The organism is Streptomyces sp. Ru71 (assembly GCF_002920535.1).
Taxonomy (GTDB): domain Bacteria; phylum Actinomycetota; class Actinomycetes; order Streptomycetales; family Streptomycetaceae; genus Streptomyces.
This window is the reverse complement of the sequence record NZ_PQSS01000013.1, coordinates 1-57,671: the sequence shown is the minus strand read 5'-3', so window position 1 is coordinate 57,671 and position 57,671 is coordinate 1. Positions and strand designations below refer to the sequence as shown.

44 protein-coding genes and 8 pseudogenes (1 of these 52 running past the window's edge) are annotated in these 57,671 nt (G+C 68.8%); 23 read left to right on the top strand and 29 right to left on the bottom strand.

Going from position 1 to position 57,671, the window contains the following annotated elements:
- A pseudogene (locus tag C3489_RS40000) lies at positions 1-227 on the top strand (DUF2795 domain-containing protein) (its annotated part extends 28 nt beyond the left edge of the window); the annotation flags it as partial.
- A 32-nt stretch (positions 228-259) separates the two neighbouring features.
- Positions 260-547 carry an SDR family oxidoreductase gene (locus C3489_RS38635; protein WP_103781567.1) on the top strand — a complete coding sequence of 96 codons (288 nt, stop codon included), beginning with the start codon at positions 260-262 and terminating at the stop codon, positions 545-547.
- A 466-nt stretch (positions 548-1,013) separates the two neighbouring features.
- On the opposite strand, the gene C3489_RS10970 is transcribed toward C3489_RS38635, so the two are convergent.
- The 6 genes from C3489_RS10970 to C3489_RS39995 all read right to left on the bottom strand — a co-directional run bounded on the left by C3489_RS10970 (position 1,014) and on the right by C3489_RS39995 (position 6,696).
- Complete coding sequence (locus tag C3489_RS10970) at positions 1,014-2,156, bottom strand: LLM class flavin-dependent oxidoreductase (protein WP_103781566.1); 1,143 nt, start codon at positions 2,154-2,156, stop codon at positions 1,014-1,016.
- A 41-nt stretch (positions 2,157-2,197) separates the two neighbouring features.
- Positions 2,198-3,382, bottom strand: a complete 1,185-nt coding sequence (locus C3489_RS10965) for an SfnB family sulfur acquisition oxidoreductase (RefSeq protein WP_103781565.1) — start codon at positions 3,380-3,382, stop codon at positions 2,198-2,200.
- A gap of 5 nt (positions 3,383-3,387) precedes the next feature.
- Positions 3,388-3,942 carry an NADPH-dependent FMN reductase gene (gene ssuE / locus C3489_RS10960; protein WP_103781564.1) on the bottom strand — a complete coding sequence of 185 codons (555 nt, stop codon included), beginning with the start codon at positions 3,940-3,942 and terminating at the stop codon, positions 3,388-3,390.
- A gap of 55 nt (positions 3,943-3,997) precedes the next feature.
- On the bottom strand, positions 3,998-5,215 hold the full coding sequence (locus tag C3489_RS10955) for an acyl-CoA dehydrogenase family protein (RefSeq protein WP_103781563.1): 1,218 nt from the start codon (positions 5,213-5,215) through the stop codon (positions 3,998-4,000).
- 97 nt (positions 5,216-5,312) lie between these two features.
- Entirely contained in the window at positions 5,313-6,431 is a 1,119-nt protein-coding gene (gene sfnG / locus C3489_RS10950) for a dimethylsulfone monooxygenase SfnG (protein WP_103781562.1), read from the bottom strand.
- A gap of 187 nt (positions 6,432-6,618) precedes the next feature.
- Positions 6,619-6,696 (bottom strand): putative leader peptide, encoded by a 78-nt coding sequence (locus tag C3489_RS39995; protein ID WP_352234107.1) that lies wholly within the window; start codon positions 6,694-6,696, stop codon positions 6,619-6,621.
- A 143-nt stretch (positions 6,697-6,839) separates the two neighbouring features.
- Here C3489_RS39995 and C3489_RS10940 point away from each other — a divergent pair, with 143 nt between their 5' ends.
- Positions 6,840-7,784, top strand: a complete 945-nt coding sequence (locus C3489_RS10940; protein WP_181139625.1) for a LysR family transcriptional regulator — start codon at positions 6,840-6,842, stop codon at positions 7,782-7,784.
- 340 nt (positions 7,785-8,124) lie between these two features.
- On the opposite strand, the gene C3489_RS10935 is transcribed toward C3489_RS10940, so the two are convergent.
- Entirely contained in the window at positions 8,125-8,514 is a 390-nt protein-coding gene (locus tag C3489_RS10935; RefSeq protein WP_258054637.1) for a DUF6221 family protein, read from the bottom strand.
- Positions 8,515-8,657: 143 nt separating this feature from the next.
- Between C3489_RS10935 and C3489_RS38630 the strand changes: the two genes are divergently transcribed.
- The 3 genes and pseudogenes from C3489_RS38630 to C3489_RS10925 form a co-directional block, all read left to right on the top strand.
- Positions 8,658-8,810 (top strand): hypothetical protein, encoded by a 153-nt coding sequence (locus tag C3489_RS38630; RefSeq protein ID WP_181139624.1) that lies wholly within the window; start codon positions 8,658-8,660, stop codon positions 8,808-8,810.
- Between the two features lie 492 nt (positions 8,811-9,302).
- Positions 9,303-11,774, top strand: coding sequence for a SpoIIE family protein phosphatase (locus C3489_RS10930; protein ID WP_107499741.1), 2,472 nt, complete (start codon positions 9,303-9,305; stop codon positions 11,772-11,774).
- Positions 11,775-12,197: 423 nt separating this feature from the next.
- Positions 12,198-12,369: pseudogene (locus C3489_RS10925) on the top strand (YhjD/YihY/BrkB family envelope integrity protein); the annotation flags it as partial.
- A gap of 238 nt (positions 12,370-12,607) precedes the next feature.
- Here the strand turns inward: C3489_RS10925 and C3489_RS39270 are convergent.
- The 5 genes and pseudogenes from C3489_RS39270 to C3489_RS10905 all read right to left on the bottom strand — a co-directional run bounded on the left by C3489_RS39270 (position 12,608) and on the right by C3489_RS10905 (position 19,401).
- Positions 12,608-13,762 (bottom strand): acyltransferase family protein, encoded by a 1,155-nt coding sequence (locus C3489_RS39270; protein ID WP_374936731.1) that lies wholly within the window; start codon positions 13,760-13,762, stop codon positions 12,608-12,610.
- Positions 13,754-14,329, bottom strand: a pseudogene (locus tag C3489_RS39265) (Ku protein); the annotation flags it as partial. The gene C3489_RS39270 and the pseudogene C3489_RS39265, both read right to left, overlap by 9 nt.
- Positions 14,330-14,574: 245 nt before the next feature.
- On the bottom strand, positions 14,575-15,978 hold the full coding sequence (locus C3489_RS10915; RefSeq protein WP_103781559.1) for an MFS transporter: 1,404 nt from the start codon (positions 15,976-15,978) through the stop codon (positions 14,575-14,577).
- A pseudogene (locus tag C3489_RS10910) lies at positions 15,971-17,870 on the bottom strand (glycoside hydrolase family 15 protein). Before C3489_RS10910 ends, C3489_RS10915 begins: the two are co-directional and overlap by 8 nt.
- 121 nt (positions 17,871-17,991) lie before the next feature.
- On the bottom strand, positions 17,992-19,401 hold the full coding sequence (locus C3489_RS10905) for a DUF2252 domain-containing protein (protein ID WP_258054636.1): 1,410 nt from the start codon (positions 19,399-19,401) through the stop codon (positions 17,992-17,994).
- A 508-nt stretch (positions 19,402-19,909) separates the two neighbouring features.
- On the opposite strand from C3489_RS10905, the gene C3489_RS10900 reads away from it, so the two are divergent.
- Positions 19,910-20,167: an amphi-Trp domain-containing protein gene (locus C3489_RS10900; protein ID WP_103781557.1), complete on the top strand. Its 258-nt coding sequence runs from the start codon at positions 19,910-19,912 to the stop codon at positions 20,165-20,167.
- Between the two features lie 717 nt (positions 20,168-20,884).
- On the opposite strand, the gene C3489_RS10890 is transcribed toward C3489_RS10900, so the two are convergent.
- Entirely contained in the window at positions 20,885-21,673 is a 789-nt protein-coding gene (locus C3489_RS10890; protein ID WP_103781556.1) for an alpha/beta fold hydrolase, read from the bottom strand.
- Positions 21,674-22,340: 667 nt separating this feature from the next.
- Between C3489_RS10890 and C3489_RS10885 the strand changes: the two genes are divergently transcribed.
- From C3489_RS10885 to C3489_RS10875, 3 genes and pseudogenes are all read left to right on the top strand, one after another.
- Entirely contained in the window at positions 22,341-22,562 is a 222-nt protein-coding gene (locus C3489_RS10885; protein ID WP_103781555.1) for a hypothetical protein, read from the top strand.
- Between the two features lie 802 nt (positions 22,563-23,364).
- A pseudogene (locus C3489_RS10880) lies at positions 23,365-23,516 on the top strand (IS701 family transposase); the annotation flags it as partial.
- A gap of 197 nt (positions 23,517-23,713) precedes the next feature.
- Positions 23,714-24,016, top strand: a complete 303-nt coding sequence (locus tag C3489_RS10875) for a hypothetical protein (RefSeq protein WP_146075300.1) — start codon at positions 23,714-23,716, stop codon at positions 24,014-24,016.
- A 560-nt stretch (positions 24,017-24,576) separates the two neighbouring features.
- Here the strand turns inward: C3489_RS10875 and C3489_RS10865 are convergent.
- The 3 genes and pseudogenes from C3489_RS10865 to C3489_RS10850 all read right to left on the bottom strand — a co-directional run bounded on the left by C3489_RS10865 (position 24,577) and on the right by C3489_RS10850 (position 29,688).
- Positions 24,577-25,089 carry a GNAT family N-acetyltransferase gene (locus C3489_RS10865; protein ID WP_103781553.1) on the bottom strand — a complete coding sequence of 171 codons (513 nt, stop codon included), beginning with the start codon at positions 25,087-25,089 and terminating at the stop codon, positions 24,577-24,579.
- Between the two features lie 2,299 nt (positions 25,090-27,388).
- Positions 27,389-28,644, bottom strand: a pseudogene (locus C3489_RS10855) (IS701 family transposase).
- A gap of 207 nt (positions 28,645-28,851) precedes the next feature.
- Positions 28,852-29,688, bottom strand: coding sequence for an NAD(P)H-binding protein (locus C3489_RS10850; RefSeq protein ID WP_103781551.1), 837 nt, complete (start codon positions 29,686-29,688; stop codon positions 28,852-28,854).
- An 82-nt stretch (positions 29,689-29,770) separates the two neighbouring features.
- Between C3489_RS10850 and C3489_RS10845 the strand changes: the two genes are divergently transcribed.
- Entirely contained in the window at positions 29,771-30,736 is a 966-nt protein-coding gene (locus C3489_RS10845) for an AraC family transcriptional regulator (RefSeq protein WP_103781550.1), read from the top strand.
- A 251-nt stretch (positions 30,737-30,987) separates the two neighbouring features.
- Here C3489_RS10845 and C3489_RS10840 read toward each other — a convergent pair whose 3' ends face one another.
- Positions 30,988-32,229 (bottom strand): hypothetical protein, encoded by a 1,242-nt coding sequence (locus C3489_RS10840; protein ID WP_146075299.1) that lies wholly within the window; start codon positions 32,227-32,229, stop codon positions 30,988-30,990.
- 357 nt (positions 32,230-32,586) lie between these two features.
- Here C3489_RS10840 and C3489_RS10835 point away from each other — a divergent pair, with 357 nt between their 5' ends.
- Positions 32,587-32,961: a nuclear transport factor 2 family protein gene (locus tag C3489_RS10835; protein WP_258054635.1), complete on the top strand. Its 375-nt coding sequence runs from the start codon at positions 32,587-32,589 to the stop codon at positions 32,959-32,961.
- Positions 32,962-33,035: 74 nt separating this feature from the next.
- Here C3489_RS10835 and C3489_RS10830 read toward each other — a convergent pair whose 3' ends face one another.
- On the bottom strand, positions 33,036-33,716 hold the full coding sequence (locus tag C3489_RS10830) for a hypothetical protein (protein ID WP_258054651.1): 681 nt from the start codon (positions 33,714-33,716) through the stop codon (positions 33,036-33,038).
- Positions 33,717-33,826: 110 nt separating this feature from the next.
- On the opposite strand from C3489_RS10830, the gene C3489_RS10825 reads away from it, so the two are divergent.
- The 3 genes from C3489_RS10825 to C3489_RS10815 all read left to right on the top strand — a co-directional run bounded on the left by C3489_RS10825 (position 33,827) and on the right by C3489_RS10815 (position 38,035).
- Positions 33,827-34,675, top strand: coding sequence for an SAM-dependent methyltransferase (locus C3489_RS10825; protein ID WP_103781547.1), 849 nt, complete (start codon positions 33,827-33,829; stop codon positions 34,673-34,675).
- A gap of 914 nt (positions 34,676-35,589) precedes the next feature.
- Positions 35,590-37,302 (top strand): hypothetical protein, encoded by a 1,713-nt coding sequence (locus C3489_RS10820; RefSeq protein WP_146075298.1) that lies wholly within the window; start codon positions 35,590-35,592, stop codon positions 37,300-37,302.
- 88 nt (positions 37,303-37,390) lie between these two features.
- On the top strand, positions 37,391-38,035 hold the full coding sequence (locus C3489_RS10815) for a DUF6461 domain-containing protein (protein ID WP_103781545.1): 645 nt from the start codon (positions 37,391-37,393) through the stop codon (positions 38,033-38,035).
- On the opposite strand, the pseudogene C3489_RS10810 reads toward C3489_RS10815, so the two are convergent.
- Positions 38,010-38,258 (bottom strand): annotated as a pseudogene (locus C3489_RS10810) (class I SAM-dependent methyltransferase); the annotation flags it as partial. The gene C3489_RS10815 and the pseudogene C3489_RS10810 sit on opposite strands and share 26 nt — an antisense overlap.
- A gap of 25 nt (positions 38,259-38,283) precedes the next feature.
- Positions 38,284-38,421: pseudogene (locus C3489_RS10805) on the bottom strand (Imm49 family immunity protein); the annotation flags it as partial.
- A 601-nt stretch (positions 38,422-39,022) separates the two neighbouring features.
- Between C3489_RS10805 and C3489_RS10795 the strand changes: the two are divergent.
- From C3489_RS10795 to C3489_RS10785, 3 genes are read left to right on the top strand one after another with little or no spacing between them, the layout of a single operon-like run.
- Entirely contained in the window at positions 39,023-39,850 is an 828-nt protein-coding gene (locus C3489_RS10795; RefSeq protein WP_103781544.1) for an FAD binding domain-containing protein, read from the top strand.
- Positions 39,847-42,564: a molybdopterin-dependent oxidoreductase gene (locus tag C3489_RS10790; RefSeq protein ID WP_103781543.1), complete on the top strand. Its 2,718-nt coding sequence runs from the start codon at positions 39,847-39,849 to the stop codon at positions 42,562-42,564. Before C3489_RS10795 ends, C3489_RS10790 begins: the two co-directional genes overlap by 4 nt.
- A gap of 6 nt (positions 42,565-42,570) precedes the next feature.
- The gene (locus tag C3489_RS10785) at positions 42,571-43,542 is read left to right on the top strand and encodes an antibiotic biosynthesis monooxygenase (protein WP_103781542.1); all 972 of its coding nucleotides are present in this window, start codon (positions 42,571-42,573) and stop codon (positions 43,540-43,542) included.
- A gap of 381 nt (positions 43,543-43,923) precedes the next feature.
- Here C3489_RS10785 and C3489_RS10775 read toward each other — a convergent pair whose 3' ends face one another.
- Entirely contained in the window at positions 43,924-45,054 is a 1,131-nt protein-coding gene (locus tag C3489_RS10775; RefSeq protein ID WP_103781541.1) for a serine hydrolase, read from the bottom strand.
- A 162-nt stretch (positions 45,055-45,216) separates the two neighbouring features.
- Positions 45,217-46,152: a zinc-binding dehydrogenase gene (locus tag C3489_RS10770; protein ID WP_103781540.1), complete on the bottom strand. Its 936-nt coding sequence runs from the start codon at positions 46,150-46,152 to the stop codon at positions 45,217-45,219.
- Between the two features lie 68 nt (positions 46,153-46,220).
- On the opposite strand from C3489_RS10770, the gene C3489_RS10765 reads away from it, so the two are divergent.
- A complete protein-coding gene (locus C3489_RS10765) occupies positions 46,221-46,862 on the top strand; it encodes a TetR/AcrR family transcriptional regulator (protein ID WP_103781539.1) in 642 nt (213 codons plus the stop codon).
- A gap of 90 nt (positions 46,863-46,952) precedes the next feature.
- Complete coding sequence (locus C3489_RS10760; RefSeq protein WP_103781538.1) at positions 46,953-47,381, top strand: VOC family protein; 429 nt, start codon at positions 46,953-46,955, stop codon at positions 47,379-47,381.
- Between the two features lie 82 nt (positions 47,382-47,463).
- On the opposite strand, the gene C3489_RS10755 is transcribed toward C3489_RS10760, so the two are convergent.
- Genes C3489_RS10755 through C3489_RS10745 form a run of 3 tightly spaced genes read right to left on the bottom strand, consistent with a single transcriptional unit; the run spans position 47,464 to position 49,036 of the window.
- Positions 47,464-47,883 (bottom strand): arsenate reductase ArsC, encoded by a 420-nt coding sequence (locus C3489_RS10755; RefSeq protein WP_103781537.1) that lies wholly within the window; start codon positions 47,881-47,883, stop codon positions 47,464-47,466.
- Positions 47,880-48,656: an MIP/aquaporin family protein gene (locus C3489_RS10750; protein ID WP_103781536.1), complete on the bottom strand. Its 777-nt coding sequence runs from the start codon at positions 48,654-48,656 to the stop codon at positions 47,880-47,882. Before C3489_RS10750 ends, C3489_RS10755 begins: the two co-directional genes overlap by 4 nt.
- Positions 48,653-49,036 carry a helix-turn-helix transcriptional regulator gene (locus C3489_RS10745; protein ID WP_103781535.1) on the bottom strand — a complete coding sequence of 128 codons (384 nt, stop codon included), beginning with the start codon at positions 49,034-49,036 and terminating at the stop codon, positions 48,653-48,655. Before C3489_RS10745 ends, C3489_RS10750 begins: the two co-directional genes overlap by 4 nt.
- Before the next feature lie 86 nt (positions 49,037-49,122).
- Here C3489_RS10745 and C3489_RS10740 point away from each other — a divergent pair, with 86 nt between their 5' ends.
- Positions 49,123-49,578, top strand: coding sequence for an ArsI/CadI family heavy metal resistance metalloenzyme (locus C3489_RS10740; RefSeq protein WP_103781534.1), 456 nt, complete (start codon positions 49,123-49,125; stop codon positions 49,576-49,578).
- Positions 49,579-49,603: 25 nt separating this feature from the next.
- On the opposite strand, the gene C3489_RS10735 is transcribed toward C3489_RS10740, so the two are convergent.
- From C3489_RS10735 to C3489_RS10720, 4 genes are all read right to left on the bottom strand, one after another.
- On the bottom strand, positions 49,604-50,977 hold the full coding sequence (locus C3489_RS10735) for a serine hydrolase (RefSeq protein ID WP_219821943.1): 1,374 nt from the start codon (positions 50,975-50,977) through the stop codon (positions 49,604-49,606).
- A gap of 202 nt (positions 50,978-51,179) precedes the next feature.
- Positions 51,180-53,045, bottom strand: coding sequence for an alpha/beta fold hydrolase (locus tag C3489_RS10730; protein WP_181139621.1), 1,866 nt, complete (start codon positions 53,043-53,045; stop codon positions 51,180-51,182).
- Between the two features lie 175 nt (positions 53,046-53,220).
- Positions 53,221-54,510: an MFS transporter gene (locus C3489_RS10725; protein WP_181139619.1), complete on the bottom strand. Its 1,290-nt coding sequence runs from the start codon at positions 54,508-54,510 to the stop codon at positions 53,221-53,223.
- Positions 54,507-55,886 carry a rhodanese-like domain-containing protein gene (locus C3489_RS10720; protein ID WP_258054634.1) on the bottom strand — a complete coding sequence of 460 codons (1,380 nt, stop codon included), beginning with the start codon at positions 55,884-55,886 and terminating at the stop codon, positions 54,507-54,509. The genes C3489_RS10725 and C3489_RS10720 overlap by 4 nt, the downstream gene beginning before the upstream one ends.
- Before the next feature lie 65 nt (positions 55,887-55,951).
- On the opposite strand from C3489_RS10720, the gene C3489_RS10715 reads away from it, so the two are divergent.
- Positions 55,952-56,617, top strand: a complete 666-nt coding sequence (locus C3489_RS10715) for a metalloregulator ArsR/SmtB family transcription factor (protein WP_103781533.1) — start codon at positions 55,952-55,954, stop codon at positions 56,615-56,617.
- Between the two features lie 90 nt (positions 56,618-56,707).
- Positions 56,708-57,436 (top strand): hypothetical protein, encoded by a 729-nt coding sequence (locus C3489_RS10710; RefSeq protein WP_219821941.1) that lies wholly within the window; start codon positions 56,708-56,710, stop codon positions 57,434-57,436.
- Positions 57,437-57,671: the final 235 nt, after the last annotated feature.

The window sequence follows — 57,671 nt, the reverse complement described above, 5'->3', positions numbered from 1 at the left end:
TACCCCGTCCGGAGGACCACATGGCCCCCAACCTGCCACCGCTTGTCGGCGCGGAAGTGCCCTTCACCCTGGGTGACCTGCTTACCAGGCTGGCCATCACGTGGCCGTGCAGCAAAAAGGATCTGCTGGAGAAGGTACAGCAGGCGCCGGACCCGGATGCGGACCTCATCGACCGGTCGGCCATGCTTCCGCTGCTGTCCAAGATCCCTGACCGTGAGTATCAGGACGGCGCGGACGTGGAGCCAACTTCTGCAAGGCCCTGTCCAAGGAGGTCGGGCCGCGCGGCATCCGCGTCAACACCGTCAGCCCTGGCCCGGTCGCCACCCCGTTGTGGCTCGGCGCCACGGGCGTCGCGGCCACGGTTGCCCAGGCGTCGGGCCTGGCTGCCGACGAAGTGGCCAAGCGGGCCGCCGCCGAGTCTGCCACTGGCCGTTTCACCCGGCCCGAAGAAGTCGCCGACCTCGTCCTGTTCCTGGCAGGCGAGCGTGCCGGCAACATCACCGGCGCAGACTTCGTCATCGATGGCGGCCTCATCAAAACCCTGTGATCGCCGGCATCGACAATCCTGACTTCCAGACGCACCTTGGGCGTCGCGTCCGACCACCGCGCGTTCCCGGTGCCGGCCTCGCTGCGGTACAGGGTTACGCCGTAGCCGTACTCGGCCAGCGCCGCGAGGGACTCCGGGGTGTCCCCCGGCCTTCTCGGTACGCGGCCACCACGGCCGTGTTCGGCACCGCGGCGACCAACGGCAGCACCTGATGTGCCGCGGCTTGGTGATGCTCCTCGACGATGCCCTCCGTCAGGCTGCGCGCCGGCGACGGCCTCGGGCGCGACCGCCGCCAACCCGGTCGTGCGCTGCTCGTCGCAGACGGTCGCCGGTGGCCGGTACCTCCTCGCCGCCAAGCAACTCCCTCAGCGGCCCCAGCAGCGTCCGCTCGAACGGTGCATGGAGCTGACCGGGCTTCTGGAGAACCCGGCGTACAGCGAGGCAGGGCCGAGGTTCTCGGCCGGCCTCAGCTCGCGAAGGGCACCTGTGCCGCCTGCTGCGGCCGTGGGGTGTGCGGGTGGTGCCACAGGCCCTGGGCCGCGAGCCGCGGCAGCACACCCTCCCCGAACCAGTACGCCTCCTCCAGGTGCGGATAACCGGAGAGCACGAACTCCTCGATGCCGAGGGCGTGGTACTCCCGGATCCGTTCGGCGACCTCCTCGTGGCTGCCCACCAGCGCGGTGCCCGCGCCGCCGCGGACCAGGCCGATGCCGGCCCAGAGATTGGGGTGGATCTCCAGACCGTCCCGGCTCCCTTGGTGCAGGGCGAGCATGCGCCGCTGCCCCTCCGACTCGCTGCGGGCGAGCCCGGCCTGCACGGATCGCACCGTCTGCGGGTCGAAGCCCGCCAGCAGACGGTCCGCCTCGGCCCACGCCTGTGCGGAGGTGTCGCGGGTGATGACGTGCAGGCGGATGCCGAAACGGACGGTACGGCCCTCCTCGGCGGCCAGTTCCCGGATCCAGGTGATCTTCTCGGCGACCTGGGCGGGCGGCTCGCCCCACGTGAGGTACACGTCGGCGTACCGGGCGGCGACCTCGCCCGCCACCGGGGAGGAGCCTCCGAAGTACACCTGCGGCACCGGGTCGGGCACCCGTGCGAGCCGGGCCTCCTCCACTCTCAGATGCTCGCCCGCCAGATCGACCGTCGCGCCCTCCCACAAGGCCCGCACGATGTGCAGGAACTCGCCGGTACGGCGGTAGCGGGCGTCCTTGTCGAGGAAGTCGCCGTAGGCGCGCTGCTCGTGGCTCTCGCCGCCCGTGACGACGTTCAGCAGGAGCCGTCCGCCGCTCTGCCGCTGGAAGGTGGACGCCATCTGCGCGGCGAGCGTCGGGGAGACGAAGCCGGGGCGAAAGGCGACGAGGAATTTCAGGCGCTCGCTGTGCTGGGACACCATCGCCGTGGTCAGCCACGCGTCCTCGCACCAGGCGCCCGTCGGGGTGAGCGCACCGACGAACCCCAGATCCTCGGCCGCGCGGGCGATCTGGCTCAGGTACGCCACCGTCGGCGGCCGGTCCCGTCCAGACGGGGATGCCGGGGTGCCGTGGCCGCCGCCGACGACATGACGGCTGTCGCCGTTGGTGGGGAGGAACCAGTGGAAGGTGAGGGACACGAAAACTCCGATCTGCAGGTCCGCCGCGGGCAGCCGGCTCGCTAGAGCAGGCCGTGGCGTGGCGGTCGGGTGCCGTTCAGCACGTACCGGCCGATGTGCTGGATCTTCCAGCGCGCCGGGTCGTGCAGGGTGTGGGTGCGGGCGTCGCGCCAGTGACGGTGGAGGTTGAGCGAGTCGAGGGCGGCCCGGGTGCCGGCCACCTCGAACAGGGCGCCGGCCACTTCCACCGCGGTGTCGGCCGCGTGGGCCTTCGCGGCGGCCACGGCGATCGACGCCTCGGCCGCGGAGTCGTCGGTCAGGCCGGTGAGTGCCGCGTCCACCGTGCGGGCGGCTTCGCGCAGCAGCGCCTCGGAGGCCCGCACCCGCAGGGCGAGTTCACCGAACCGCTGGATGAGCAGCGGGTCCTCGGCCGCCGTTTGGGTGCCGCTTTCGAACCAGGGCCGGCTCTTGGTGCGGACGAACGCGGCGGCTTCGGCCAGGGCACCCCCGGCGATCCCCGTGTCGATCGCGGCGTGCAGCAACTGGGCCACCGCGCCGTGCAGCTGGGGTCCGCGGAAGGTGAGGTGATGGGGCAGGACACGGTCGGCCGGTACGGGCACGGCGTCGAGCCGCACGGTGCCGCTGGCCGTCGTGCGCTGACCCATGCCGTCCCAGTCGTCGATCACGGTGAGGCCGGGCGCGTCCCGCGGGACGTACGCCACGTGCAGCTCGTCGTCCTCGGCGCGGGCGAGGACCGGGATCCAGTCGGCGAACAGCGCACCGGTGGCGTAGTGCTTGACGCCGGTGAGGACGTAGGAGCCGTCAGGGCGTGGTGTCAGGCGGGTGCGGATGTCCTGGACGTGCCGGGTGCCCGCCTCCGACTGGGCGTTGCCGAAGCGGCGCCCGGCGAGGACCTCGGCGAAGAAGAACTTCCGCTGTTCCTCGGTGCCCTGGCGGCGGACGACGTTGACGTAGACGAAGTGGCTCTGCGGGATCTGGGCGAGGCTGCCGTCGGCCGACGCCAGCAGCCGGAAGATCTCGGCGAGGGTGAGCGCGCCGACGTCGGCGCCGCCGTGTGCGGCGGGGACGGTGACGGCGAGCAGGCCCGACGCGGAGAGCTTGTCCACCTCGGCGTGCGGCAGGCGGCGTTCGGCGTCGCGGGCGGAGGCACCGGCGCGGAACTCCTTCGCCAGCGCGGCGGCGACGGCGAGGGCTTCGGCGTCGTCGGCGATCACATGCGCGGTCATAGGGCTCAGCCCGCCGCTGCGAGGACCAGGCTGCTGCCCAGAGCCGCCGAGAACTGGTCGACCACCCGGGCCAGGCCCTCGTCGGCTTGGGCGGCGACGGCGAGGGAGCCGTCGTCGCGGACGGTGATGTCCTTGTCGAGGGTGAACCAGCCCTGCACGATGTGCGCCGCACCCATCGAGCTGAGGACCGGACGCAGCGCGTAGTCGATGGCCAGGACGTGGGCGGTCGATCCGCCGGTGGCCAGCGGCAGCACGGTCTTGCCGGCGAGGGCGTACTGCGGGAGCAGGTCGAGCAGTGCCTTGAGGACGCCGGAGTACGACGCCTTGTAGACGGGCGTGGCGACGACGACGCCGTCCGCGCGGGCGAACAGCTCGGCGGCCTCGACGATGGCGGGATGCCGAAAGTCGGCACCCAGCAGGGCCTCGGCGGGAACAGTGCGCACGTCCAGCGCGATCACGTCATGGCCCTGCGCGAGGAGCCGGTCGTCGAGGTGGCGCAGCAGGCGCTGGGTGCGGGAGGAGACGGAGGGGCTGCCGGAGACGGACAGGACGGTGGCCATGGGTCCTCTTTCGGGGCGGGCGGGGCGCCCGTGAGGCGGGCGCCCCGGGGGAGGGTCAGGAGTACCAGGTCGGTTCGGGCAGTTCGCCCTCCAGGACCCAGCGGCCGACCTCGCGGCGCTTGTAGGCGACGGGGTCGTGCAGGGTGTGGGTGCGGACGTTGCGCCAGAAGCGGTCCAGTCCCTCGGCGGTGGTCGTGGAGCGGGCGCCCGTCACCTCGAAGATGCGGCTGGTGACTTCCAGGGCGACGTCGGTGGCGCGCGCCTTGACCGCGGCGACCCGCACCTCGAACTCGCCGCGCGCCCGCTCGGTGACGGCGTCGGGGTCGTCGTGCAGCTTCTGGCCCTCGGCGGCGACGGCGTCGGCGAGCGCCTCGGCCGCCCAGAGCTTCGCGGTGAGATCGCCGTAGGTGTCGATGACGTACGGCTCGTCGACCGCCCGCTCGTGGCCGCCGTGCAGCCAGGGCCGGGTCTTGCTCCGGGTGTAGGTGGCCGCCGTCTCCAGCGCGCCGCCCGCGATGCCGAGGTAGAAGTTGACGAAGACTAGCTGGATGGTGGGCACGTTGAGGGTGTTGTAGGTGCGCGCCTGGAACTGCTTGTCGACGTAGCCGGCCGCCGAGGACCACGGGGTGCGCACGCCGTCGATGGTGACGCTTCCGCTCTCGGTCAGCCGCTGGCCGATGTTGTCCCAGTCGTCGTGGAAGGTCAGGCCCTCGCTGTCGGAGGGCACGATCGCGAAGACGTGCTGGTCGGTGCCCTCCAGGACGCCTTCGAGGACGGTGACGTCGGAGACCTTGCTGCCGGTGGAGAAGGTCTTGCGGCCGGTGAAGACGAGGTCGTCGCCGTCTTCCGTGACGACGACGTCGTTGTCGCGCGGGTTGACGGCCCCGCCGAAGAACCAGCGGTTGCGCGCGGCCTCGGCCTCGACGTGCTCCCACTGCTCGCGGGTGCCGACCAGGCGGGCGGCCCAGTTCCACAGGTAGTGGTAGCCGAGGAGCTGGCCGATGGACCCGTCGGCCTTGGCGACCTCGCGGACGACGCGGTAGGCGGTGGGCCAGTCCTGGCCGGCGCCGCCGTGCTCCACGGGCCCGAGCAGAGTGACCAGGCCCGCGTCCTTCAGCAGCTGCACCTCGGCGTACGGGGTGGCTCCAGCGCGGTCCCGGGCGGCGGCGTCGGTGGCGAGAACGGCGGCGACCTCGGCGGCGCGCGCGATCCAGTCCTGGGCGGTTGTCGGGGCGGGGCGGTTCTGCCAGGCGGTGGCCGTGGGGGTGCTCATGGGGGTGACCTCTTTCGTGGTGCGTGCGGTGGGGTGCGCGGCGGTGCGGGTGTGGCGTCGGTAAGGGGAGGGGGTGAGGCGGGAGCCGGGCAGGAGATCAGGCATGCGCGGGCGCAGGGCGGGGCTCGTCCTCGGGGAGTTGCGCCTCCAGTTCGCGGACGAGGGGCAGCACGCGCTTGCCGAAGTAGGCGACCTCCTCGTGGTAGTGCAGGAAGCCGAGGAGCAGGAGGTCGACGCCGAGGCGGCGGTAGGCGACGATGCGTTCCGCGATCTGTTCGGGGGTGCCGATCAGGCCGGTGCGGAAACCGTCGTTGTACTGGACCAGGTCCTCGAAGGTGGAGTCCTGCCACATGCCCTTGCCGTCGGCGGTGGACCGGCCCGCCTGCCGTACGGCGGCGCCGAAGCCCTCGACGGCCTCGGAGTCGGCCTTGGCGACGATCTCGCGGAGGGTGTCGCGGGCCTCGGCCTCGGTGTCGCGGGCGATGAGGAAGCCGTTGAGGCCGAACCGGGGCGCCGTACGGCCCGCCCGGTCCGCCGCGGCGCGTACGTCCTGGATCTGCTCGACGACTCCGTCGAAGTCCTTGCCGTTGGAGAAGTACCAGTCGGAGACCCGGCCGGCCATCCTGCGGGCGGCGGTGGAGTTGCCGCCCTGGAAGATCTCCGGGTGCGGTCGCCCGGGAGAGCTGAGGGGCTTCGGCTTGAGGGAGAAGTCCCGCAACCGGTAGAAGTCCCCGGCGAGTTCGGTGTGGTCCTCGGTCCAGATCTGGCGCAGGGCGCGAATGAACTCCTCGGAGCGGCGGTAGCGTTCGTCGTGCTCCAGCCAGGGCTCGCCGAGCGCGGTGAACTCGTCCTTGAACCAGCCGCTGACGACGTTGACGGCGAAACGGCCGCCGGACAGGTGGTCGGCGGTGGCGCCCAGTTTGGCGAGGACGCCCGGGTGCCACAGGCCGGGATGAACGGCGGCGATCACCTTCAGACGCTCGGTGGCGAGGAGCAGGGCGAGGCTGAAGCTGGTCGACTCGTGCTGGTACTCGGCACCGTAGCTGGCCATGTAGCGAACCTGGCTGAGCGCGTACTCGAAGCCGTTGTTCTCGGCGAGGACGGCGAGTTCGCGGTTGTAGTCGTACCCCCAGTCCGTGCGCTGTTCGATCGTGCTGGTGACCAGTCCCCCGCTGACATTGGGGACCCAATAGGCGAATTTCACGGGCGCGGGCATGCGGAACTCCTGTTGCTGAATTCTGTGTGATCCGGGACGTCATATCCCGGCGAAAGGAAACGCCACATCACTCACATGAGCAGGTGCATACGAGAACCGCTTTGTTGCAACGGCGCTGACGGGAACGCGGCAGCGAACTGTGCGACGAAAGCCGTGGCGTGATAGGGAGCGGCAGATCTCTGGGGGGTCAGGCCGCTGAGCGACAGGAGGCGCTGGAAACGCGCGCGAGGTCGACATGGCGTCGCCGCGTGAGGTCCAGTCGCATCGTCATGCCGCCGATCGTGGCAGTCGCCGGTCGAGGCCGTCAAGGGAAACCCGACCGGTTTTACGGCGCACCCCACTGAATTTCACGAAGGTGTGACAGGGAAACCCTTGAACAGCTCCGTCCGTGAGGGGAATTCTGCTGCCGTGCGAACGGAACAGCTGGAATACATCGCCGCGGTGACCCGGCTGGGCTCGCTGCGCCGGGCCGCGGAGGAACTGCGCCTGTCCCAGCCGGCGTTGAGCGAGACCGTCAGGAACCTGGAACGCGAACTCGGCGTCGTCCTCCTGGAACGCAAACGCTCCGGGGCGACGATGAGCGCGGAGGGCCGCGAACTGCTGCCGCACATCGTCGGCGTCCTGGAGGCGGTGGACCGGCTGCGGGCCGCGGCGGGCGAGCAGCACCGCGTCAGCCGCATGGTGCGGGTGGCAACGGTGAACGCGGCGACCGTGCCGCTGCTCATTCCGGTGGTGCGCGCCTTCCGCGCCGCACACCCCCTCACCCAGGTCGAGGTGGTCGCCGCGCAGCAGACGGAGATCCACCGGGCCCTGACCGAGGGCGGCTTCGACCTCGGCCTGGTCAATCACCTGGAAGGGGACGACATGCCGGCCGCACTGGAGTCGACGCAACTCCTGCACGGCCGGCCGGTGGTGTGCGTACGGCCCGACAGCCCGCTCGCCTCCCGCCCCGAGGTGACCGTGGACGACCTGCTGAGCCAGCCCCTGATCGCGATGCGCTCCGGTTACGTCATGCACCGGTACGTGCACCGGCTGCTGAACGGCCGTACCCCGTCCTTCTCGTACTCCACCGACGGGGCGGAGATGGGCAAGCTGATGGTGGCGGAGGGGCTCGGGGCCACGGTGCTGCCGGACTTCAGCGTCGTCGGGGATCCGCTGGAGCGGCTGGGTGCCATCACCTACCGGCCGCTGGCGGGCGCCGGGACGCGGGTGCTGCTGATGCTGCAACTGCGCAGGGCCGTGTCCGTGCCGCAGGCGGCGCGCGGACTGCGGGAGGAGTTCCTGCGCCGGGCGCAGGAACTGGGCGGCACGCTGAGCCCGCCGGGAGGCCGGTCGTCCGACGGGGCGGACTGAGCGGCCCGTCCGGAGCCCACCGACGGTGGCCCCCTCTTCCTCACCGACCGCAAGGCCCCGGCCGGAACACTGACCTGCGACGTGTCGAGACCGACCGCGTTCGGTTCTCCTACCGTCCTTACCACGCTGGCTCGGCAAACGTCTCCGTCGGACAAAGACACAGGTCAAAGCCGTGCGCGAGGCAGACGCTCGCCTGCCCGTGCGACTTTAAGTGCTCAGAAACCAGTTCGCTCTGGGAGGCCGCTAGGAATTTAAATTCCTGACTGATGCACCTCGGCGGTGAACGCCTCGGTCTCCTCAAGACCCTGGCGCTTCAGGGCCGCCTGGCGGGCCGCAGAGTTCACTGGCGCTTCTCGTGGTCGGCGGGCTCACCCTCGGGCTCGTCATTGATCAGTTTCCACTCGGGCTGGAAGTCGGGGTGGTCTTCATACGCCGTGAGGAGTCTGTAGATCACCGGGCTACGGAAATACTCAGGGACATCGGCGATCACATCCACGATCGCCTTCTGCCAGAAGGGGAGGTCCTCGGCCTCCGCGTTCGCCTTCCATCTCGTCCCAGGATTGGCCTCCACCCAGGCCACGAGGCGACGCTTGGCCTCGACGTCGGCCAGGACTCGGGCCTGCAACCCTGCCACGCCCTCGTTCTTGCCGGGCTTCACCGCGCGAGCAGCAGCTTCGTCCTCGCGAAGACTGGCCTTGAGGAACACCACCGCGGTTGCGAGATCTCTCATCGCCTTACCCCCCTTGTCGGTGCTGAAGGGCTCATCATCCACCTGGGTCCCAGCCTTTCGAAATTTCTGCCCAGAGGGTTGCTGTCCGTTGCGGGCCCTGGAGCGACAGGGGATGAAGGAAGACCAACCCCCTGGAGGCACCGATGCCCATCGCTGAGCACACCTGGCCCGTCTCGTACCCGGACTCCAACGAGCCGGTGCTGCCCGAGCTGCTGGACGAGGTCCGCCAAGCCGTGGAGGAGGGCGGTGTCGTCACCCTCCTCCGCTGCGAGGACTCCTGGCACGTCGGCCCCTAAGGATTCCTGAGCCAGAGCAGCTATTCGGCGGCCATCGCCCACCGCACGATCCTCGTGCGGCAGGATCCCGCTGGGTCGGTGCCCAGGATTCCGACATCACTGTCTTCTTCATGCAGTGCATTTCGTTACGTACTCCAGTAAACCTGAATGCACCCGCAGTGAACTTCCGGAAAACACGTGCGCCTCTTGTCCGTTATCAGCAGTCGGAGGCGGTCGGAGCAGGCGTGCCCTCACCCGGGACGGTGTGGGCCTCATGGGCATTCTGTTTCGTCCCCAGGGGGCCATCCCGACCACGTCACCTGCGAGCGCTCATCTGATCCCTCAGCCACGGCTCGGCGCTGGCACCAGCAGGGCCTTTCGGAGATCACCGCAGGTCCGGCCGGTGCTGCACCTTCCTGCGCAGGCGTTGTGCCTCCGCTCCCGCAAGCAGATCCTTGAAGGAAGCGCGCGGACTGCCTCGGCAGCCGCTGGTACAGCGAGGACGGACATGTGGTGACCACATCGGCAACTGCCCCGGGAGCGGACGATCGGGGCGACCCACTGAGTGTCACGCGCGCAGCCGTCGTCACGCTGGACAGCCGGAAATGGGTGACCGGCTGGAGCCCGCGGGCCGAGCAGCTGCTTGGTTATCACGCGAAAGAAATGCTCGGCCAACCGATCGGCGCGCTGGCGGCGCAGGCCGAGGGAACCCGTGAGGACTGGCTCCGCCCGAATCCGGACGGCGGACCGACCGATCACACGGTTCTACGTCACCGGTCCGGCCACTTCCTCCGGGCCGTGACGTCGCTGTACGAGCTTCCGGCCATGGCGTCGGGCACCGCCTTCCTCCTGTTCCTGGCGGACGCCGAGGAACATGCGGATTGGCAGCTTCGGCAGGCCATGCTCCACGGCCTTGCCGCCGAGTCCCCGGTGGCGCTGACCATCTACGGACCTGACCTGCGGGTGTCATGGGCCAACGCCGCGGCGCGAGATGAGTTGCCGGGAGAGTTCACGCAGTATCTGGGGCGCAGTGAAGGTGAGCTGTACCCCGGCAGCCAGGTGCTCTCGGCTGGACACCCGCCCTCGGTGACGCAGCTGATGAGCGAGGTGCTCGTTACCGGGCGGACCGTCGTCGATCTCCGGTACAAAGGACGTACCCTCGCGGATCCCGACCGTGAACACGTGTGGTCGCTCTCCTACTACCGATTGCAAGATGAAGCGGGTCGGACGCTGGGGGTATGTGAGGAATCGGTCGACGTCACAGATCTGTACCGGGCCCAGCACAGACTGGCGCTGCTGAATGAGGCCGCTGTCCTCATCGGCAGCACACTGGACCTCGGCCGCACGGTGGAGGAATTCGCCGAAGTCCTGGTGCCCGAGATCACCGACTTCATCGCTGTCGACTTGCTCGGTGCCGTTCTGGACGGCGGAGAGCCCGACGTCCGCTTGTTTGATCAGACAGGGGACATGCGCCGGGCCGTCCACCGGTCCGTCCGAGAGGACCTGCCCGAAGCCGTCGTCCCACCTGGCGGCAAGGTCGGATACACGGAGGGGTCCCCGCAGTGGCAATGTCTGGCAAGCGGGAACCCAGTGCTGAACGCCGTGCTGGCACGGTCCAGTCCTTGGCTGGCGGAAGACGCCGTGCGCAGCGCGCGCATGCGGGAGTTGGGCATCCACTCCCACATGGTGGTTCCGCTCCGTGCGCGAGGGGTGACCATGGGAGTGGCAACCTTGCTGCGGTGGCGTAATCGCGAGCCTTTCACCGCTGAGGACCTGCTACTCGTTGAGGAACTCGCTGCCCGTGCCGCCGTCTGTATCGACAACGCACGCCGGTTCACCAGGGAGCGCCACTCCGGTCTCATGCTGCAGCGCAGCTTGCTGCCGCACGAAATGCCCGCCCACGCCGCCGTAGAAGCCGCCTACCGCTATCTGCCCGCCGACACGGAGGCCGGCGTGGGCGGTGACTGGTTCGATGTCCTGCCTCTCTCCTGCGGCCGGGTGGGGCTGGTGGTCGGCGACGTCATCGGTCATGGCCTGCGTGCCGCAGCCACCATGGGCCGGCTTCGCACAGCCGTGCACACGCTGGCCGACCTGGATCTGCCGCCGGAGGAACTGCTGGCCCACCTCGACGACCTGGTCCAGCGTCTGGCCGAGGAGGCTGAGACTGCGCACCCCTTCGGCGTGGAGGGAGTGGTCGGCGCCACCTGTCTTTACGGCGTCTACGATTCGGTCACGCGCCGTGCGACGTTCGCCAGCGCCGGGCATCCGCCCCTCGCCCTCGCGCACAGGAACAAGCCGGTGGAGTTCTGCGACATCCCGACCGGCCCCCCGCTCGGGGTGGGCGGCATCCCTTTCGAATCGGTGGAGATGACAATCCCGGACGACTGCGTCCTGGCGCTGTACACCGACGGTCTGATCATGGCCTCCGAGTCCGATACGGACATCGGTCTGGCACGACTCGCCTTCGCGCTCGCCCATCCGGACCGCCCCCTGGAAGAGATCACCGGCACCATGGAGCGCATCCTGCTGCCCGATCACCCCCCAGACGATGTCGCCTTTCTGGTCGCCCGGCCGCGCCCACTGCCGGCCGACAACGTCGCTTCCTTGGAGCTGGCCTTCGAACCGGAAAGCGCTGCGCGAGCCCGGTCCCTGACCAGCGAGCGCCTTGCTCATTGGCGGCTTGAGGATCTGACCTTCTCTGCGGAACTGATCGTTAGCGAACTGGTCACCAACGCTATCCGGCATGCCCGCGGCCCCGTGTCCCTGCGCCTGATCCGGACCCAGAACCGTCTCATCTGCGCGGTCTCGGACGGCAGCAGCACGTCACCCCACCCACGCCGGGCGAAACTCGGCGAGGAAGGAGGGCGGGGTCTCTTCCTGGTGGCACAGTTCGCCGCGCGCTGGGGCACGCGCCATACCGCAGACGGCAAGATCATCTGGGCAGAAATGCCGGCCCCGGCGGCTTCGCCATCCAGCAATCCATAGTGGCGAAGGCGAACGCAATGCCTTCCTGCCGTGGACTTCGCGCAGCGTGCCCTCATGTTCGGTGAACACAGCACGGCCCTCAAACAGGCACAGCGCGACCTCATCCGAGGAGCCAGGGATGTGCTCGACGCTCCGGGGAAATAGCCGGGCCGCCCTTACGGCCGCGGGGGCCGCGATTCCCGCTTCGAGGTCCCGGCCCAAAGCGAGGCGCAAGCCGTCTCACCACTGTTCAAGGCGAGTGCCGACGTGGCTGCGCTGGCAGTCACGACATCCCCCGCCCTTGCCGCGCCCGCCAACTGGGGCGTCGGTCTTACGCTGCGGCGCCTTGAGCTCAGAGACCACCGTGACACCCGACGGCGACGGTGGCGGCATCGGAAAGATCGACAGGCATTCCGGCGAGGTGGTGCTCGTCGTGCTGGTCGTCTCGTGATCGCGGTCCCGTACTGGGCCAGCCCGAAAGCGAAGGTGAAGGGCGTCAAGTGGATCACCCCGGGCAGCTTCCTGGCCCTGGTGATCTGGCTGGTCGCCTCCGCCGCGTTCGCTTTCTACGTCGCCAACTTCGCCTCGTACGACAAAGACGTACGGCACGATGGCCGTCGCCGCGGTCGTGGGCGCCCCACCGCCCCGAAGAGCTGCCATCAACCACTCAAGCAGTGGCGCGAACCGGCCATGCGAACAGACAAGCTCGCCATCGCTGACCAGGGCGCACTCACCTCGCCGTCATTCTCATCCGGGCACGGCGGTGGCTTTGACGAGACCGTCCTTTTGCCTGTCGAGGGGCGCTCCGAATACTGCTGGGTCTTACCAGCTGCTCTAGCGTGGATGCATGGGCATCAGAGTGCGAACTCTGGCTTCTCCTTGGGCTTCAGTCCCTTCATGAGGTTGCGCCGGAACCACTTGCTCATGGGTTTCTCAACCCAGCGGTAGATGCCATACGACAGCAGCAGCATGGCGGCCATGGTCACGATAAGGGTGCCCCAAGGACCGAGTTCCGGTACGCGCCAGGTCAGACCCTTCGCCAGAGGAATGCCGATGCTCATGTGGACGAGGTAGAAGGGGTATGTGAGGGCTCCGGCTGTGACCAGCCAGCGCCAGCGGATCCTCCTCAAAGGCCCGAGCGACGCCGTCATCAGTACAGTGAGGAATCCTGTCACCAAAAGGGCGCACAGAGTCCAGGAGACGGTCTTGTGAGTATGGGACGTGGCGGGGTGGAAGTTCACCCGTAGCTGGAGCACAGACAGTTGATAGGCCCAGGCCATGCCGAGCAGGAACCACAACATCATGTTTTGCCCGAACCGGCACATGAGGTAGACGGCGATACCCGCGATGAAGTAGCCCGCGTAGGCACTGAGGGTGAACTGGTCCAGCAGTTTGTTCTGCGTGGAGTGAGTGATGAAGGCTGCCACCAGCCACACAGTGCAGAAGGTCATCATCCGGTGGTACGTCGCGCCGAACTTCAGGATGACGGCCATGAGGAGGTAGAAGCGAGCTTCGACGTCCAACGTCCAGGCGACACCGTCGAGCAGGCCGACCTTGAGTGGCCCGGGGAACATGGTGAGATTCGAAAGGACGACTCGGGGATGGATGACGGAATAGATGTCCCCGGTCTGCATGGGAATGATCGCGATACGTGCGACGATCAGCAGGATGACGAACCAGTACGCGGGGAACAGTCGGCAGATACGGGAGACCGCGAACTGGCCCGGACTGCGACCCCATGCACTCATACAGATGACGTACCCGCTGATCAGGAAGAACATTTCGACACCGAGCCAGCCGTAAAGGGCGGCGCGATGTACGAGATAGGAGAATTCCTTAGGCGATTCCCCCAGGATGGCCGGGTTCGTCGTGCCGAGGAAGTGGAAAGCGGCGACGAAGAGCGCGGCGGCGAGCCGTAATCCGTCCACGAGCGCCAGGCGCGGTGGCTGGGCGGCCTTGGCGACGGGCACGGCTGGCGTATGAGCGTTGCTGCCGGCGGGCTCGGACACGTCCGTGGGCGCCGGCAGCAGCTCGGCGGGGTTGCGGATCTCATCCGGCCAGCGCATGGCGTGGAGCACGAGCGCGTCCTCGCGGACCCGGAGCATGCCCAGGCGCTCGCGCCCGCTCCACGCGTATTTCGCGATGGCCACCTTGGACGAGCGGCCCAGGGCCTGGACCAGCAGCTTGTACGGCTTGGCCGCGACCTGGCCGCTGGCCTGCAGGTAGTAGCCCTCGCCGATCTGGATCGGATCAATCTCCTCGGCCGGCATGAACGCGACGATCTCGACCGCCTTGGCCGTCGGCAGCGGAAGATCACGCAGCTCCTCGTCCGAGATCGGGATGATGTGCTCGGGCCTGGTCTTGGTGCCGCGCGCCGGCTCATAACCCTTGCCGATCTCGGCGCTCGTGACCTCCCGGTCCTCCAGCTCACAGAACTTGCGGGTCCGGATCCGGCCCATGTCCTCCGGGTGGTACTGGTGGAAACGGATCGAGTGGTCCTCGGTCGCGCTGACCACGTTGATCGGCACGGTGACCAGGCCGAAGCTGATGGCGCCGGACCAGATGCTGCGGGGCATGCGGTGTCCTCCGTCTGTCGCCCCGAGCACCACCAGACTATGAGCGCCACCCAACTCGCGCAGCCTCCCGCCCGCCCCAGCAGGCCCAACGGGCGAAGGCCGCCAGACGGTGTCTTGATGCGCAGGGGGCGAGAGCCACGGCCGACAGAACCTCTGGCGGAAGGCTGGCGCCAGCCGGGCCACGAGGAACCGGGCAACCGCGGTACTCGCCAGACACTGACATCCCTGGTACGGCAATGGGGAGCTCACGGCGGCGTGCTCTGCCTCGATACGGCGCCGGGCTCCCTGGGGAGAAGGGCCGCCGCTGTCAGGCCGCCGAGTCCGATCACAGCGAGGACGATCATCGCGGCGGCATAGGCGCCTGTGGTCAGCCCGGAGACCAGGATGGTGCCGGCGATGGCCGTACCGAAGGAGGAGCCGAGGTTGGACACGCTGCGGGAGAGTCCTGAAATCTCCCCTTGCTGCTCTTCGGGAAAGTTCGACTGCACCAGGTTGACCGACGGCGTCAGCATGATGCCCAGCCCGAGTCCGATCAGCAGGAGTCCGGGGACGAACGCCCAGGCGGTGGAGAACCCGGCGGCCAGGACGACCAGAACGACGATGCCGACGATGCAGACGGCGAAGCCGGCCATGATCAGCGTGCGCTGAGAACGCCGTTTGGCCAGTCGCTCGGCGGACAGGGAAGTGATCAGCAGTCCCAGTGTGGCCGCCGTGAAGATGACCCCGGTCTGGATGGCGTCGTAGTGACGCACGACTTGCAGGTAGGCCGCCACCGTGAACGACGCACCCAGAAGCATCAGCCACTGGACGTTCTGGGTCACGAGCCCCAGGTTGGACGTGCGATTGCGAAACAGGCTGAGCGACAGAAGCGGTTCTTCGCCTGAGGCCTCCTTGGCGCGTACGGCGCGGAAGAACCACCAGAGCACGAGTACCCCGAGGGCCAGGAGCGCGATCGTGAGCCAGATGTTGTTGTCCGCGGCAAGAATGCCCATGACGACGAGAACGAGACCCGTGGCGGACAGGACCGCCCCGGCGGTGTCGAAGGAGCGTGCCGGGTCCGGTGGAAGCGGATCGTCAATGCGCCGGCTGAGCATGACGATCACTGCGATGACCAGGGCCTGGAATACGAAGGCTGCACGCCAACTGATGCCTGTGGTGATGAGTCCGCCGATCAGCGGTCCGGCAGCAGCGCCGACGCCGCCCAGCGCCATGATGACCCCGAAGGCGCGGGCGCGAGAGGTCACGTCCGGGTAGAGGAGGGTGGTGAGGATGTAGACGGGCGGGATGAGAAGGGCGGTTCCGACGCCTTCGAGGATCGAGTTACCGAGGATCAGGACACCGAGGCCGGGCGAGGCCGCGCTGAGCAAGGCGCCGATCGCGTAGACGACGAGACCGGTCAGGAAGCAGCGCTTGCGGCCGTAACGGTCGGTGAGCTTGCCGCCGGGGATCATGAGTGCCGCCATCACCAGCAGAAAGACCGTGATCGCCACCTGCACGCCCTGGACGGTCGTGTCGAGGTCCTCACTGATGTCGTTGATCATCACGTTCATGTTGGAGCCGGCGAAGCTGCAAATGAACTGGGCAAGAGCCAGGGCGGCCAGCGCACGTCTCTTGCCCGTCGGCCGGCGGCGCTCGACTGTCTCAACCACGTCCGCCGTCCCCTGGAGCACTCTCTGCGGGCGCCGTGAGGCGATGGGCCGAGGGGCGGATGTGATCGCCGGTTCGGTGCCTGGTCGCCTTGCTCAGTTCGTCATCGATCGCCATGGCCGCGTTGACCAGGGCCAGATGGGTGAACGCCTGCGGGAAGTTCCCCAGCTGCTCTCCTGAGGGTCCGATCTCCTCGGCGAAGAGCCCGACGTGGTTGGCGTAGGTGAGCATCTTGTCGAAAGCGTGTCGGGCCTGGTTGACCCTGCCACTGCGGGCGAGTGCCTCCACATAGAAGAAGCTGCACAGGTTGAAGGTGCCTTCCGAGCCGATCAGGCCGTCCGGGGACGCCGCGGGGTCGTACCGGTAGACCAGGCTGTCACTGACCAGTTCTTCGTCCATGGCATCGAGGGTGCTGAGCCAGTCGGGATCGCGGGGCGAGAGGAAGCCGAACTCCGGCATGAGCAGGAGGGAGGCGTCCAGGACGTCGGTGTCGTAGTGCTGCACGAACGCCTTCCGCTTCTCGCGCCAGCCGCGCTCGACGATCTGCCGGAAGACGGTGTCGCGCTCCTTGGTCCAGCGCATGAGGTCTGCGGGACGGGAGAACTCGCGGGCCGCGTGGATCCCGCGGTCGAACGCCACCCAGGTCATCAGTCGGCTGTAGGTGAAGTTCTGCCGGCCGCCGCGGGTCTCCCATATGCCCTCGTCCGGCTGGTCCCAGTGGTCGGCCAGCCAGTCCAGCACATCGCTGAGCGCCTTCCATCCGCGGATGGCACCGATGTCGCCTCCCACGATCAAGGCGTCCGAGGCCTCGCCGTATATGTCGAGCTGGAGCTGGTCGGCGGCCGCGTTGCCGGCGCGCACCGGCCGCGAGCCCCGGTAGCCCTCCAGGTGGTCGAGGATTTCCTCTGTCAGGTGGGGGTCGCCGTCCACGCGGTACATGATTTGCAGGGGATCGCCGGAGACGGTGCCGCCGGCCTCGATACGGTCCCGCAGCCAGCGGCGGAATGCCTGCGCTTCATCATGGAAGCCCAGGTCGATCAGTGTCCGGACGGAAAGGGCCGCGTCGCGGATCCAGGTGTAACGGTAGTCCCAGTTCCGCTCACCGCCGATCTGTTCGGGCAGCCCCATGGTGGCAGCGGCGATGGGCGCACCGGTGGGGGCGTAGGTGAGCAGCTTGAGCGTGATCGCCGAACGGTTCACGATGTCCTGCCAGCGGCCTTGGTAGGTGCACGACCGCAGCCATTCGAGCCAGAAGGACCGACATGCCTCGAAGTCGTCGGCGATGCCTTCCAGAGTGGGACGCGGTGAAGCGGGACCGCCGCTGACCGTGCTCGTCAGCACGACCGCCGCCGCCTGGCCGGCCGACAGGGTGAAGTGGGAGGCGATGTCGTTGCCGCTGCCGCGAAGCGGGAATCCGGTGGTGGACCGCAGGTGCAGGTCCGTCCCCGGGCCGCGGAAGATCGCGGCGTGATCATCGGTCTGCGAGAGGGTGTGCGGGGCGCGGCCGTAGTCGAAGCGCGGGCGGCAGGTGAAGGTGAACGGCAGGGTGCCCCTTACGACCCGGACAAGCCGCACCAGGCGGTGCTCGTCCTGAGGAGCCGAGGAGTCGAGGGGCGCCATGAAGTCAGCCACTTCGCCGACTCCGCCGGGTGCCATGAAGCGAGTGACCAGGATGGCCGTGTCGGACAGGTACAGCTGCCGAACGGTCATGTCGCTTTCGTCCGAGAGGTCCACAGCGAGACGGCAGTGCCCTCCGCCTTCACTGTCCAGGAGCGAGGCGAAGACGCTCGGAGAGTCGAACCGCGGCGTGCACCACCACGGAGGAGGACACCAGAGCGGCCGTGTGAAGGTCGCCGACCAGGCCGTGCTCGGCAATGGGCGCATACGGGTTCACGTGGCCTCCTCGGCTGGCTGAAGCACCTCGTGGGCAGGCCCCCTGCCACCGGTCTGCTTACGAAGAGAGTCCGGCAGCCCACGCCGTGAGGCCTCACCCGGCGGGGGTGAATGCAGCATCTTCATCCGGTTGCCTCTGACCGTGCAGGTTCGAACCGAGGCCCTGATGTGGCCCATGGCCGAGCCTGGGCCAGATCGGCGTCAGGAAGGCGCGATGGGCAGACGGCCGTCGCTGATGGCCTGGTGAAGGTGGCGTAGTCGCTGCGGGTCTGCTGGGCGTAGCTGAGGGCGAAGTCAGCGATGGCCTGGTCGAAGGTCGCGTCGTGGCCGAGGTAGGCGGCGATGGCGACGCGGTTTCCTGAGCGGGCGTGACCGCGGGCCAGTGCTCTGCCGCAGAGTCCGGCGTACTGGTGCAGCAGGCTCTCCGACATGTCCTGGATGGAGGCGGAGCCCTTCATGTCGAGCAGCTGCCTCCAGTAGAAGTGGCGTCCGGTGGGTCCGGTGGACCAGCCGAGGAAGATGTCGCCGAAGGCCTGGAGCAGCTTTTGCCCTTCCACCACTCGCTGCCCCTCGTGGGTGACGGACACGTTCACGTACTGTGCGAGAACCGAGGGCTCAGCCTCCTTGGCCTGGAGCAGCAGGAGCTCGCCCGCAGCCTGTCCTTGCAGCAGAAGGACGTAGCAGCGGGTGCCGACACTTCCGATGCCGACCACCTTGCGAGCCGCATCCACGATCCTGTACCGGTCCAGCAGCCGCCTTTGCGCAGACGGCAGACTCGTACGGTAGTCATGGAAGACCTGCTCGACGACGGCGCGGCCCTGTTCGTCAAACGGGGTGAGCAGTGGCGGGGAGTGCAGGAACCGGGGCGTGCCGTCGGGACCGGGCTCGGTCAGTTTCGCGATCGCTTTGCTGCTGTCGGTCTGGCGTGCCTGGTCCAGAGTGCGGTGAAGTCGTGCGCGGTGCAGCGAGTCGCCGACCTCCTGGAGCAGGTCGTCGGCCGCGATGTGCTCGTACCAGACGGCGAGCTCGGTGGCGGCGGACAGTTCGCTCATGTGGGTGCGGTAGCTGCGGGCTGCCTCGATGGCGAGGGCGCCGGCCTTGTTCGCCGGAAGGCCATTCTCATCGGCGGCGATGACAAGGCTGGCGGCAAGGCGCTTGATGTCCCACTCGAAGGGACCCGGCAGGGTTTCGTCGAAGTCGTCGAGATCGAAGACGAGGTGGCGCTCTGGAGAGGCGAACAGTCCGAAGTTGGACAGGTGTGCATCTCCGGAAAGCTGAACGATCAGTCCGCTGTTCGGCCCGCAGGCCAGGTCGGACGCCATGACTGCCGGAGTACCGCGGTAAAAGGCGGAATGGGAGCCGGCCATGCGGGCATAGCGGATCGGCATCAGTTCGGCGATGCGCGGCTCGGCCTCTCTGTTCAAGAGGACCACAAGGTCGGTTCGGTGAGAAGGTGGGGTCCACTCGCTCTGCTTGATCAGGGGAAGACGCCTGCGGGCGGCCAGACCCGACGCGGCCAGTGCGTCGGACACCACTCCCCCGGCCGAAGATCCGTCAGCGGGAAAAGGGACGGTGGGCACGCGGCGGCTCCTGGGTGGTGCGCTTGAGGCGAGGCATGGTGCGTCACCTCATATCCGGCCCGATCACTGGGGCTGCATGATTCGTCCCGGTCATCCCGGAAGACGGTTTCCGTGCGCACTCCCGGCCACGATCCGGCGAACCTGACAGCGCTGTCGTTGTCGACTTGGCCTGCCCCCTACCTCACCCCAAGCCTGACACACCGGTGACCGGCTGTCCCTTCGGCAGAGTAATGCTCGCACTGTGCGGTCCCGCAGCGTTCCATGAGCAAGGAAAGACGGCCAAGAGAAGCTGACGCAAGGCGCCGGTGCGAGAAGCGATGGGGCGACGAAAGGCGGAGGGCTGCGCACACACCGTCGCGTCGCAACACCGCGAGGCCTGCTCCACAGGGCCGACGAAGGCGCGCGGCGTAAGAATGGGAAGGGAATGTCCTCCTGATTCCCGTCGGCCGCGGAGGCTTTCGTGAAAGATCTTGAGTTCGAACAGAAGCGAACGATGTCACGCGCCGAGGTCGCCGACCAGCTCGATGCCCTTGCGGCAGCGCTCCGGCGCGGCGGCCAGGCCGAACTGGACCTCGGACCCGGAACGCTGACTCTGCGGATCCCCGACGAATTGAGCACCGAGATGGAGGTCGAGCTGGAGGATGGCGAGATCGATCTGGAGATCGAGCTGTCATGGAGCACCGAGCAACCGGATCGGTCTTCAGACACCAGCGACTGACAGGTGCGCGCCGCGCCTCGCCTCCTGTGGCCGCGCGCGGCGCGGCTGTGAATGCCAGCAAGTGTTCTGCCCTGACGTTCATATCGGCGGTGCACGCGGCGCCGGCAGCCGCCGCATCAGGTAGGTGGGATGTCCGGGCGGCAGGTCGCAGCGGCCGGTGCTGATGTGTTGTCGCCGTGCCCGTTGAGCTGTGCTTGTTGAAGTTGCTCAGCCCGGTACGGCTGAACGTATTCGCCTCGGCGGTCGGCAACCTGTCGACCATGTGGCGGAGATCCTGGAGAAGGAGCTCCCTGTGTCCCTCAGCCGTGCGGCCGGGGCCGTCGCTGGGGCTCGCGCCGATGGAGACGGGGGGAGTGGGAATGGACACCGCAACCCGCGGCCTTCCCTGGCAAGCAGCCGTGGACGCCGATCATCCTCGGCGGAGATGTCATTGAGCACGCAGCCAGGGACGATCAGCTGGAGGTCCCGCTTCAGGTGGTGTGCACAGACCTAGGCCGGTTCGCAGTCGATGCGGCGGTGAACGTGGCATGCTGGTGCGACACTGATCACGCCACCCATGACGCCGACGCTCTCAGGCTTGTCGTCGGCGAGGTCGCAGCCCGCTGTTCCCACTTCTCGTCACCATTTCCCGGGGCACACGCGCGTGGTCGTTCCCAACCCACCGACAAGCGTTCCAGCTTCTGACCCAGGCAGCCCCCCTCACTGGCCGGCGTGCGCTCAGGAGTGGGCGTGGCAGAAGTCGCGCACGGCTTGGTTGAACTCCTTGGGCCGTTCCAGGTTGCTGACGTGCCCCGCGCCTGGGATCACAATGAGCTCGGTATCCGGGATCGCGTCCTGGAACTGCTCTGCGACGGTCAGTGGTGACCGTACGTCCTGCTCTCCCCAGATCAGGAGGGTGGGCACCGAGACGGTGGGCAGGAGGTCCCGTTGGTCTGTCTCGGCCATGAGGGCCAGCTGTGTGCGCAGGGTCTCCGGGCGGACGGCGGCCGCCATCGCGTCCAGCAGCGGTCCGTGCGCGGCGGGCGGCTTGCCGGCGAACAGTCCGGGCAGGGTCGGATCGAACCTGGCGCGCGGCGCGGCCAGCATGCGGCGCACGCCCTCGACCCGGGCCTGCACTTCCGGCTCCGGCAAAGAGCCCCTCCAGCCCGCGTAGGTGTCGGCGAGGATCAGTGTCCTGACGAGGTCGGCGTGGTGGCGGTAGAACTCCAGGGCGAGCGTGCCGCCCCAGGAGATACCGGCGATGTGCGCCGCTCCCAGCCGCAGCGACTCCACGACCGCGGCCAGGCAATCGGCGTAGTCCGCGAGCCCGAAGGACTTGGGTATGTCGGAGGAGCGGCCTGCTCCTGGCTCATCCCAGGCCACGACCGTGAACGCGTCCGTCAGCGCCGCGACTTGCGGCTGCCACAGGCGGGCGTCGTCCCCCGCGCCGTGCAGGAACACCACAGGCGGCCCCTCGCCCGCGCGGTCGTAAGCGACCTCCAGCCCGTTGACCTGCGCCGTCGCCATGACTTCAGGGTAGGACCGTCCACCACCGCTGTCGCAGTGGTGGCCAACCCGTATGAATTGGCGTGTGGGAGCCCTTCCAGACCGGGCAACCCTGGTCCAATAGACGAGCCGCGCCGGCGCCAACGCCGGAGCGTCCATCAGCGGACACGGCGCCCATTGGGCGCAGATCCTCGATCCAGGGCTGATTCAAAGTCTTTGTGATCATGTGGACGCCCAAGTCACGGCGGTGTGATGGGGTGGCGTCGGGCCGTTGCCGATGCACCGAGGATCCGGGTGGTGGGGTGACCGAGCTCGCCCGCTCGCAGTGGACCATCGAGAGCAAGCTCCACTTCGTCCGCGACACCGCCTTCAGCGGACGCCTCCCGGGTCCGCACCGACCACGGCCTGGAGAACATGGCCACCCTGCGCAACCAGGCAATCAACACCCTCCGCGACCACGGCCACACCAGCTGACCGCCGGCCTCCGCCCTTCACTCGCCCCCTCGACCTCCTCGACATCCCGTGACCAGGACACATGCAAGATCATGAAGAGAATCAGCCCTGGGCAATGGACCCGGGACGGAGGAAGGGAGACGCAAATGGGCGGGCGCGCATGAATGCCCCTGGGTGCGCGCGCTAACGCCGTCGTGTTCTAGAATAAAATGACAAACCTCGTGAAGGAGGAGAAATGCGCGGATTTCACTGCATAGACCCTTCGCACGGCAGGATCGATTTCACCGGCGCGGATGACGAGGAGCTGTTCGGACGCATCAAGGCGCACGCCGCCGAGGCTCATCCTGACCTCTCCGACACCCAGCTCAGGGAGATGATGGCTGGCGCCGACTGGTGGCGGTCGATGGCGACATCTGGAAACAACGCAGGATCATCGCCGTCCGCCTACGACAAGTAGTGCGACCGAGCGTCGCCCGTCCTCCCGACGCAATCTCCGGGCAGCCGGCGACGTCGAGATGCTCCAGGCCAAAGTCCTGATGATCTCTCATCTGTCCTGGCCACGGGATGTCGAGGCGGTCTAGGGGGCGGGTGAAGGCTCGTCGGAGCGCAGGGTGGCCATGTTCTCTCGGCCGGGGTCGGGGCGGACCCGGGAGGCGTCCTCGCCGAGGGAGGTGTCGCGGACAAGTGGAGCCTGTTCTCGATGGTCCACTGCGAGCGGGCCGAGCTCGCCTCTGTGCTTCGGTGAGGCCTGCAGGTGGGACAGATCGGTGAGCGCGTAGACGGTCTGCCCGGTCCGTTTCCCGCTCTTGAGGTCGGTGCGGTAGCGGTGATCTTCGCGGCCTGGACGGCGTAGGGTAAGTCCAGTGCCAGGCCGGTGACCGGTCAGCACGCGCGTCACCCGGGTCTTCGCGGTGGCCCTGTCCGCTTCCGCGCTGGTAATTGCACTTTTTCCAGCAAAGACTTCCCAGTCGAGTGGGACGGCCCCGCGCCGGACGCGCAGGTGACACGCTATTCATCCGACGGTAAATGGCATGGAGCCAACAAAGGTCCTGGGCTGTCACCCTATCTAGTACTTCGTTTCACGAATCACAACGACATCCAGATTCTGCAATTCTTTTTGGAGCAGGGAGAGCTGCAGATGGATGGGACTGTCTACGCGGACGGCGGGGAGCCCTATCCCTACCCATGTCACTACAAACGCACTTCTGCCGACCCTGAGGCCTAGTGCTGCAGCCGCAGTTGGTGTGACCGGTGATGAGTACGTGCGCGGTTTGCTTGGGCCGTTGGAGCGGAAGAATGGCTGGACGCTGGCCGAGCAAGCAGGCGACGCGTGCTCGGCGCCGACGACGGCGTGTTGATCGTGGATGAGACCGGCTTCATCAAGAAGGGTGTCGGCTCGGCCGGGGTGCAAGGGGTGGATCGGCAGCTCGGGTGGGTTCAAGGTTGTCGCCGTGACCGAGCCCCGGGGGCGGTACACGGAGGAGCACGTCGGCTTCTCGGGGCCTCTGGGCGGGAGAAGAGCGCACATTCTCCTTGAGCCCGGCCAGTGCGAATCGGTGCGGATCATGCAGGGGCTGGAAGATGTCGGGGCGATGGAAGATCCGGTTCTTGGACGCGATGTCCGTGGGGCCGCTGCCGCCGAAGGCCAAGGGCAGTGCCTCGCGGTTCTTCCAGTGCCCGGCGCCGGGGACCCGGCTCACCGCCGAGTTCGGTGATGCCGGCGGGCGGTTGGGCATTTACAACGAGATGGGGCGGTGCATCCGCGTGCTCGCGGGGCGCAGCCACCGGTTCGACGACGTCATCGTCGTACCCGACGTGAACGGCGTGCTTGCAATCGAGGGGCCGGAGTTGAAGGGGGGCCCAATGACGACTTGGTCACTGCGGATCGAGAACTCAACCGCCCTGAGTTGAAACGCACTTCATCGCTTCAGCAGTCAGCCGAACCACCAGTCACACCAACTGCGGCTGCAGTACTAGGACACTTCTTTCGGTCATCTCGCTGACCAAGATGGCAGCGAGGTGGAGTCCGGCGGAGTAGACGGTGGCGGTCTTGTCGTAGCGGGTGGCCAGGCCGCGCCACTGCTTGAGTTCATTGATGCAGTGCCCGACCGTGTTGCGTTGTGTGTAGGCATCACGATCGAAGACCAGCGGCCCGCCGCCGCGGCTGCGAGGGCGTCTGCGGTTAGCGGCATGGCGTCCGGGAGGAGTGGTCCGCCGGTGGCGCGTCCTGCCGCTTCGCCCGCCTGACCTGCAGCCGCGCTAGTGCGGGTCAATGCACGCCATGGCCGCTGGGATCGGTTCACCCGCCCAGCTCGAACTCCAGGGCTCGCCGTTGCTGTCCTGCGTGAACGGCACCGCCGGCGAGCCGTGTTCGATGTCGTGAGAGCGGGCAGCACCACGGCGAGGCTGCCGTGAGATCGGCGAACGCTGCACGTGCCGCGCGGAGTTCGGCCCGCGCGGCGCCTGCTGGGTCAGATGCCGAACGCAGCGGCGTAGTGGACAGTCCCGCTGGGGAGGGGACGGTCGGCGTCGAGGCTGAGTGCCATCAAGGCGTCATCGGGAACGTCGATGGCCAGCCCGATGCCGTGGGTCGAGGCACGGGTGAACCCGAACCGGGGGTAGTAGGCCGGGTGCCCGAGAACGACCACGTGGTGCTCCCCCAGGGAGCGTGCTGCGGCCAGAGCGGCACGGATCGCCGCGGTACCGGCACCGGTGCGCTGTTGTTCCGGTCGGACGGCGCACGGGGCCAGGCACAGGGCCGGAGCCGTGTCGATGTGGCAGCGGGTCAGCAGCGCGTGACTCACGGGATGGCCGGTCTCGTCCGCTGCGAGGAGGGAAAGACCCTCGATCCAGGCGGTCGGGTCGGCGCGCAGGCTGTCAACGAGGTCGGCCTCGGTGGGGGTTGGGAAGGCGGCGAGGTTGATTTCGCGGATGGCGGGGATGTCGGCGCTGGTTTCGGCGCGCGTGATCCAGGTGTTGCCCATGGTGATGGTGATCCGTTTCGGGAGGTGTTCGTGTGGTGGCCCCGCGAGCTCACGCTCTCAGCGAAGGCAGGACAAGGGAGTCAGGCCACGGCCCGGGACGTGAGGGAGACCCGGACACTCCGCATGGTGGCCATGGGCGCGGTCATCAACCTCACCTCCTATCCTCAACTCCTGGTCAATCACGAACACAGCAAGCGTACACCGGACGCGATCGCTCCCTCACGGTGATGCCGGCTTTGCTGATGTCGAAACTCGTGTACATCCGCACCCGGTTCATGAATCCGCGTGCCTTCGAAGGCGAGGGACAGGACCATGCTCGCCTGCCGACGCCGCGACTACCCAGAAGCGGCGCGTCCGCGCAGCCACCCGGGCCACGGCGCCGCCCGCCCCCTGCACGCCTCACTCCCCCACGAGGGCGAAGCCCGCGCGGCGCTGAGCTTCCTCGGCCGCGCCGAGAACGCCTGGCCAAGGCGCACCTGGCACAGCCGTGCTCCACCTGGATCGCCCTCTAAGGCCCGGCGGATCTGTACTCGCTGAGCGCGATCGTGCAAGACGTCGTGGGACGCCCGGAACAGACCGAGGCGGCCTTCCACCGAGTCCTGGCGGCCCTTCCGGACTCCCCCGGCGGCACTCCGTGACCGCGGAACGAGGAGAAACGCCGGAGACGGACCCTGACCTTCGCCGACATCGACCTCGCCACCCCCGACGACGGATCACACTCCCGCATGTGGGTCTGCGTGACCGCCACCGACGACACCCCCGGCCCCACCAGCCCGCAGCTCAGCGTGGCGACCGCACCTCACCGTCCACACCATCATCACCATCATCTGAGGCACGCGACGCCATCATGGCTACCACCGCCACGGCACCAGCAGACCCCGTGAGCGCCGGGCTGCACCGCAACCAACGCCGCTGCATCGCACAGACGGCGGTCATCGTTGCCGCTCGTCAGGGAGGGCCTCCCCGGGCGCAGGAGCCACGCCCCGGCACCACCGGCATCTGACACATGGCGTGCACACGCTCAGTCGACGCAGCCGTCCGCCTCGATCGCGTACGCCACCGTTTTGCCACGCGACTCACAGCCGCCGGTGGCCGGCCGTCTCGCGCCGGCTACCGGCGGCGTCGCGTGCCGCGCACAGTTTGGCGGAACAGCCTGCGGACCGCCCGCAGTGAGGGACGGGCCGCTACGGAAGGGGTGGAGTCGGATCGGGCCAGTGCCACCTCGGGCATGGGATGCCTGCGTCCAGCGATCTCCAGCACACACGTGGGGGCACCCTCCGCACTCTCACTGGCGTGGAGCATGACGGAGAAGGGCCGCGGCGGATCACCAGCCAGCTCGGCGGTGAGTGCGCTCGCAGGTTCGCGGTGTCCTAGGGCGTGCAGGTAGCCGACCACCTTCCCGTCCACGAGCAGCTCGGCCTCGCGTGTGGCGTGGCGGGTCTGGACCGTCACCGAGTGGCCTTCCATATCAAGGTGGAAGCGGTAGTCGCGGGTCACGACACACCTCGCAGGCTCTGGGTGGCGCGTACCTCCACAGTAGGCGGCATCGCACAGCAGCGGCGGAATGGCACCAGCAATTCACCGGCTGTTCAGGCGCAGCGCCGCGAGGGTCATCCTCCCAGGCACCGCTGGACCGGTCATGGCGACCACCGTAACGACCGCGTCGCCGGCCCAGAACCGGAGGTCCCCGTCCGGCCCCCGGCTGAGCTGCGGCCGACGGGGGCCTCTGGTTCTGGCCGGGTGAGGGGAGACCCGTCTCGGCCTGGCTGCAGTGGTAGCCGCCACGCCATTCACCGGCAAGCGGCGAGAGGCCCGGCGTCGCCTGCCCGGTCGGACGCGCCGAAGCTGTACCCGGCTCAGCGCGAGACGGTGTCGAACCGTTGCCGATATTGGCCGCGATGGCCACGGCCGTGACCGCTGCCGCAGCGGTGATGGCGCCCCATACAAGGCGCCTGGAACCCCGCCGTGGCTGCTCGCGCGGGGCTCGGCGGGCTCGGGTCCGCGCTCTACGACCGCCGCCGTCCTCCTCCTGGCGATGACGTCCGTCACGGCATCCAGGACCGACAACCGCCGGGTCGAGGCGGCCGCGCGCCGCCGCCCAGGGTGGCGATCCAGATCGTCCGGCATCCAAACTGCCCGCCCGGGAGCATGCATGCGAGTCGTTGTGACGCCCGCCCCGAAGACGCCACAACAAGTGGGACGCCAGGACCCCGCGGGACGCAACGAGGTGACCAGGGCGGTCGAATGTGCTGGCGCCGTCAATCCTCGTCGCCCTAGTACTCCAGTGCGACTTCGTGAGCTATCCGGTCGCGAGTCGTCGGCGGTAGTGGCTGCGGCGGGCTGTGGCCTGATGGTGTCTGCGCCAGTTCGACCAGTGCAGCAGCCTGTTCGGGGACATGGTTGGTGGGTTCAGCAGGGCGCCGAGCAGGTGGCGGATCTCCGGGACGGTCAGGTCGATCTGGTCGGTTCTGCGGGCGGGCCGGTTGGGCTGTGCGGTCGTGGTCAGCGTCGCGTCGGCGGCGAGTGCGGTCAGGAAGGCCAGGGCGAGCATGGCCAGAGTGATGTGCCGGTGCCAGGCCGTCCAGTGGCGGACCTGGTAGTGGTCCAGTCCGACCTGGCCTTTCGCTGCTTGGAAGCACTCCTCTATGCACCATCTGGTCCCGGCCACCCGGACCAGCTCGGACAGCGGCACTTGTCCGGGGGACGAGCACAGGTAGTAGGCGAGTTCGCCGCTGGTGGGGTTGCGGCGGATCAACACGTGCCGATGGCCGTCGGTGCCGGTCTCGATCCAGGCCCAGTCGTAGTAGCGCGGCCCCTTCGCTCCGGCTCCGGCGCTTTGCCGGTGCCAGGCTGAGGCGGGCAGGCGGTCAGCGACAGCGTCCGCGCGGATGGCGGTTCGCCCCTGGTTGATCCGCACCCGCGTGCTGCAGGCGACGGCCAGGACGTAGCTGATCCGGCGGGACTCCAACAGATCACGCAGGCTGGCGTCTTGGCCGTAAGCCTCATCCGCGGTCACCCAGGAGGCGCTGATCCCGGCGTCCAGGGCTGCCTCGATCATCTGCCCGGCCAGAACGGGTTTGGTCGCGAACTCCGCCTGGTCGGGCACCCCGGCCCGGGTGCGTCGCTCAGCGTCCTGGCACCACGCGCGCTCGGGCAGGTAGAGCCGACGGTCGATCAGCGCCCGTCCCCTGCTGGAGGCGCAGGCGAGGAACACGCTACCTGACTGTTCTCGATCCGGCCCGCCGTGCCGGTGTATTGCCGCTGCACGCCCGCCGAGGCGGTGCCCTTCTTCAGGAATCCCGTCTCGTCTGCGATCAGCACGCCGTCGTCGGAGCGCAGGTGCTCGAAAACGTAGGCGCGCACGTCGTCACGGACCGCGTCGGCGTCCCAGCGGGCACTTCGCAGCAGCCTCTGCATCGGCCCGGGGCGGGCGTGGCCGGCCTGTTCGGCCAGCCGCCAGCAGTTCTTCCGCTCGACGCCGGACAGTAGGCCGAGCACGAAGGCGCGGGCCGCAGCACGCTCCACCCGCCTAAACCGACCCGCAATCCGGGCCATGGCCTGGTCGAACATCGACCGCCAGCGGGCGGCATCTATGCTGTGACCTGCGGCCACAGCGCGATCTTCAAGTGTCCACACAACCCTTATGATCACGCGGTGGCCGTTCCCGTTCGCTCCGGGGTCCGACGAAAGATCGTGAATTCACGCCCGGAGTGCCAGCGGTCGCCACCGGCCGCCGGGCTCGCCCGGCGGCCGGTGGCGGGGTCAGCTCCAGCGGCCTGCGGCGGCGGCCTCGGCGACGAAGTCCTTGAACGACCTGGGCGGCCGGCCGAGCGCCCGCTCCACGCCGTCGCGGACATCCGCGCCCCGGCCGTCGCGGATGTCCACGAGCAGGCCGGTGAGCAGACGAGCGACGTCGGCGGGCACGCCTTCGGCGACCATGCGGTCAACGAAGGCATCGGGTTCTACGTCGAGGTGACGGACCGTCCGGCCGGTGGCGGCGGCGATCAGGTCAGCCGCCTCGCCGAAGCCGATCGCCTGCGGGCCGGTCAGCTGGTAGGTCTGTCCGCTGTGGCGGTCCTCGGTCAGCGCTGCGGCGGCGACCTCGGCGATGTCCTCGGCGTCGATGAACGGTGTGCGCCCGTCACCGGTGGGCAGGGCGAGGGTTCCGGCCAGGACGCCTGGCAGCCAGAAGGACTCGCTGAAGTTCTGCGCGAACCAGTCGGGTTGCAGGATGGTCCAGTCGACGCCGGAGTCGCGGACGGCCTGTTCGGCGGCCTTGAGCGGGTGGTTGTCGTCGGCCCGGCCGACGCCGTGGGCGGATAGCAGCACCAGCCGCCGCGCGCCCGCGGCGACCGCGTCGGCCACCAGGCGGGGGATGCGCGCCTGCCGGTCCACGCCGGGCTGCAGGTTGGGCTCCACGAGGTAGACGGCGGCGGCGCCGTCGAGGGCGGGCGCCCAGGTCGCCGGGTTGTCCAGGTCGAAGTGGGCGTCGCCGCCGGTGCGGGACGCCGTGCGGACCGGTCGGCCCTTGGCCGTCAGGCGGCGGGCGATGCGGCGGCCGGTCGTGCCGGTGCCGCCGAGGACGAGGATGTTCTTCATGCTCTCCAGACAACCCCGGTGGAGACAGACGGTCCATGGGAGAACGTCGCCGATTCCTTTGTGATCGTCTAGCGTGGCTGGCATGGACGTCCTGAGTGATCTGCTGCACCGGGCCCGCGCCAGGAACGCGCAGGTTCGGCAGCTGATCCAGCGGCCACCGTGGTCGATGGCCTTCGCCGACGCCCCTTCGCTCACGGTCGTGGCCACCCTTGGCGGCCACGCGTCGGTCCGGCTCGACGACGACCCGCAGGCCGCGCCGGTGCGGTTGGCCGCCGGGGACATCGCCCTGATCAGCAGCACCAGCCGGTACACGATCGCCGACGCCCCGGACACCCCGCCGCAGGTGGTGATCCGCGGTGGTAGGAAGCACGTGATCGACAGCGGGACGGCGGCCCGACAGAACCTGGCACCCCGCACGTACGGCGACGGACTGCCCGGCGCCACCACCTTGCTCCGGGGAGCCTACGAACTCCGCGGCGACGTCGGCGAGCGCCTGCTGGACATACTCCCGCCGCTGGCCGTCGTGCCCGCCGGGCCGCGCACCCGGGCGGCGCTGGACCTGCTCGCCACCGAGGCAGCCCACGACGAGCCCGGCCAGGACGCCGTCCTGAACCGGCTGCTGGGCCTCGTACTGGTGCTGGCGCTGCGCGCCTGGTGCGCCCGGCCGCAGACCCAACCCCCCTCCTGGTACCGGGCACTGGCCACCCCGGCCGTTGGCGACGCGCTGCGCCTACTGCACGAGGACCCGGCACACCGGTGGACGGTCGCCGAGCTGGCCGCACGGGTCGGCCAGTCCCGGGCCACCTTCGCCGCGCGCTTCACTGGCGCGGTCGGCGAGCCGCCGCTCACATACCTCACCGGCTGGCGTATGGCTCTGGCGGCGGATCTGCTGCGCGACACAAAAGAGACCGTCGCCGCGGTGGCGCGCGAGGTGGGGTACGCGGACGCGTTCGCGTTCAGTGTGGCGTTCAAGCGGGCTGCGGGGTCAGCCCGTCGGACTGGCGGCGACAGGTGCGGTCGGGATGGCGGGTCAGTTCGTAACGAATGATCGTACGGGCCGGCCAATCCGCAGTCTGCCCAGTGCCTTGCCGACCTCGCCGACTACGTCTGCGCACAGGCCGCTGCACTGGGTGAACTGACGCAGACACCGCCAGGCCACAGCCTGCCGCAGCCACTGGCGGCGACGCCCCACCGATCCCTCAACCGGATAGCTCACGAAGTCGCACTGGAGTACTAGGCGGCGCGTGCCACGTCCCGCCGCAACCGGAGGGCCGCCGGCTTGTCCGTACCGGCGCGCTGCTAATCCACTGCCGTACCCCTGCGTGTGATGACGTAGCAGGTGGCGTGGCCTCCGTCGCGGTTCCATGCGTTCTCGGTCGGCCACATGGACCAGATGCGGCCGGGCACCGCCGACTCGGCGGTCCATCTGCCAGGGGCCCGGTGGTAGGCGGTGAGGCAGGCGTCACCAGCCCTCTGCCGTGCCGCCTTTGCCCCCGGGTAGGTCCTTCCACCGAGCTTCTCCTGGCCGAAGATCCTCCCGTCGTGCGGACCCGTGCACGGCACGTCCACGACGGTGGGCATGGAGCGCTGGCCCGTGCTGAAGTCGATGCAACCGCCGCGCTTGACCAACTCGACCCGGCGGACCGCGTCGTGGGCCGCCCGGACGGGCCCGTCGGCCTTCATGCCCGGTCGCGAGGTGCCGTGTCCGGCGAGTCGCAGGTCGATGGTCAAGGAGGTCATGTCCTTGAAGGCGCTGTCCTGGTGGCGCAGCGTTTTGGAGAAGTCGGCGCGCACGTGCGTGACACGGCCCTGGCCGTCCACCGATACGCTCGCCGGTAGCGGGAAACTCTCGCGGTAGGACATGATCCCTTCCTGCTCCGCGGACAGGTGGCGTCTGAGGTCCTCGGGGAAGACGTCCCACGCGGTGGAACTCGGCATACGGGCCTGGTAGACGCGCCCAGGGCCCTCGCCTCGCTGGGACGTGGCCTGCGTCGCTCCGAGCCCCTCCAGGAGCGTGCCGCCGATCGGCGCCTCGGACCCGCGAAGGGTGTTGATGTTGTCCTGCACGGACCACGTTTCGGCGTCACCCATCCGATACTCCAGCCAGTAGGCGGCCGACCCGGCACGGTAGCGGATGGTCCAGCGGTCCACGAGCATGCTGCCCGAGGCATCGGCGTTGCCCTTGCCGGGGGTCAGCCCGAGGACGGTGTCCCGTACGTCCTTCGAGAGACCTGGGGACAACTCCCACTTCGCCGTCGCCGCGCCCATTCCCTGCGCGAAGTCCAGCCGTCCGCTGAGCGTCTGCACCGCCCGGCCCTTCTTCGACACGAAGGTGATCGTCTGGGTGAAGGCGGCATTGCCCGCCTGTTGGGTCCGGCGCATAGCGAGGAAGATCTGACGGTCAAGCTTCTGGCCGAAGACGGGGTGCGCGGTGGGCGTGGGGGCCGGGGTGTCGGGTGTACCGGAGGCGCCGGAGCAGGCGGTCAGCAGCAGGGATGCGGCGGCGAGCACCGCACCGGCACGGGCAAGGCATCTGATCATGTCCACGTGACCCGGCCGGGCCCCGGGAGGTTGCCCTCCCCGCAGGTCACGTCTTGGTCACCCATGCCAATGCGGGCGAACGTGAGGCCTCGTGCACGGCATGGGTTCAAGGGCTCGCACGAGCCGGTGAAGCGTCCGGGCTCGTATCCCCATGTACGCGACCAGGGAGATGGCCAAGGACCGCGTCAGTCAGGCGGATTGGGAACTATTGGTCGAGAAACTCCGCAAGGCTGCCCTGATCAGGCAATAATGATCAACAGTCGCCTGTGCGGATTACCTGGGGGTCTTATGAGTCTGAGTCCGCGTGAAGTATTTCTCCGGCTTGTTCATGGGGTCGCAAGCGGGAACTTCCATGAGTTGCCTTACCTGTATGGCGAGGTCACCGATGTCCGCCATCCCATGGCGACGCCGGAGTCCGAGCCGTTGACGACCCGGCGCGCACTCCAGGAGCATTTCGCGGTGCCGCCGGAAGCGCGGGAGTCCTTGCCGAAGAGGCGGGTCACCGATGTCGTCGTTCATGAGACCGCCGATCCTGAAGTGATCGTCGCCGAGTTCGCCTACGAGTTCACGTCGCCGGACGACTCCACAAGCAAGGTGCCCTGCATCTTTGTCATGCGGGTCCGGGACGGTCAGATCATCGAGTCACGCGATTACATCGACTCGATCCGTACGTACACGGCCCGCGGGGACCTTGACCTCCTCATCGCGTCGCTGCGGAAGGGTGCTTCCTGACTTCCGGTACGCCACAGGCGTCCACGTGCGGTCACCATCTGGCTGGACTCCAACGATTCACCGACGGCTGAAGCTCAGCTCGTGTCTCGGGTCGGCTGCGGGTAGCCGATCTCGGCGATGTCCACGGCCAGGTCTGCGAGGGTGATCTCCGAGTTCAGCGATGACACGAGCTTCTGGCTCAGGGGTCGCAAGGCATACACGTCACGTACCACTTCCAGGTCCACGGGAATCTCGTAGTAGTCCTCGGCGAAGCGCTGGAACGCTTCCGGTGAGCGGTCGACCAGGAGCTTGAACAGACCCGTTGCCCCGTCGGGGTCGGGACACCCGGCGGGGAAGTCGATCACCCCGTGTCGCCACCGATCATCCGTCGCCTCCCGCCACAGGCAGGCCGTTACGACGGGAACGCCGCCCTCGTCCGTGAACGCCGGCTCTTCGACGAAGGGCTTGAAGGCCTCCGGAACCTCGTCGATCACTCCCGGCCAGGGCTCGCCATCATTGCCGTACGGGCTCATCGGTGCTTCGTGGTCGAAGCCGCGGACATAGGCACCGGCCGCCGAGAACACGATGGAGTACTCGGCCCCGGAACCGTTGCGCATCGACGCCATCTCTTCGCCGTCGCCCCAGCCTGCATTGAAGGAGTGGTACCGGCCTTCCCAGTCCGGGCTCAAGATCGCATCGAGCATCGCGAGTGAGCGGCATAGGTTCCGCAGGTCGGCGATGGAAGGGAACCGACGAGCTACGTCATGGACAGTCACATGCTCATCCAACCGGATGCCCCCGACACCCAGGATCCCCCCTCCCCCAAGGCTGTCCAAACTGGCTCCGCTCATCAGGCCCCTTGGAGTCGATCATCTAGGCTGGCGCGGTGACTGATGGGCAGGAGCGGGTGCAGCCGTCGGGAGTGTGGGCCACGGCGGTGGGGGTGGCCAGGGTACGGGCGCTGGAGACCGAGCGGGAGAACGCGCTGTTCCGCGACCCACTGGCGCAGGCCTTCGCCGCCGCCGGCGGCCTGTGGCCCTCCTCGCCGCCGCCCGATGACGAGGCCGCGCGACACCGCCGGCTGGCTGTGTCGTTCTCCATCGTCATCAGGACGAAGTTCCTCGACGACGTGTTGCAGCAGGCCTCCGCGTCCGGGGTCCGGCAGGTCGTGCTGCTCGGCGCCGGCATGGACAGCCGGGCCTTCCGGATGGACTGGCCCGAGGGCACCAGGCTGTTCGAGGTCGACACCGCCGCGCCACTGGAGTTCAAGGCTTCGGTGCTGCGCCAGGAGCGGGCCGTCGCGCGCTGCGAGCGGATCACCGTCGCGGTGGATCTGCGGGAGGACTGGCCAGGCGCACTGGCCGCCGCAGGCCACGACGCGGCCGTGCCGACCGCGTGGATCGCCGAAGGGCTGCTGATCTATCTGCCCCAGGATGCGGTGGAGCTGCTGATGGCCAGGGTCAGCGCGCATTCGGCGGCTGGCAGTCGGATGGGGCTGACGTTGGGCTCGCGCGGTGTGATCGAGCGCTTCGGCGCGGACGCCGTGCCGGGATCGGCGGCGTCCATGTGGGTCTCGGAGATGCCCGACGACCCGGTGGGCTGGCTGGCCGGGCACGGCTGGAAGGCCAGCTGCCACACCCTGCGCGAGCGCGCTGCCGCCTATGGCCGGCCGATCAGCACCCCGGCGCAGGGCGAGGAGCGGCCCGGCGGGCTGATCTCGGCGGTCCGCCGGTAGCGCGCCTCCCGGTTCCCTAGACGATTGATTCCTAGGGGGCCTGATGAGTGCAGGCAGGTTCATGCGCACACTGACTGCCTGCGACCACTAAGTTCGCCTGAATCGCCGGGCTGGACGGTGGTGTGGCTGATTCCCTCGGTCGAGGGCATGTTGTTGGCATCAGTCGAGGTGATCGACAGGATCTCAACACGATCTTGCGATTCTCCCCTCAATCAGCGTTCGTATAAGGCTGAACCAGCGCTGGAGCTGGCAGAACCGGCGTGGCGGGTGGGACTGCGCGGCTGCCCCGTCTGACTGCGGGCGAGCGGCATGCAGGCCGATGCCCCGGCTCTTTCAATCCACGGCCAAGGACCGGACTGATTGCAGTCCGAGCGGGATGGCCGCTCCTGTCCGACGTCGTGGCGAGGCTTACCGAAGGCGCCAACTGCCCCGTTTCGCGGCGCTCTTGCTGTATCCGAACCCGGGGTAACCGGCCAAGCATTAGTTGACTATCGGTCAACAAGCCGCCACCGGAGGGCTGAACTCTTCCCTCGCCGTAGGATCTTCGACTTGGGCGCGACTCGTACAAACGTTTGAAGGATCCTACGGGAAGGACACGAGTCATCGTGCAAAGCTCCAGACGGTGGATGACCAACCGCCGCTTAACCCGCGCCGCGCTCGGCGCGGCGCTCCTGGCCATCGTCCCGTTTGCCGCGACAACGAACGCAGCTGCCACCTCCCCCGCGAGGGACGTGAGTCCGGGGATCACCGCGCCGCCGTCGGCGACTCCGGCCGCCGGGCCCGAAGCCAACTCCCTCCTGGCTGGCGGCAGTCGGCCCGTATCGGGCAAGAACCTCCAGGCAGGTCCCCCGTCCACCAAGGACTCCGCCGGGGTCTGGCAGGTCAATCGCACCACTGTCACCCTGCGCAACACGGTGACGGATGCGGACGGCGACAAGGCTGACCTCTCCTTCCAGGTCTACACCACGGACGCCAGCGGCAACCCGAAGGACCAGGTCCAGCTCACCGACCCGGACACCGGCAAACCGGCCGCGTACGGCGTGCTGGTGTCCGACTACGTGACGTCCGGCGGATGGGCCAACGTCACCATCCGGTACGGCGACCTGAAGCCGAACACCACCTACGCGTTCCGCACCAGCGCCTATGACGGCAGCCTGTACGAGACGACTTGGTCGTCCTGGGCCAAGTTCCACACCCGCGGCCGGGCCGTGGACATCAAGCTGCCCGAGCCGAACAAGGACGCTGCGGCGCTCAACCAGGACAACTTCCAGGAGCCCCAGAAGATTGCTCAGCCGAGCATCGTCTCGGTGCCACCGGCTACACCGCCCACCGGCCTCAGTGCGTCCTCCGGCTGGAACTGCGGCAAGGTCAACACGAAGACCGGGATCCAGCCGTGCTCGCGGATCGTTCCCGGCGTCAGCAAGAGTGCCCGCCAGTCTCTGCTGAAGCAGGCGACTTCGGGCCTGCCCCACCTCGTCGACTGGTGCGAGACCTACACCGACTCGCACATCAAACGCTACGAGGCCTGCATCTCGGGCTTCACGTACGAGTACGAGGGCATCGTCGTGAAGGACGGCAAGCCCACCGGTGAGATCCTCAACGCCTCATGGGCCGTCGGCCAGGAGGTGAGGCTCTCGGGCAACTCGGGAACCTTCACGCAGCAGCTCATCCTCGTGCCGGTGGAAGTCGACCCCAAGTTCATCTCCGTGACGCTCGACGTGCGGTTCGACTGCCTGATGGCCGATGACTGCTCGAACGGCCCGCAGTCCTGGGACGGCGCCCTGGAGTGGACCGGCGCCAACCCGTTCTCGCACAACGCGATCGGCAAGCTCGACCACACGTGGACGCCGACGGACAACATGGACCTGCTGGACCTGTCCACGAAGATCACGGCCTACTCCCCTGTGGCCAACCCTGCCGCCTCCCGGTGGCAGGCCGACGGCGCCCAGATCCGCTGCGAGACGATCGCCTCCACCACACCGGGCTGCACCTTCTACAAGTACGTCCCGACATGGGTGATGAACTTCGCGAAGACTCCGCCGGCCGTTGCGCACGCCTGGCTGATCCAGTCGAAGCTGCCCAACCATCCCGGCAGCAGGGCCGCCAACAAGCCGATGTTCTTCCTTCCCTCCAAGGACAAGAACGCCCCCGGCCGCGACCCCGACGACAACCGCAAGGTGATATGCCCCGACGGCTGGGCAGCCACCTACGGCAACCCGGACGCCACAACCGTTCCCGAGATCAGCACCGGCGACAAGGCGTCCTGCGACGAGTTCGCCTATGCCTCCAGCTACAACTCCGGCGGCATGCCCGGCGGCACGATGGGCGGCCTGAACGAGGTCGACACCGGCAACGACTGCGTGCAGTCCTACGCCACCCGCGTCAAGCAGGGCGAGTGGCACCTGTACGACGACATCCGTACGGCAGCCCCCACCTGGAAGGAAGTCTGCGGCCGCTCCGCCATGTCGGGCTGGATCAACTCCACCTCGATGGGCGGAGCCTTCAGCTCGGGCTTCTCCGGCAAGTACCGACTGCTGGACAAGGACCCGTACTGGGTGGACTTCCCCCAGTTCACGCACTGTGACGCAACCAAGGCAACCGTGACCTGCACCGTACCCAAGCCCTGACCGGCTGCCGACAACCGGTGGGGCACAGCACGGGACCTAGGCTGTGCCCCACCACCCTTGACTCCGCCAACAGAGGGGAGAAACAACCGTGCCCGAGAGCCTTGCCTGGATCGCCGACGCCTGGGGCGGCACCAACCTCAACCCCGGCGACCTCTACATCACCTGCGCCCGCGGCCTGAGCCCCGAGCAGCTCGCCGAACGCATGGCCGACCACCAACCCGTCGAGATCGGCCCCGCCCTCACCGGCCGGGAAGCGTCCGCCCTCGTCGACCTCGCACAGACCTACTGCGTCGGCCGCCTGGGCCGAAGCGACGACTGGTCGTTCATCGTGGAGTCCGGCGGCAGCGAAGGCTGGGCTCTCGACCCGGCAGTCTCCCGGGACGGAGCCGAGGTACTGATCTTCGACCCGCGGCCGGACGACCCGCCTTCCTTCTTCCGGTACCTCGCCAACGGTGAACTGCAGCTGCACTTCGAGCTCGGCGCCGGCTACTACCCCAGCGGCGCCCAACCCGACCTCCTGCGCCCAGCCCTGGAAGCCGCAGGAGCCATCGCACCGGAAGACTCCCTCGACGACCTGCTCGACGACGATCAGGAACTGACGCCTCTCGAAGCCAAGCGCAAGGCCCTCGACGTCATCGGTGAGCACTTCGGACTGACCCTCCCCCGGCACGTGCTGGAGAGCGAGCCCCTTCCCTCCGTGGTCACCCGCACCTCACCGCCCTCATCCTGGTAACCAACCGCGTGCCAGGCCTGAACTCCAGTGGCGCGGCGGTGTCGACCTCGAACAGCCGGGTGCCCTCGGGCCGGTCCATCCGGAAGGCCCGGCTGTCCCTGCCGACGCCGAGCAGCACGACCTGCCGGACCCCCGACGCAGACGCCTGCTGCAACACGTCGTCGAGGAACCCCGTCCTGATGAGGAACGACACGGCCAGCCGGCGGCGTCGCGCCGCCTCGTCCGCCAATCAGTCTTCTGCAACATCCTTAGAAGGGTTGCGCGGCCCGCAGGAGGCTCTGCGGAAGGTAGGGGGACTCGACGCGGATGGCCCAGCCGCGACGGCGGGCGTGACAGGCCAGCGCGAGGATGTCGAGGTTGATGGAGGCGTCCGTATGGTCGGCTCGACCATGTGGACGACGGGGGGCGGATTGCTCTTGGCTCGCTCGCCGTCCCGCCGGGTGAGCGGGGCTACGACCTCACACATGTGGCCACCCTCTGCCCCCCGGAAGCCAGCCACGCTCCGGTCCGGGCAGGGCTTCCTGAAGCAGCGCTGGCCGTCCGACCGGAACAGTCTTGAGTTCCTCCCGGGGCAGCTCGACGTCCTGTGAGTGATCGATGAATACGCGGTCGGCCAAAACCGCCAGGGGCCGGGTCCGGGCCCTGCCCGAGCCGGCGCGGGGCATGCGGATGCGGGACATCACCGTCTCGAAAGCAGGAGCATCGGCGCCTGCTCTACGCGGGACGGGGCGGCCCCGGTCAGCGGCGCAAGAACACCCGTGTGACCGTCCGGAGCGCCTCGGCCACTCTCAGCTGTCCTCGGCCGGGGCCGTCATCCGCATGCTGCGATAAACTGAGGCAAAACCGCGTGCGCCCGCCCTCCCCTCGCGGCTCGGCCGCCCGACAGTGCGGCACGGTGGTACCTGCTCGGTCAGCGGGAAATCCACGCCAACAGCTCCAGGGGACGGTCGCCTTCCCGTAGGTCCGTTCTCCCGTAGGTCGGTTTTCATGGACCTCAACACCATCACCGAAGTAAACCGGCAGCCGTCCGAGCAGCCAGGCATGGACTGGCACGAGGGCGACGCCTGGCTCGCCGGCGGAACATGGCTCTATTCCACGGAGCAGCCGGACCTGCGACGGCTGATCGACCTGACGGCGTTGCGTTGGGAGCCTATTGTTCCGACGGACGAGGGTCTGGAGATCAGCGCCACCTGCACCATTCGCGACCTGTACGCCTTTCCATGGCCGAAGACCTGGACCGCCGGAATTCTCTTCCGGGAGAGCTGCGAGGCATTCCTGTCCTCGTTCAAGGTCTGGAACGCGGCGACCGTCGGCGGAAACATTTGCATGTCCTTGCCAGCCGGCCCGATGATCACGATGACGGTCGCGCTTGAGGCACGGTACGAGCTGTGGGCGCCCGACGGCTCCGTACGCTTCGTCGACGCCCTCGATTTCGTCACGGGCGACCACCGCAACATTCTCGCCCCTGGGGAGATCCTCCGGCGCATCACCATTCCGGAGTACGCGCTGCGCAAACGCACCGCGCACCGTCGCTTCACGCTGACCCGGCTCGGCCGCTCGACGGTGTTCCTCGTCGGCACGCAACGTCCGGGAGCGAATGACCTGCTGCTCACCGTCACCGCCGGCACCACACGGCCGGTCCGCATCGCCTTCGTGTCCCTGCCCGATGCCCGAACCCTGCGGCAGAGCATCGACGCCGTGCCTGCCGACGTCTGGTTCGCCGATCCCAACGGGACCCCCGACCACCGTCTGCACCTGTCACGGCACTTCGCCGAAGAGATCCGCCGCGAACTCACGGCTGGGGACTTGCCATGACCTACATCGTGAACGGCCGGAGATTTGACCGGGAACCGGCGCCCGGCCAGTGTCTGCGCACGTTCCTGCGCGCACTCGGCCACTTCGGCGTCAAAAAGGGGTGTGACGCGGGCGACTGCGGCGCCTGCACGGTGTGGCTGGACGGCGTACCGGTACACAGCTGCATCACCCCCGCCTTCCGCGCGAACGGCCGTGAGGTGACCACGATCGAGGGCCTTGGGCGACCAGGCGCCCTGCATCCCATGCAGCGGCAGTTCGAGGACGCCCCGGGATTCCAGTGCGGGTTCTGCACCGCGGGGATGATCATGACGTCGGCGACCTTCACCGAGGACCAGAAGGCAGATCTGCCACGGGCGTTGAAGGGTAACCTCTGCCGCTGTACCGGATACCGGGCGATCGAGGACGCCGTGAAGGGCGTCAGTGCGGTGGAGACGGCAGCACCGGGAAAGGCCGTCGGGACGAGCGTCGGCGTGCCCGCGGCCCATGACGTGGTAACCGGTCACGCCGAGTTCACCATGGACACGCGGATCGACGGCATGCTGCACCTCAAGGTGCTGCACTCGCCCCACGCCCACGCCCGGATCCTCTCGATCGACAAGAGCGCCGCCCTCGCGGTGCCCGGCGTGCATCGGGTCTACACCTGGGAAGACGTACCCCGCAGACGCTTCACCACCGCGATCCACACCGACCACCTGGTCGACCCGGACGACACCTACATCCTCGACGACACGGTCCGCTTCGCCGGTCAGCGCGTCGCCGCGGTCCTGGCCGACACGATCGGGGCGGCGGAGGAGGGCTGCCGGCGTCTCGCGGTCGAGTACGAGGTGCTGCCGGCGGTGTTCGACCCGGAGGCGGCGATGGCCGACGGCGCACCCCAGCTGCACGGCTCCCACGATCCGTTCGTCCGCGACCCCGGCCACAACATCCTGGTCGAACTCCACTCGCACATCGGTGACGTCGACGTGGGGTTCGCCGCGGCCGACGTGATCCACGAAGGCACGTACTTCTCACCGCGGGTGCAGCACGCGCATCTGGAGACCCACGGTTCGATCGCCTGGATGGAGGACGGCCGGCTGAACGTCCGCACCAGTTCCCAGTCACCGTCGATCGCGAAAGTCAAGCTGGAGTACCTGTTCGCGCTGCGCCCAGACCAGGTGAGGGTGTTCTGCAAGCGCGTCGGCGGCGGATTCGGCGGCAAGCAGGAGGTGATCTCGGAGGACCTGGTCGCGCTCGCCACCCTGGACACCGGACGGCCCACCTGTTTCGAGTACACCCGTGAGGAGGAGTTCACCACGGCCTCGCCGCGGCATCCGATGAGCCTGACGGTCAAGCTCGGCGCGAAGGCTGACGGAACGCTCACAGCCCTCCAGGTACGCAACGTGTCGAACACCGGCGCCTACGGGAACCACGGCGGCGAAACGCTGTACGCGGGCGGAGCCGCCGTCATGATCTACCGCTGCCCCAACAAGAAGTACGACGCGTACTCCGTCTACACGAACACCGTGCCGAGCGGGGCGCTGCGCGGTTACGGCATGACGCAGCCAGCGTTCGCCGTGGAGTCGGCGATGGACGAACTGGCCCGCGTCCTGCACATCGACCCGCTCGAACTGCGCCGGCGCAACATCGTGCGGCCGGGTGAGCCCCTGCTCGCGATGCACGAGGGCCCCGACGACGTGATCTTCACCGAGGACGGCCTCGCCCGGTGCATCGACCTGGTGGGCGACGCCCTGGCTCGTACGGCCGACCAGCCGCCCCCCGGCCCCGAGTGGCTCGTCGGAGCCGGCGTGGCGAGTTCCCTCCACGAGACCGCGCCCCCGACGGACCACCTCTCCGAGGCATGGGTCACGCTGGGCGACGATCTCATCTACGAACTGGCCGTCGGCACCGTCGAGTTCGGGGAGGGAACCTCCACGGCCCATGTCCAGATCGCAGCCAACCAGCTGGGCACGACACCGTCACGGATCCGTCTGGTGCAGTCCGACACCGACCGCACGGGATTCGACACCGGCGCCTTCGCCAGCGCGGGCCTCTTCGTGGCGGGCAATGCGGTCCTGCGGGCGGCCAATGCCGTGCGCGACCGCATTCTGCAATTCGCCGCCGCGCACACGGGCATCCATGTCGTGATGTGCACGATGGACGACGACGGTGTCGTCTGCGGGGACCGGCGGGTGTCGCTGGCCGAACTCGTCGCGCTGGCCCGGAGACGTGGAATCCGCTTCACCGCCGCCCGCAAGGCATACGGCTCACCCCGGAGCGTCACCTCCAACACGCAGGGGTTCCGGGTCGCCGTGCACCGGGTGACGGGTGAGATACGGATCCTGTACAGCGTGCAGGCGGCCGACGCCGGGTTGATCATCAACCCGGCGCAGGTCCGGGGACAGGTGGAGGGCGGTGTGGCCCAGGGAATCGGCTTCGCGCTGACCGAGAACCATCAGGTCGACGGCAACGGCGTCATGGTCAACCCGAACCTCCGAAACTACCGCATCCCCACCTACGCCGACATCCCCCGTACCGAGGTCCTCCTGGTGGGCTCGGCGGATTCGGTCGGGCCCCTGCGGGCGAAGGGGATGGCGGAGTGCTGCATCAACCCAGTGGCCCCCGCGCTCGCGAACGCGGTGCATGACGCCACGGGTGTCCGCTACCGTGCGCTGCCGCTGACTCCGGAACGCATTTACGGCCGACTCCCCGCGGAGCAGTCGGTGTCGACAGGTTGAGCCACCATGAACACCGAAAGAAACGTAGCCGCCGCGGCTACGGCAATCATCGGCCAGAAGGTCCTGCCCGGGATGGAGCGGGAGTTCGAGTCATGGCAGGAGGATCTCAACGCCGCGGCCGCCTACTACCCCGGTTTCCTCGGCGCCGAGATCTCCCCGCCGACGGCGCTGCAGTCCGATTGGGTCGTGGTGTACCGGTTCGACTCGGTGGCGCATCTGCAGGCGTGGATCAACAGCGCGACCAGGCAGACGTATCTCGACGTCGGCGCCAAGTACTTCGACGGTCCAGCGACCCAGCAGGTGGTCAGCAGCGGCACCCAGTCACTGGATCCGCTGGTCACCGTGGTGGTCACTCACCGCGTCTCCCCGAACCAGGTCGACGACTTCCTCGCCTGGCAGCACCACATGGTCCAGGAGGAGAGCAAGTTCGAGGGGTTTCGCGGGACCGAGCTCTTCCGCCCCATCGAGGGGCTTCAGGAGGAATGGACCACGCTGTACCGCTACGACACTGCGGAACACCTCGACGCGTGGCTGACGTCGCCCCAACGGCAGAGGATCCTGGCCGAGGGCGAGAAGTTCAGCGACTTCCAACTGCGTACGATCGACAACTCGTTCGGCAGTTGGTTCGCCTTCGAGGGCAACGGCAAGGAGGCACCGTCGCCACCCTCCGAGACCAGGACCTCCCTCGCGGTCTGGGTCGGCCTCTACCCGACTGTCGTGCTGCTGACGCTTGCTCTGTCCCCGCTGCACATGCCGCTCTGGATCGGCCTGCTCGTGGGCAACCTGCTGTCGAGTTTCCTCATGAGCTTCCTGACCATGCCCTACTACGTGAACCCGATGCTCGGGCGATGGCTGCGGCCAGCACCGGACGAACCGGCCAGAGCCAATCTCCGTGGTCTCGGTATCGTCGCGGTGGCGATGGCCTTCTGGGTCGTCGTCTTCTACCTCGTCACAGTCCGGTTCTGGACGCTGCCCTGACCGGTGACATCGGTAGCCTGCGGTCCTGAAGCCGAGCGACTTCTTCACGAGGCAGTGCTGGTCGTCCGCGCGAAGGGGGTTCACCGTCCACACCCCGAACGGCACGTTCGTCACGCTCGGGGCACCGAAGTGGCCACTCGCGCGCGTGGCTGGCGCGGCACTCGGACGTGCGGCGATCGTCAACGGCCGCCCCGGCGGCATCTCCTGGAGCGAAGACGGCACCCCGCTTTCCCTCCTCGTCTTCACGGTCACCGAGCATCACATCACCGACATCACCGCAGTGGTCGACCCTGCCAAGGCAGGGCGTGTCCACCGGAGGCGTGCGTCCGGCCAGCGGGGGGCCACCCGCCCGACACCGGCCTGGTGTCGGCAAGCGCCGGCCTAGACGCACGCCCGCCAGAACTCGCGCATCAGTGGGTTCGGGGTCGGGCCGCGCATGGCCACCTGGGTCAGCAGGATCGTGACCGTGTTCGTCGCCGGGATCACATGGGCCGTCGTCCCCGTGCCGCCGACCCAGCCGTAGCGGCCGGGGACGTTCCACGGGTCGATCGGTTCGACGTCGACCTGGCCGCCGTAGCCCCAGCCCTGGCCTTCCAGGAAGAGCGTCACGTTCTCGCGTTGCGCCGCGGTGAGGTGATTGCTCGTCATCCGGCTCACCGAGCTCGGAGACAGCAGGTCACCGCCCCCGGACAGCAGCATGCGGGCGAAGGCCAGCCAGTCGTCGGCTGTCGAGACCAGCCCGCCGCCGCCCGAAGGGAAGCGCGGAGGGCTGCTGAAATCGCCGTCCGGGGTGTCCGTGAGTTGCAGTTCGCCGGTTTCCGAGGGGGCGTAGGACCAGGTGAACCGGTCCCGTTTCGCCGTCGGGACCTCGAACGCGGTGTCCTTCATCCCCAGTGGCTCGAAGATCCGCACGCTCAGGAACTCCGGCAGGGTCAGCCCGGTCACACGGGCAGCCAGCAGCCCCTGCAGGGCGGACGCCGTGCCGTACAGCCAGGCCTCGCCGGGCTGGTGGAGCAGCGGTACCTCTGCGAGCCGGGCCAGCCATTCGTCCGGGCCGGGCCAGCTCTGCAGGGGGCGACTGTGATCCTGCACCTGCAACAGCGCCTTGGCAGCCGGCAGCGAGAAATCGGAGGGCAGGCCCCAGCCGGGGCGGGAGGTGAGCAGGTCCTCCACCCTGATCGAACGGGCCGCCGGGACCACGTCGTCGACGGGGCTCTGCGGTGTGCGGACCACGTGCGGCTTCGCCAGCTCCGGCAGCCACTCGTCGATCGGGTCCTCCAGCGCGATGCGGCCCTCATCAAGCAGAGTCAGCACCGCCGCCGCCATGATCGGCTTGGTGATCGAGGCGATCCTGAAGATCGACTCCCGGGTCATCGGGACGCTGCCACCGGCGTCGGCCGACCCCACGGCGACCACCTCGACGTCGTCGCCGCGGGCGACCAGGGCGACGGCACCGGGGACGGTTCCGTCGTCGACACGTCGCCGCAGTGTCTCGTACAGCGTGCTGCTCATCCTTCGGCCTTCCGGTGGGCGGGAAGCTACACCGGGTACGACCGTGCCCGGCACCCGAAGTCATCGGTACCGGGCACTCGGGCGGCTGCGGGATCTTGCTGCAGGCCACCGGAGTCGCCGCAGGTGCGTCACGGGGCCTGCGGCGGACGTCGTCTTGTTCGCTCAGTGGACGTCAAGGACGGCTTTGCCCGGCACGCGCCGGCCTGCGAGTTCGGCTGCCGCCCGCGCCGCCTGTGTCCAGTCGGCGCGGAGGGCGACTTGCGGGTCCAGTTCGCCGCGGGCGGTGAGTGCGGCCAGCCAGGTGAGGTCGGCGCCCAGTCCAACGGCGTCGTCCAGCAGGTAGTAGGTGACGATCTGGCGGTTGTGGCGACGGCCGTTGCCGAAGAGGGCTCCGTAGGGAAACTGCTCGCCGTCGCCGGATATGTGACCTGCGGCCACCAGCACGCCATTGTCGGTCAGCGCGCCGTGTGCGGCGACCATGTGGGCGCCGCCGACCAGTTCGACCACGCCGTGTACCGGTTCGATGTGCTGGAGCGCGGCCAGGTCGGTGACGATCTCATCAGCGCCGAGTGCGCGAAGTGCGTCCGCTTTCGCCGGATCGCTGGTCACTGCGGTGACATGTGCGCCGCCTCGGGCCGCGAGCTGCAGCGTGAAGCGGCCCACGCCGCCGCCCGCGCCGGTCACCAGGACCCGCCGTCCGAGGATCGGGCCGATGCGGTGCAGGGCACGCAGGGCTGTGCCCGCTGCGACCGGCAGTGTGCTGATCGGACCGAGGTCGGCTCCCTCCGGCACGGTGCCTATCAGATTGGTGTCCACGGCGCGCAGTTCGGCCCAGGCGCCGTCCGGCCCCAGGGTGACGACGGGGGTGCCGACTGCGGGACCGGAGCCGTCGGCGGCTGCGCGGACGACGACGCCCGCGGCGTCCCAGCCGGGCACCGTGCCGGCTTCGCCCTCGGGGACCACGTGGTGGACCTCGCCGGCGTTGAGGGAGAACGAGTGGACCTGAATCAGGGCCTGGTGGGTGGCGGGTTCGGGGTCAGCGACCTCGGTGAGCGAGAGGTGTCCCGGGGCCGAGTGGTCGATCGTTAATGCCTTCACAGCGAGAGATATTGCCACTGAGTGGCATAAGCCTACAAGGGGCAAACGCGGCTGCTAGGCTTTGCCTCGTGCCCAAGGACCCGGAAGAACTGCCGCTGCGCGAGCGCAAGAAACTGCGCACCCGTCAGGCTCTGGTCGATACCGCCCTTGAGCTGTTCACCGCGCGGGACTTCACCACCGTCACGCTGGACGAGATCGTCGAAGCGGTGGAAGTCTCCAAGCGCACCTTCTTCCGCACGTTCGCCTCGAAGGAAGACGTGGCCCTGGCCCCGGAGAAGGAACTGTGGGCCGCCTACGTCACCGATATCGAGAGCCGGCCCCTGACCGGCGAGCACCTCCTCGGCGCCTACAAAGACGCGCTGTTCGCGGCACTTGAGCGGATGACGGACGGATGGGAACGGCGCTTCCAGGCCAGCCGCAACCTGGCCGACCGCACCCCCGCGCTGACCGCGCACAGCCTGCGCCACTGCTCAGAGGTCTCCGCGAACGTGGTTCGGATCGTGGAACACCGGTTGGCCGGGAAGTCCCCTGGCCACACCGAACTGCGCCTTCTGCTCGACCTCATGCTGGCTGCGTGGCACCGCGCGCTGGAGGCATGGGCCTCGTCGGACGCAGCACAGCAGGACCGTACGGCACTCATCCGGCACATGCGCCAGGCTTTCGCAGCGATCCCTGCGGTCGCGGCACTGGCGGCGCAGGACCCGGTTTGATCACTTGGCGTCCAAGGCGGCAGAAGGTCATGTGTAGCGGGCCGCTCCACCCAGGAGATGAGCGGCCGAGTCCCCTGCTAGTGTGCGCCGATGTCAGCGATCAAGAAGTTTCAGGTCACCTTCGACTGCGCAGAGCCTGAGCGTCTCGCTCGTTTCTGGTGCGAGGTGTTGGGGTACGTCGTGCCGCCGCCACCGGAGGGGTTTGACACGTGGGACGCCTACAAGCGTTCACAGCCGCCTGAGCAGCGGGATTCCTGGTTCGCCTGCGTAGATCCCTCAGGGGTCGGCCCGCGACTGTACTTCCAGCGCGTTCCCGAAGGGAAGGCCGTCAAGAACCGGGTGCATCTTGATGTGCGGGTCGGCACCGGACTTGTGGGTGAAGCGCGCCTCGCCGCGCTTGAGGCCGAATGTGCGCGACTGGTCCCGCTTGGCGCGGTACATGTACGAACCCTGTATGACGGCAACGATGCGTGCATCCCGATGCTGGACATCGAGGGCAACGAGTTCTGTATCGACTGAGCGATCTCCGAGCCGAAGAGGTGGGAAGCCGCCTTCCTGGGCTGTGTCGGTTGCGGGGCTGTAGTTGGCCCGTGAGGGCGATTCACGCTGCCGGCTCGATGCGGAGTTCGGTGAGCAGGTGGCGGACGCGCTGCTCGATCTCGTCGCGGATCGGTCGGACGGCCTCGATGCCCTGGCCTGCCGGGTCGGCGAGCTGCCAGTCGAGGTATCGCTTGCCGGGGAAGTAGGGGCAGGCGTCGCCGCAGCCCATGGTGATCACGACATCGGAGGTCTGCACCGCCTCGGTGGTGAGGACCTTGGGGGTCTCGGCGGAGATGTCGATGCCGACCTCTTTCATGGCCTCCGCCACGGCCGGGTTCACGGCATTGGCGGGGGCGGATCCTGCCGAGCGGACCTGGACGCGGGCGCCGCCTAGGTGGGTGAGGAAGGCGGCTGCCATCTGGGAGCGTCCGGCGTTGTGCACGCAGACGAACAGGACGGAGGGGCGGGCGGGAGTGCTCATCGGGCCAGAGTGCTTTCTGCGGTGGTACGGGTGGGTGCGGCGGGCTGCTGACTGTCGTCGGGAATGATGATGTCGTCCTCGCTCACGGGGGTCGGGCGGCCGAAGCAGACGGTGACCAGGCCGAGGCCTGCGGCGGCGCCGATCAGCTGGGCAGCCACAAACGGCAGCACGGAGGTGGGGGCGATGCCGGCGAAGGTGTCGGTGAAGGCGCGGCCGATCGTGACGGCCGGGTTGGCGAAGCTGGTGGAGGAGGTGAACCAGTACGCCGCGCCGATGTAGGAGGCGACCAGCAGCGGCGCCAGGTGCGCGCGGCCGACGCGGGCCAGGCCGAAGATGAGCCAGACCAGTCCGGCGGTGGCTATGACCTCCCCCAGCCACAGAGGGCTGGAGAACCGGTCGTGGGTGGAGAAGCGCACCAGTGGTTTGCCGAACATGGCGTCGGCCAGCACCGCGCCGCCGATCGCCCCGGTGATCTGGGCGGGCAGGTACGCGGCGACGTCCCGCAGAGTGGGGGCCTCGCCGGTGCGGCGGCCGCTGGACCAGGCTGCGAGGGTGACCACCGGGTTGAAGTGCGCCCCGGACACCCCTCCGAGCAGGGCGATCAGCACGCCGAGGTCGAACACGGTGGCGAGGGAGTTGGCCAGCAGCTGCGTCCCGACATCGCGTGTCAGTTCGGTGGCCTGGATCCCGGAGCCGACCACCACCGTGACCAGCGCGGCCGTGCCCAGTCCCTCGACGGCCGCTCGCCGCAGCAGCGGGGCCGGCGCGCTCACGCGGGGGCCTTCGTGGAGGCGGCGGGGATCTGGAGCAGGGCGGACAGCTTCGCCAGCGCCTCGGGCAGCACCCAGTAGTACACCCAGGTCCCGCGCCGCTCGGAGCCGACCAGCCCGGCCTCCCGCAACACCTTCAGGTGGTGGGAGATCGTCGGCTGGGACACGTCGAACGGACCGACGAGGTCGCACACGCACGCCTCGCCGCCCTCGTGGGAGGCAATCAGGGACAGCAGCCGCAGTCGGATCGGGTCCGACAGCGCTTTGAACATCCGCGACAGCTCGGCCGCTGCCTCCTCGCCGAGGGGCTCGCGGACCATCGGCGCGCAGCACGCCGTCTCGTCGTCTTGCCCGAGCACCGGCAGACCAGGTTGTTTCGACATTCCTCAATATTGACAGTCGTCGATCCCGGTGGCAAGGTCGACTGTATCGACAGATGTCGAAACAAGCCCTTTGATGGGAGACCGCCATGTCCCGTGTTCAGCTCGCCCTGCGCGTCGCCGACCTCGACGCCTCGATCACCTTCTACTCCAAGTTGTTCGGGGCCGAGCCCGCCAAGCGCCGCGAGGGCTACGCCAACTTCGCCATCGCCGAGCCCCCGCTCAAGCTCGTCCTCATCGAGGGCGAGACCGGCGAGGACACCCGTCTGGACCATCTCGGCGTCGAGGTCGCGTCCACCGAGGACGTCACCGCGGCCACCGCCCGGCTCAAGGACGCGGGCCTGGCGACCTTCGAGGAGAGCGACACCGCCTGCTGCTACGCCCTCCAGGACAAGGTGTGGGTCACCGGCCCCGGCAAGGAACCATGGGAGGTCTACGTCGTGAAGGCCGACGCCGACACCCTGCAGAAGGCCGCCACCGCTCCGGGCGACTGCTGCGGCACGTCGGAGTTCCGTCAGCCCGCGCCGGACGCCGGCCGCCTGTGACGATCCTGCCCTTCGTCCGTGCTCGTCAATGCGTCTGGTGGCGGTGCAGCCGTCCGTGGTTGCGCCACCAGGCCACCTTCCCGTCGGGTCCACGTACGAAGTCGGAGCGGGTGCCGACCGGTCTGCCCTCGTCGTCGAGGTCGAGTCCGAAGTCCTTTCGGTAGAAGGCGACTCCGGGGTCGGTGATCTGCTTCTGGGTCGTCTGGGTGCCCTTCAACTGTCCGTTGTGCCGGTGGAGTTCGATGACGGTGTCCTCCACGGCGCCCTTGTCGTTGATCCGCTGCGCGATGTAGCGGCCCTCGTAGGGCGCCAGCTCCTCGCTGGTCAAGACCTTGGGTGTGGCCGGCAGGTTGGTCACCCCGGCGAACCGGCTGAGGGCCCAGTCATCGGTGAACAGCTCGTCCCTGAGCCGGGTCCCGCCTTCCGAGTTGGTCAGCAGGGTGAGAGCGAAGCCGCGGCGGGGAACCATCAGGAAGCCCGAGATCTGGCCCGGCCAGGTCCCGCCGTGTTGCACGATCCGTGGTCCTTGGGCCGTCGGGCGCAGCATCCAGGTGACTCCCATGCCGTCGAGTTCCACGACGAGCGTGCCACCGGGGCCGGGTTTGGAGCGCATCTGTTCCAGCGATGACCTGCTCAGCAGTCGCGTGCCGTCAGGGGCCGTACCGTCTCCGAGGTGGAAGCGGGCCCAGCTCAGCTGGTCGCGCACGCTGGAGATCAGGCCGCCGGTCGGCGCGAGGCTGCGGGGCTGGGTCCAGAAGGAGGGCTCCAGCACGGCCTTGCCGTCGACGACGTCGTGTGACGCCGCGACGTTGAAGCCCACGATCTCGTCACTGGAGAAGCGGCTGTGGTCGAGCCCGAGCGGATCGATGACCAGTTTGCGCACCGCGGCCTCGTAGGTCGTGCCCATCACCACCTCGATGATCCGGCCGGCCACGCACAGCGCCGCGTTGTTGTAGGCGAACACCTCCCCGGGGTCGGTGAGTTGGGGAAGCCGGGCCATGGATGCCACGAAGCGGGCCAGCGCGTCGTCGCCGGGGCCGAAGTCCTGGTAGTCGTCGCCCAGCCACCCGGCACTGTGGTTGAGCAGCTGCCGCACGGTGACCTGCGCCGACGCGTACGGGTCGGCCACCGAGAAATCCGGGAGGTAGCGGCGCACGGGGGCGTCCAGCTCGACCTCGCCCCGCTCGACCAGCCGCATGAGTGTCGTGCCGGTGAAGGTCTTGGTGGTCGAGCCGACCCGGAAGACGGTGTCACCGTCGACCGGCACCGGATGGTCGACATTGGTGATCCCGTACCCCTTGACGTACTCCTGACCGTTCCAGAGCACGCCGACGGCCGCTCCCGGTATCGCGTACGCCTTCATGCCCTCCTCGATCTTGGCGTCGAGCTCGGCGAACAATGAGCTCCCCGTGCCGCCCGTGCCGCCGCCGTGGACAGCGGATCGCGGTGACGCGGCCGCCGTCGCCGCCGGTCCCAGTGAGACGGTCGCGCAGCCCACCGCTGCCGCAGCGTTCAGAAAGCCACGTCGAGACCACCGCGTGGGACCGGGGAGTTCGGGCGGCGCGGAGCGCGCGGTGTCGGAGCCGGCCGACAGCAGGTCGTCATTCACCGGTACCGGCTCCCTCGCTGCCGATGACGAACGGCGCCGGTTTCACGGAGCTCACGCACCGGGTGTCGGGGTGCTCGGGGTCGTCGAAGAAGGAGGTGATCACCTCTGCCCCGCACGGATGGTCGAACGTCCCGTGGGCGACACCGGCCAGGGTCACCACCGTCGAGCGGGAGAGCGTCCGTGCCACGTACTGCCCCCACTGAGCCCCGGTCTGAGCGTCGAAACTGCCGGAGATGGCCAGGGTGGGGATGCTGCTCCGGGTGACCTCGCGAACGGAGTCGGGTGCCTTCGGGACGTCCCAGGCCTGGCACGCCTGCCGCAGGAACGGCAGCTGAGGCGCCTGAGCCAGGACCGAACGGGGGAGCTCGGGGAAAGCTCGCTGCCCCTTGGCGAGCTGTTCGGCGGGCGTCTCGAACGGAACCCATTCGCTGCACCACACGCTCAGCGACAACCCGTGAGCGAACATCCCCTGCGAGCCGGGAAGCCAGGCGGCCGCCCACTGCTCCGCGATGCGCTCCGGGTGACCGTGGGCCAACTCGTCCACGCCCACCGGGAAGGTCTGGGGGGCGTGACTGGCACGCACCATCCAGTTCAGCAGCGCCCCGCCGTCGAGGACCACCTTCACCCTGCCAACCTGCGGCACCGTCACGTGCGTGGTGACCGGGTGAGCCTCCAGCTGGCGCACCATGCGCAGGTAGGTGGCACCGATGTCCGGGTAGCGCTGCCGGCAGGAGGTCTGTGCCGCACAGGCGCTCACGATGTTGTCGAACGATTCGCGCATGCTGCTCCACGTCCACCCGGGCGTCGCCACCGACGGCGGTACGACGCCGTCGACGGTCACGGAGCGGATCCCTTCGGGGAACATGCGCATGTAGGTCAGCGCCAGTTGCGTGCCGTAGGAATGCGACAGGACGTTCCACTCGCGGATTCCCAGGGCCTTGCGCAGATCCGCCACGTCAGCTGCGTTCTCGCTGGTGTTGTAGTCGGCCGGATCGGCTCCCTGGGCTGTCAGGCGCTCGCGGCACCGGGCGGCCGCCTGGGCGTACCGGTCTCCGGTGGAAGGTGCGTCGTAGAGGAGGTGGACGCGCTCACCGTAGAACCGGTCGATCTCGGGACACGTCAGTGGCCGCTGGGACGAGAGCGTGCCGCGCTGGGACAGGACGACCAGATCGCGGTCGCGGTTCAGCCCGGCCTCGGTGAGTTCGGATATGTTCCCCAGGCCGTCCGCGCCGGGCCCGCCGGAGAGGAACACGATCGGGTCGGGGTGCGGCTTCGGCGATGACGAGCCGACGAGCGCGACGGCCAGGCGAAGGGTTCGCGTGGACGGGTGGGCCCGGTTCTCCGGTACGACGAGGAAGCCGCAGCGGGTGTCCTTGAGTTCTCCGTAAGTGGTCGGGCACGGAGCGGGCTCGAACCGCGACGTCCCCTGCGTCTGCGCCGTCGAGGCCTGGGGCAGGGTGAGCACGGTTCCCGGAAAGATCCAGTGGCCCCGGTCACTGGAGGCGTATCCGTGCTGACGGGCCTCGTCCTCGATGGTCTGCTGGTTGAGGGTGTAGACGCTGCCCCACCGCAGTGCGTCGCCGAGGGTCTGCTGGGCGATGTCCCACAGCGTGTTTCCGGAGGCGACGGTGTGCGTGGCGGCCTTCGAGCGTGCGGGTATGGACTCGCCGGCCGGCCGTCCCGGTGACAGGCCGGGCCGTGAGTAGCTGAGGCGCGGTGGGGAGTCCTCCCCCGCTACTGGCTTCTGGCGGGTGGTCGACACGCCGGACGTGGCGTCGGCCGGGGCCGCGGACAGCACCGTCAGGCCGGTCAGGAACATGGCGGCTGCGGCAGCTGTGCCGCGGTTGCGTATGGGCATGTCGTCCTTCCGCATCGGTGCCGTGACAGGCCCTCGGCACCGATCGAACTCGTCACCATTTGGCTGGGGTCGTCAGACGCCATGCTGCGAAGACCACTCGTACCTCGCACTCCGGCAGGTCCAATGGGGTCATGGACGCGCCACCCGATGGCGACGGTGCCCTGTTGGACTGCGATCAGATGTGCTGATGGGTCTCGTACATCCGTACCGCGACGACGATGCCCGCGGTGGCGGTGAGGCCTGCGACGGCCCAGATGGCGGTGGTGAGACCGTAGGCGTCGGCGAGGGCTCCGGCCAGGAGGGCGCCGACGGCGAAGCCGCCGTCGCGCCAGAGGCGGTAGACGCCGACGGCGCGGGCACGCCAGGCGGGGTGGGCGACGTCGCCGATGACGGCGAGCAGGGTCGGGTAGACGAGGGCGGTGCCCGCACCGAGCAGGATCTGGGCGAGTGCCCAGACACCGAAGGTCGTGCCGGTGGCGACCAGGCCTATGGCAGCGGCTTGGAGGAGCATGCCGGCGGTGATGAGGTGCTTGCGGCCGGTGCGGTCGGACCACCAGCCGGTGAGGATCTGCCCGAGACCCCAGACGGCGGGGTAGAGGGCGGCGAGCAGGCCGACCTGTCCGATCGTCAGGCCGTGGGCGGCGAAGAGCAGGGGGAAGATGCCCCAGGCGAGGGCGTCGTTGAGGTTGTTGACCAGGCCCGCCCAGCTGGCGGAGGACAGGGCTTTGTCGGTGAGGCTGGTGGTACGGGCTATCTGACCGGTCGTGAGTTCAGCGTGGTGGCCGGGGTCCGCCGGGGCGGGGTGGAGGGCCGCTTCGGCTCGGGCGTGCTCGCGGGTCTCGCGGACGGTGAGGACCGAGAGGCCGAGGCCGAGGGCGGCGTAGGCGATGCCGACGAAGAACGGCTGCGGCCGGAGCCCCCAGTGGGCGGCGATGGCGCCGGTGGCCATCGCGGTGCCTGCCACCGCCAGGTAGCCGGCGGCCTCGTTGCAGCCCATCGCGAGTCCGCGCCGGGCGGGGCCGACGAGGTCGATCTTCATGATGACGGTGGTGGACCAGGTCAGGCCCTGGTTGACGCCGAGCAGCACGTTGGCCAGGACGACCCAACCCCAGGAGGGGGCCCAGATCAGCAGCAGCGGCACCGGCAGGGCGACGATCCAGCCCGCCACCAGGATGGGTTTGCGGCCGTGGCGGTCGGAGAGGGTTCCGGCGAAGAAGTTGGTGACCGCCTTGGTCGCGCCGAACGCGACGATGTAGGTGAGCGCGGCGGTGTAGGCGGACAGATGGAAGGTACGGTCGGCCAGCAGCGGCAGGACGGAGCGTTCCTGGCCGAGCATGCCGCCCACCAGCGCATTGACCGCGACCAGCAGTGAGAACTGCGCCAGGTTGGCCCGCAGGCCGAGCCGGATGCCGTCGTGACCGGGGCTGGTGCTGCCGGGGCTGGTGCCGGGGTCGGTGGTGGTCACGAGCCGTCCGCCAAGCGGCCGCCGGTGGCCTTGGCCCAGTCGGCGGCGCCGCCGACCAGCACTGCCAGGTCGCGGGTGCCGTGGCGGGCCAGGATGCTGGCGGCCGTCATGGCGCGTTCGCCGTGCCCGCACATCACCACTGCCCCGTCGGCGGCGGCCTGCCCGTCGGCGCCGAGGTCGCCGAGCTCGCGGTGGGCGGCTCCGGGGATGTGCCCGGCGGTGAACTCGGCGTCCTGTCGCACGTCCAGCACCGGCCGGGTGCCGATCCGGTCGGCCGTCACGAGCTCGATCGTGTCGATCGAGCCGCCGTCGGCACGCCAGGCGTCCATGCCGCCGTCGAGCTGTCCCGCCAGCCGGTCGTAGCCGATCTTCGCGGCCTGCCAGGCCAGGTCCGCGCCGTCCTGGTCTGGTTCGAGCAGGAAGACGAGCGGCACGTCCGGTGGCAGCAGCCAGCCGATCCACGTCGCGAACGCGGGCCGCAGCGGGTTGGAGAGGGCGCCGGGGATGTGCCCCGCGGCGAAGGCGGCGGCCGATCTGGCATCGACCAGGTGGGCGCCGTCGGCCAGCAGGGCGCGCACCTGCTGTGGGGTCAGCGGGTCGAGGCCCGGTGCGGTGGTCAGCAGAGCGGGCCCGCGGCGGTTGATTTCACTGAGGCGCTCGAAGTACGCGGGGTAGGAGCCGAGCGAGCCGAGGAGGCGGGCCACGAAGGCGTCCTCGTCCGGAGCTGCGAACAGGTCGTTCGCGGCCTTCTGAGCACCGACGGTGGTGGTGCGCTCGGCTCCGGACGGGGCCGAGCAGAACGAGCCGGCGCCGTGGGTCGGCCACACCGCGGTCGCGTCCGGCAGCATGCTCAAGCGTTGCAGCGACCGGTACTGGGCGCGGGCCAGTTCCTCCGCGCGGTCGGCGCCGAGCAGGTCGGTGCGGGCGGCGGAGCCGACGATCAGCGACCCGCCGGTGAACACGCCGAGCTCCCGGGTGCCGTCGAGGAGCAGGAAGGACAGGTGCTCGTCGGTGTGGCCGGGTGTGGCGAGCGCCCGCAGGGTCAGTCCGCCCAGGTCCACCTCGTCGCCGTCGTCGAGCGCGGTGTGCGAGAAGGTGCGGTGGCCGGCGGCGGAGGCCAGCACCGTGGCACCGTCGTCGTGCGCGAGCTGGAGCGCGCCGGTGAGGAAGTCGGCGTGCAGGTGGGTGTCGGCGGCGAACGCCACGGTGAGGCCGCGCTCGGCAGCGGCGGCCCGCAGTGCCCGCAGGTCGCGTGCGGGGTCGACGGCGAGGGCGCGGCCGTCGCCGAGGTCGACCAGGTAGGCGCTGTTGCCCAGACCTTCGTCGACCAGCGGTATCAGGTGCTCGTCACAGCCCATGGCGCTCTCCAGCTTCACGGCGAGGCGGGTGGTGTTCCACCCGGGCCACCCATACACTATTCCATGGATTTATGGAGGATGCCATGGGAGACCCCACCCGCAAGGCCGCCCTGTACGACGCCCTCGCGACCACGGGCAAGGCGCTGGCCAACGGCAAACGCCTGGAACTGCTCGACCTCCTCGCCCAGGGCGAGCGCAGCGTCGACGCCCTGGCCAAGGCCGCCGGTCTCGGCATGACCACTGCATCGGCGCACCTGCAGACCCTCAAGCAGGCCGGACTCGTCGCCACACGCCGTGACGGGGTGCGCATTTACTACCGGCTCGCCGGCGACGACGTCGCCGCCCTGTACGCGCTGCTGCAGCAGGTCGCCCGCACCCACCTCGCCGCCACCGAGCAGGCCCGCGCCGCCTACCTGGGCCCCGAGGACACCGACCACCTCACCCGCGAGGAACTGCTGGAGCGGGTCAAGGCCGGCACCGCCACCCTGATCGACGTGCGCCCGGCCGAGGAGTACGCCGCCGGTCACATCCCCGGCGCGCTGTCCATCCCCCTCGACCAGCTGGAAGCGCGCCTGGCCGAACTTCCCGCCGACACCGAGGTCGTGGCCTACTGCCGGGGGTCCAACTGCGTCTTCGCCCACGACGCCGTCCGCCTGCTGACCGCGCACGGCCGCGAGGCGAAACGGCTGGCCGACGGCATGCTCGAATGGCGCCTGGCGTCCCTGCCCGTCGAGGCAGACGCCGCATGACCGACACCGACGGCTCCGACCGGCGCTCGGGCCACTGCGCTGCCATGCTGGACACCGGGTGACGGGCTGCTTCCGAGCGAGGTGACGATCATGATCGATCTGGCATCACGGCTCTCCCGCTCGCCGCATCTGGGATCACGGCTTTCCCGCCCGCCGCAGTCGCCCGGAAGCGCGCCGTGGCCGGGGCACGAGTACGTCAAGGGCTGGGGTGTCTTCGCGCTGCCCTTCGACTCCGGCCACGTCCTCGCGCTACGGGTCTTCCCCGAAGGCTCCTTCGGTCCCTACCGGACGGTGTGGCACCGCACCCCCGACGGCCGGTGGTCCATCCACGTCGACGGCCCCCGCCTCGATACCGCCTGCCCCCGCTACTACGGGGCAGCCTGTGAGCGCACCGGCTTCGCCCGCATCCAGCTCACCTGGACCGGACCCGCCTCACTGCGGGTGACGATGGACTCGCCCTCCCTCGACTGGACGCTGACCGCCCGCTCCACGCCCGTCCTCGCCGCGATGAACGCCGTCAGTTCGGCGTTGCCGCTCGCGAGTTGGCGCGTGAGGCCGCTGGTGCGAAGCCGGGAGCTGATGGCCCGCGCGCTCGGGCTGGGCCGCGTGCAGATGACCGGCGTGATGCCGAGCGGGCACGTCGGCACCTTGATGCCCGAGCAGATGTACTACATCGCCGACGCCCGGGCCGTTCTCGACGACACCGACCTCGGACGTCCGGTCCGGCTGAAGCGCAACCCCCGCATCGGCGAAGTGCCACTCCCCGCGCGCGGCATCCTGGCCGTCGGCCAGGCGGCCTGGCAGATCCGGTCTGCGTGATCGAACATGCACGTCCACGCGCGGAGGTGCGGATCTCTTCGTCGTCCAACTTGTGCATGGACCGGCGACGATTCCACCTGATCAGCCGTTTGTGCGGAGGACCGGATCGCCCGCAGCAGCGGATCGATCCGGTCCCACATCGCATCAGTGATCACTGATCGGGCCTACGCATCCGATCAACTGACAACCGGCCAAGACACGCGCCAGCCCCGCACTTCCGGGCCGCCGTGCGTTT

Excerpts from the sequence above, each read along its gene's own strand:
- C3489_RS10965 (WP_103781565.1), bottom strand. The coding sequence starts at position 3,382 with ATGACCGCGCATGTGATCGCCGACGACGCCGAAGCCCTCGCCGTCGCC.
- ssuE (WP_103781564.1), bottom strand. The coding sequence starts at position 3,942 with ATGGCCACCGTCCTGTCCGTCTCCGGCAGCCCCTCCGTCTCCTCCCGC.
- C3489_RS10955 (WP_103781563.1), bottom strand. The coding sequence starts at position 5,215 with ATGAGCACCCCCACGGCCACCGCCTGGCAGAACCGCCCCGCCCCGACA.
- sfnG (WP_103781562.1), bottom strand. The coding sequence starts at position 6,431 with ATGCCCGCGCCCGTGAAATTCGCCTATTGGGTCCCCAATGTCAGCGGG.
- C3489_RS39995 (WP_352234107.1), bottom strand. The coding sequence starts at position 6,696 with ATGCGACTGGACCTCACGCGGCGACGCCATGTCGACCTCGCGCGCGTT.
- C3489_RS10935 (WP_258054637.1), bottom strand. The coding sequence starts at position 8,514 with ATGAGAGATCTCGCAACCGCGGTGGTGTTCCTCAAGGCCAGTCTTCGC.
- C3489_RS38630 (WP_181139624.1), top strand. The coding sequence starts at position 8,658 with ATGCCCATCGCTGAGCACACCTGGCCCGTCTCGTACCCGGACTCCAAC.
- C3489_RS10890 (WP_103781556.1), bottom strand. The coding sequence starts at position 21,673 with ATGGCGACGGCGCAGGTCAACGGGCTGGAGGTCGCTTACGACCGCGCG.
- C3489_RS10885 (WP_103781555.1), top strand. The coding sequence starts at position 22,341 with ATGCGCGGATTTCACTGCATAGACCCTTCGCACGGCAGGATCGATTTC.
- C3489_RS10865 (WP_103781553.1), bottom strand. The coding sequence starts at position 25,089 with ATGGGCAACACCTGGATCACGCGCGCCGAAACCAGCGCCGACATCCCC.
- C3489_RS10850 (WP_103781551.1), bottom strand. The coding sequence starts at position 29,688 with ATGAAGAACATCCTCGTCCTCGGCGGCACCGGCACGACCGGCCGCCGC.
- C3489_RS10845 (WP_103781550.1), top strand. The coding sequence starts at position 29,771 with ATGGACGTCCTGAGTGATCTGCTGCACCGGGCCCGCGCCAGGAACGCG.
- C3489_RS10840 (WP_146075299.1), bottom strand. The coding sequence starts at position 32,229 with ATGATCAGATGCCTTGCCCGTGCCGGTGCGGTGCTCGCCGCCGCATCC.
- C3489_RS10795 (WP_103781544.1), top strand. The coding sequence starts at position 39,023 with ATGGACCTCAACACCATCACCGAAGTAAACCGGCAGCCGTCCGAGCAG.
- C3489_RS10790 (WP_103781543.1), top strand. The coding sequence starts at position 39,847 with ATGACCTACATCGTGAACGGCCGGAGATTTGACCGGGAACCGGCGCCC.
- C3489_RS10785 (WP_103781542.1), top strand. The coding sequence starts at position 42,571 with ATGAACACCGAAAGAAACGTAGCCGCCGCGGCTACGGCAATCATCGGC.
- C3489_RS10775 (WP_103781541.1), bottom strand. The coding sequence starts at position 45,054 with ATGAGCAGCACGCTGTACGAGACACTGCGGCGACGTGTCGACGACGGA.
- C3489_RS10760 (WP_103781538.1), top strand. The coding sequence starts at position 46,953 with ATGTCAGCGATCAAGAAGTTTCAGGTCACCTTCGACTGCGCAGAGCCT.
- C3489_RS10755 (WP_103781537.1), bottom strand. The coding sequence starts at position 47,883 with ATGAGCACTCCCGCCCGCCCCTCCGTCCTGTTCGTCTGCGTGCACAAC.
- C3489_RS10745 (WP_103781535.1), bottom strand. The coding sequence starts at position 49,036 with ATGTCGAAACAACCTGGTCTGCCGGTGCTCGGGCAAGACGACGAGACG.
- C3489_RS10740 (WP_103781534.1), top strand. The coding sequence starts at position 49,123 with ATGTCCCGTGTTCAGCTCGCCCTGCGCGTCGCCGACCTCGACGCCTCG.
- C3489_RS10730 (WP_181139621.1), bottom strand. The coding sequence starts at position 53,045 with ATGCCCATACGCAACCGCGGCACAGCTGCCGCAGCCGCCATGTTCCTG.
- C3489_RS10715 (WP_103781533.1), top strand. The coding sequence starts at position 55,952 with ATGGGAGACCCCACCCGCAAGGCCGCCCTGTACGACGCCCTCGCGACC.
- C3489_RS10710 (WP_219821941.1), top strand. The coding sequence starts at position 56,708 with ATGATCGATCTGGCATCACGGCTCTCCCGCTCGCCGCATCTGGGATCA.